Origin of the sequence: Corynebacterium sp. ACRPJ (genome assembly GCF_022347345.1) — a bacterium.
Taxonomy (GTDB): domain Bacteria; phylum Actinomycetota; class Actinomycetes; order Mycobacteriales; family Mycobacteriaceae; genus Corynebacterium; species Corynebacterium tuberculostearicum_D.
Genome location: NZ_JAKRNC010000009.1, coordinates 57,672 through 113,752, shown reverse-complemented (window position 1 = coordinate 113,752; position 56,081 = coordinate 57,672). Strand labels below are relative to the sequence as shown.

Below are 56,081 nucleotides of genomic sequence, written 5' to 3'. Positions count from 1 at the left end.
CGACCACCAAGACGAATCCGCGGGAAAATCAGTTCGCCGCCACCTTGTGGAGCCAGATGTTTGGCACTGAAAACGTCCAGCCGTTCGATGCCCCGATGATGGCCTCCGAGGACTTCGGTTACGTCCTCGCGCAGGTGCCGGGCACGTTTATGTGGATGGGTACGGCCAATCCGGACAAGCCCGAAAATCAGCGCGAGTGGAACCACTCGCCGATGATGCGTTTTGATGACTCCGTGTTGGGAATGCAGTCCGCGGCGCTGGCTGCCGTCGCGTTTGAGCGCCTGGCTACCGAGAACGAGTATCCGTCCGCGCAGACGAAGGCCATGCGCGATGCGGCCGGGGTGCAAAAATAATTCATCCCTAGGGATTATGGCCATGGGCTTAAGCTTTAGGCCATGATCAGAACGAAGTGGAGCACGGCGGGAATTGTTGCCGCTTGTGCAGTGGCGAATTGGCTCATCGGCGTGGCGTTGATGAGCTTCGATATTGAGGAATACTCGCCGTCGTTTGAGGAGTACGGGCCCTATATCTGCACCGGCTTTGCGGTGGGCGTGGTGACTATTATTGCCCTGCCCTTTGCCTTAGAGCACCAGCCGCGCGAGCTTTCCGACGTCGACTATGCCGGCTCCACCCGTAGCTTCATCGCCGGTTGCATCGTGCTCCTGGGGTCGAGCTCCTATTTTGGTGCGGCTAGTGGAGTTGTGGCTTTTATTTCCATGGTCTCGCGCCGATCGACCTTGCGTTCGGTGGCCGCAGTGGCGTGCTTCGTGGTGGCGTTTGCGGTTGAAACTAGCTTTAACCCCTATATGGCCTGGGACGATATCGGATGGGTTGGTGCCATCTTCGTTGTTGTTGTGATGGTCGCGGGGTTATTGGTAGGCCAAAAGCGTGGCAATCTGCGCGAAAAGCGGTGGCGGGTGGAGCAACAAGCCCGGATGAATCGCGAAGAGATGCGCGCCAGGGTAGAACGCGCGCGGCAAGAGGAGCGCGAGAATATCGCGCGGGACATGCACGATTCGCTCTCGCACCGCTTGAGCCTGGTGGCCATCCATGCGGGTGCGCTGAGCTATCCGCGCGAGGGCGTGCCCGACGAGTTCACAGACGCAGCGCGCACCATCCGCACGGAAGCCCAGAACGCGGTAGAAGATTTGCGCACCGTCTTAAGCGCCTTGCGCGAAGACCTTTCCGAGGATCCGCGCACCACCTTAGAAGAGCTAGTCGCGGCCGCGCGTGAGGCCGGAGCCGAGGTGACCGTGACCTACGCGGACGGTGCCAGCCCGGATGTTTTTACTGGGCTATCCACGATGGCGCAGCACGCCGTGCACCGCGCAGTACAGGAAGGCCTGACCAATGCGCGCAAGCACGCCGCTGGCCAGCCGGTGAGCATTACGGTGCGCGAGGTGGCCGGTGAGGTGGGCATCGAGATGCGCAACCCGCTCTCGGCGGCTAAGGCCGGGGATCGCGCAGGTGCCAGCGCCGGCGGCTACGGGCTGGTGGGACTGCGCGAGCGTGTGGAGCTATCCGGCGGGCGCATGAATGTCCACGTCGGCGAAGAAGGTGAGGAATTTAGCTGGAGCATCCTGCTACCACTGGCGCACAAGGAGGCCACACAATGAGCGAAATGAGTTGGCAATTGCGCCATCCCGATTACGGGCTTATGCGCATCGACTTGGAAGAGACCACGGAGCGCGAGGGGTGGACCGGAAAGTACTTGGATTCCACGCGCAGCCTTTTTACTTCTACGGTCGACGGCACCACGCGCAAGCTCAGCTATATCGACACCGATGACTCGGCCTATAGCCTGGAATTCCTGCGCGGATACTGCGACGATAACGCGCCGGAAGACGCCGACCGCATCGAGCTGGTGGAGCGCCGTGGTTACATCGTTCCGGAGTTTCGCGGACAAGGAGCAAGGGTGATGTTTGCGGCGGTGGGGAAGGTGGACGTCGATAAGCGCCTGCATCGGGTGAACTTATGGACGTTGCTCCTGCAGACTGCGCTGACATTCATTGCGGCCACTCTAGTCATCGACTTTTTCCCGAAATTCTTCGAAAAGTTAAACGATATTCTCGTGCCCTCGTTCCTTAACGCCGTAGTGGCGGGCCACGCCAAGATAGTGCCGGTAGTACTGGCGATCTTCGTGGCGCTTACAGTGGCGTATACGCCCGTTGCGTCGCAGTTCTGGCGCGCGCGGTGGAATCAACCAGTGGGAAAGGAAGCATGATGGCCGACGCACTGCGTGTAGTGCTCGTTGACGACGAGGATCTAGTCCGCAGCGGCCTGCGCCTGCTGCTATCCAACGCGCCCGATATCGAGGTCGTGGCTGAGGCGAGCAATGGGCGAGACGCGGTGGCTACCGTGCTCGACGCGCAGCCCGACGTGGTGCTGATGGATATTCGCATGCCGGTCATGGATGGCATCGCGGCCGTGGAGAAGATTCTGTCCGTCCACGCAGTGCCGATCATCATGCTCACGGCTTTTGACACCGATTCCTTCATCCTGCGGGCTCTGCGTGCCGGGGCGGCGGGGTTCCTGTTGAAGTCGACGCCGCCGGAATCGCTCATGGCGGCCGTGCGTGCGGCCGCGGCGGGGCAGCCGCTGTTGAGCCCGCAGGTCGTCGACAAGCTGGTAGGCATGCAAAGCCCCGCGCTTTCCGACGCCCATTCACACCACACCCGCACCGCGCGCACCCGGCTTTCCACTTTGAGCTCGCGCGAGCGGGAAATCGCCGGGTTGGTAGCCCAGGGCTTGAATAATCAAGACATCGCCGACCAACTGGTGGTGTCCATGGCGACGGTGAAGTCGCATATGCAGCATATTTTGAAAAAGATCGGCGGTGCCAGCCGCGTGCACATCGCCATTATGGTCTTAGAGGCGCGTGGCTAAGGCCGGAGAATCCTCCCTGCGGGGGATACCGCGCTGGTGGTGGGTCGGCTTAGACTGGTGCGCGTTATGAAGTTGTTCCGAAAATCCGACGAGATGCTCCGGCGCCCGCTGTGGCAGAAGCTCATCATTGCGGCGGTGGCAGTGCTAGGCGATTTTGCCGTCTTATCCGTCCGCGTGAGCGAGAGCGACGGATCGCCCGAAAGGCTGTTTATTCTTTTCGCGGCGACGATCGGAACGTGGATCTTATTGCCCTTTGCTCTCCGGCATGCTGCGCGGGAGCGTGACCCGCGCAGCGCACAGCCTGGCCCGCGCAGCGCGTTGGTAGCCGCAACCATTATTTCGGCGACGGTGACGATTGCTGAGCCCCGCCCCTCGGTATTTATGGCGGCGTTTTCTGTGGCCTCGCGCCGGAGCCGGTTGTGGATGGCGACGGTATGTGCGGCCATGGTGGCCTCGAAGCTGGTCACTCTCGATTTATCTCGAAGCGAAGGGCTTAGTGCTCCCGGGAAGCTGGGATTTTTCTCTAGCTACATCCTCCCAGCAGTAGTCGTTCTAGTAGTCGGGTTGGTTCGTTCGAACCAAAAAGAGCGCACGATTGCGCTGCAGGCGCAGGCGGAGCTCACGCACGAGGAAATGGCCACGCGGGAGAATTTTGCGCGGCAGGAAGAGCGCGACCGGATCGCGCGGGATATGCACGATACGCTCTCGCATCGGCTGAGCATGATCGCGGTCTATGCCGGTGGGTTGGCCTACCGCAAAGACCTAGATCCGGAAGAGACGCGGCAATCCGCGCGCACGATTCGCGATGAAGCCGAGGCCGCCGTGGGGGATCTGCGTGAGGCGCTGCACTCGCTGCGCAGCGAGGGACGTATTGATCCGCGCGAGGGCGTGGAATCGCTGGTGGAGCGTTCCCGCCAGGCGGGCATGGACGTAGAAGTGTGCTACCAGGCGGGCGCGGGGCCGCAATCGCTGGAAGAGCTGAGCACCATGGCCGGCCACGCGCTCAACCGCGCGGTCCAGGAGGGCCTAACCAACGCCCGCAAGCACGCACCGGGCGAACCGGTGACCATCACCATCGCCGCGCTTGCCGACGCCCTCTTAATCACCATGTCCAACCCCGTCGCCCTAGCCGGGAAGAAGGGGAGTGGGAACAGTGGTGGGTACGGGATCGTCGGCATGCGCGAGCGCGCTAGTGTGGTGGGCGGATCGCTACAGGTAAACGATGAGGAAGATAGGTTCTCGTGGACTCTGCGCCTGCCGAGGAAGGAAGAAAAGTGAGTGAAATTCGGGTGGTGCTTGTCGATGATGAGCCGCTGCTGCGCCACGGCCTGCGCATGATCTTGGAAGGCGCGCCGGGCATCAGCGTTATCGGCGAGGCCGGAAACGGCAAGGAGGGCGTTGAGCTCATCCTGGCCGAGGAGCCGGACGTGGTGCTGATGGATATTCGCATGCCGGTCATGGACGGCATCGAGGCGACGGCGCAGCTGCACTCGCTCGCCGGCGCGCGCGATATCCCGGTGGTGATGCTCACTGCCTTTGATACCGATGAGTTCATCCTGCACGCCCTGCGCGCTGGGGCGGTGGGCTTTTTGTTGAAGACGACGGCGCCGGAGGCGCTGGTGGCGTCGGTAAGAGCGGCGGCCCAAGGCCAGCAACAGCTCAGCCCGAAGGTGCTAGAAAACCTGGTGGGGCTGGCGGCCACGCCGCCGCAGCCGGAACAAGAGATGATTCAACCCAGCGGGCTGGCCGAGCTGAGCGAGCGCGAGAATGAAATCGCCCAGCTGGTGGCCCAGGGGCTAAGCAACGCCGAGATTGCCGAGCAGCTATTCATTTCCCTGACCACGGTCAAGACGCACATGAAACACATCCTGGCCAAAATCGATGGCACCAACCGGGTGCACATCGCGATTGCGGTTCTCGGCGGTTAGGCGTGGCTGGGCTGGGCCGCTAGGGCCGGCGGAAAATGGCGGAGGCTAGTCCCACCAGCGCGATAACGCCGACGATAAGGGACGCCACCGGCCAGTACTGCGGGAAGTACTTGAGCGTGTAGCCGAATACTTGGCCGTCATCGAACTGCTGCCATAGCGCGAAGGGCATCCACCACAGCTTGGTTAGCGTGAGGATCGCGCCCGCCAGGCCGGTGGCAACCCGCGCGCCACCGCGCAGGAAGAAGCTCGCCGCAACCAGCAGTACGCCCGCAATGGTCAGGGCGAATAGGAGGGGAGTTTCGGTGCCCAGCGGAGAGCCGCGCAGCAAGAACTCATGGTCAATTTCGTGTTGTTCGATGAGGGTATATCCATCGAGTACTACGTCATCTGGGATTCCCATTATTTCTCCTTGTTTGTACCCGGAGCGGCAGCGGCGCCTTAGGTGGCGTAGGGAAGGCCGACTGAAAGGCGGACAGTTGTCACCTTAGAACCGGGTTGTACATTCATTATAGACACATCTGTCTTAAAGGGCGTAGTCTGAAGCCCTCGACTCGATACAAGGAGACAGTGTGATTATTACCGGACTTCTCACAGGCATCGTCTTCGGTGCTGTGCTGCAGCGCGGGCGCTTCTGCGTGACCGGCATGCTGCGCGATATTTTCCTCAATAAGACCTGGCGTGGTTTTACCGCCCTGCTCATTTTGATTTCGGTGCACGCCTTTGGCCTTACCCTGTTGACCGGCGCTGACGTGCTCTCTCCGGAGATTGCTGATTTCAAACCAGTAGCCGTCATCGTGGGCGGTTTCATCTTTGGTCTTGGCATCATCTTGTCTGGCGGCTGCGCCTCCGGCACGTGGTACCGCTCTGCCGAGGGCCTAGTCGGCTCGTGGATTGCGCTGCTGTTTTATGGACTATCGGCCGCGGCGATGAAGTCTGGTCCGTTGGCTGGGGCGAATGATTGGTTCAAGCAGTGGAGCCTGCCAGTAACCACCATCCACGACGCGCTACATATCTCGCCGTGGATTCTCGTGGCTGTGCTGTGGGGCGTGACCTTTATGCTGTGGCGCCACTACCGCGCCAAGGATGCCGGGCGCCCGAAGGTGGACCTTGGTCAGCCGTGGTACGCCAAGCCGCTGAATATGAATATCGCGGCGGTCGCTGTTGGCATCATCGGCACGGTGGGCTTTGTACTTTCTGCCGACGCCGGCCGCAATGGTGGCCTCGGCATTACCACGCCGACCGCGGACATCGTCCGCTGGACCGCCACCGGCGATTCCGCGCGTATGAACTGGGGCACCCTGTTGGTTATTGGCCTGCTGGTGGGCGCTTTTATCGCCGCCAAGTCCGCCGGTGAGTTCCGCGTGCGCGTGCCCGATGCGCAGACCGCGACCCGCGCTATTTGGGGCGGCATCATGATGGGCGTAGGCGCGTCACTAGCCGGCGGCTGCACCGTGGGCAATGGCATGGTGGAGACCTCCCTGTTTAGCTTCCAGGGCTGGGTATCGCTGTTCTTTATGGCCCTGGGCGTCGGCGCGGGCGCGCGCCTGTGGCTCAAGCCGAAGAACGCGCAGAGCCGTGAGCCGCAGCAGCCGCAGACCTACTCCACCGAGGAATCCGTGGATAACTCGGTGGTCTCCGCCGAGGACAAGGTGCTGCCGAGCTTCGCCACTGCCACCGGGGCGGTAGCGCTCAAGACCAAGCCGCAGGTTAAGAACAAGGCCCGCGCGCTGGGCGGCGGACACTATACGCTCGATACCCTCGGCGCGGTGTGCCCGTTCCCGTTGATTGAGGCCAAGCAGGTCATGGCGGAGCTGGAGACTGGCGAGGCGCTTGTCATTGACTTTGACTGCACCCAGGCCACCGAATCCATTCCGCAGTGGGCGGCCGATGAGGGCCATGAGATTCGTGATTTCCATCGCTCGGGCGATGCTGGTTGGCAGGTCACGGTGGTCAAGGGCGGATAATTACATCATTGTCAGCTACTATGTGGAGGCAGAAGAATCGAGCGTGATTCTTGTGCCTCCTTTGTGGTTTGAAAGAAGTTATTGCATGCCCGAGTTTGATGATAATTCCACCGCTGTTGCGGATATTTTGCATGCCTTCGCCGTCTTTGAGCGCGAGGAAGAACACCTGCTGGACGCGGAACTGCGCCTCAACGTCTATGCCAGCTAGGCCATGATCCGCGTCTTTGCTGCGCTATTGCCCTCGGCCGCCGCGCGCGAGCATTTGGTGCATACGCTGCGGCCCATCCATGCGGCAACTACTAATGAGCTGCGTTGGACGGATCCGGATAATTGGCATGTGACCATGGCGTTTTATGGAGAGCAGCCCAATGATGCCGCGGCGGTGCGCGAGCACCTAGCCCACGCGGTGGCTGGGCGCGCGGCGTTGGATGTGCACCTGAGCGGGGCGGGGAGCTTTGAGCAGCGCACGCTATGGGTGGGCGTCGGCGGGCAGGCGCGCGGTGTGCGGGAGTTGATGGCGGAGTGCCAGCTTGCCGACGTCCCCTTTAGCCACCACCGCCCCCACCTCACCGTCGCGCGCGCTGGTCGGCGGACCCGCGAGCCGTGGGCGCTGGCGGATTATGTGCGCGCGTTATCGGTGTATCGGGGGCCGGAATTTCGCGCGGACCGGGTGTGCCTGATGCAATCGCACCTCGGTGAGGGCCGCGGCGGTGGCCCACGCTACGAAGTTATAGAGGAGTATCCGCTGTTTTAAGCGGCGCGTGCGGTGCGGATTTCGCGGACGAGGGAATCAAGCTCCGCGCGGGTGGCGGTACGATCCGGATGGGTGGTGCAGAAATCTAGCAGGAAGTAACCGGCATGTTGTACGGCAATGTGGCGGGCCCAGAATTGGCGCACGGCATCGCGGTTATCCACAGCGAGGGACTGGATGGCGCGGCGCTCCGAAAGCAGCTCGTACTGCAGGTCGCGGCGCGCGGACAGTACGGCATCTGGGGTATTGACAAAGAGCAGACCGAGCAGGGTGGCCATGGACTCCATCGCGCGGACCTGCAGGCGGGCCTGATTGCGCACGGGGGCGCTGCGCTGCCATAGCCACAGCACCGCGGTGGCGATGAGGATGGATAGGACGATCTCGCCGCAGCGAGCCTGGATGGTGGGCCACAAGGGGCGGGTGGCGGAGTTGCCCATGAGGAGGGCGAGCGGGGTGGAGAAGATAACGCAGATGGCGTAGTTCTTAGCCACGAAGATTTCGGCGCAGAATTGGCACGCGGCCAGCGCGAGCAGGAGCGTCCAGCCACTAATGCCAAAGTAGTGGAGGATAGAAAAGAGCAGCACGCCGACGACGGAGCCGAGCATGCGGTGGATGCCGCGGACGGTGCCCGGCACGTGATCCGGTCCCCATTGCAGCATGAGGAAGGCAGAGACCACGCCCCAGTCCGGGCGGTCGAAGCCGAGGGTAAGGCCCACCAGTACGGTAATGGCCGCGGAAAGGACCACCTTTTGGGTGGTGACCATGGCGTGCGAATCCCGGACCGCGGCGCGATACAAGCGGTAGCGACCGGTGGGGCGGGTGTGCGGGATGGCGGTGCGATCCGGATCGACGTCGGTGACATTATCGGTGAGCTGATCCGAATCGGCGCCCAAATCCAAGGCGCGATTATGCGCCACGATGGTGTGCTGCGCCGCGAGGGTGCGCTCTACTAGGTGGGCACCCTGGGAGTCGATGACGCGGCCGCCGCGGATAATGCGGGCGTCGGAAAGCGCCTGCCAGGCAGCAAAGAGCGCGGTCTGCGCCTGGTGGTGGCGGGCCAGGGAATCGTCGCGGTCATCCTGGAATGCGGCCGCGGCCTTTTCCAGTGCGGCGACCGCGCGGCGCTCGGGGCCGTGGGCATCAATCAGGGCCGGCGCCATGCCGAGCACGAGGCTGGCCACCATGCCCGTCAGCGCCCAAAAGAGCAGCTGGCCCACGGTGACGTCGGTGCGCGCGAGCATTACCGAACCGCCGCCAACCATGACCAAGAAGAAGGTGCCCGGCGGCGGCAAGCGCAGGGCATTTTGGGCAAAGCCGCACACGGCGGCCAGCGCCGTGGTGTACAGGCCGGCCAGCAGCAGCCACCAATGGCCGTGGCCAGGCGCAAAGATGAGGTGGCCTACCAATACGCCCACGGCCGCGACGGTAATGAGTGCAGTACCGGCGGTGAGCATGACGCGCGGGCGGGTGCGATAAGGGTGGCCCTCGCCAAAGATGACGGTGAACGCGCCGGTGGAAATGAGCAGGATGGCGTAGTCGTGGCCGGTCAGCAGCGCGATGGCGCCGGGAATGAGAATCGCCAAGCCCGCGCGCAGGGCACTGGGCCAGCGCACCGAGGCGCTATTAAACGCGGTGAGCAACTGGGTGGTGCTGGGGCGCTGCGGGATGGGATAGTCAAGCTGGGTGGCCACGGAGCAGCAGGATCCTTTCTCGGCGGAGTTATCTGACCCGACTACCTTACGCCCGAAGCCACCCGCTTTACATGTCGGCGGCCGCGATGAGCCGGCGCGTGTAGTCCGTGCTGGGCGAGGACCATATGGAGTCGGTCGCGCCGTGCTCGATGAGCCGGCCGCGGTCAAGGACCGCAACGCTATCGCATAGGTGGCGCACCACCGCGAGATCGTGGGTGACAAAGAGCAGGGTGAGCTTGCGCTTGGCGATGACCCCCGCCAATAGCTCCAGCACCTGGGCGCGCACCGACATATCGAGGGCAGAGACGGCTTCATCGGCCAGCAAGATATCCGGCTCGCCGCACAGCGCGCGGGCGATGGAGATGCGTTGGCGCTGGCCGCCGGAGAACTCGTGCGGGAAGCGATCGAGGCTCTCGGCAGGCAGCCCGACCTCCTCAAGCGCGGCCGCGGCGCGAGCGCGCTTGTCGGCCTTGCTGGGGCTGCCGGGGATGGCCTCTGCGATGGATTTCCAGATTTTCAGGCGCGGGTTGAGCGAGCCTTGTGGGTCTTGGAAGACCATCTGCACGCGGCCGCGGACGTCGATGTCACCACTCGTGGGCTGGTCGAGCCCGGCGATGAGCTTGAGCAGGCTGGTCTTGCCCGAGCCGGAGCCGCCCACGATGCCGAGGCGCTCGCCGTGGTGCACGCGCAGGTCGATACCATCGAGCGCGGCATGTGCGCCGTGGACCTTGCTGACCCCGCGTAGCGTCACCAGCGCATCTTCCGCCGTGGCCGGAGAAAGGCTCAGCTCCGGCGGCCGCGAGGAGGCGATGAGCGTGCGGGTATAGGGATGCTCGGGGTGGACAAGTACGCGCTCGGTGGGACCGGATTCCACCACCGCGCCCTGGTGCATGACCAAGACGTTGGGGCACATGCGGCGGATTACGCCCAGGTCATGGGTGATAAAGATCAGAGCGGTGCCGTGGGCCTTGGTGACCCGCTCAATGACGCGCAGCACGCCATCTTGGGTGGTGGCATCCAGCGCGGTGGTTGGTTCATCGCAGATGAGGAGGTCGGGGCGCCCGGCCATGGCCATGGCGATGAGCACGCGCTGGCGCTGCCCGCCGGAGAGCTGATGCGGGAACCGGGAGGCGACATCGGCGGCTAGGTCCACCTCGTCGAGCGCGGCCGCGCAATCGCGCACCCCGGCCTGGGAGAGCTGCGTGCCTATGCGCATGAGCGGATCCAGCGCGCTCATCGGCTCTTGGAAGACCATCGCCATGGTGGACCCGCGCAGGGGACGGATGCGGGCATCGCGCGCGCCGATCACCTCGGTCCCGTCCACGGTCACGGAGCCAGTCGCGCGCACCCCATCGGGCAAAAGGCCCATGATGGATAGCGCCGTGAGGGATTTGCCGGAGCCGGATTCACCAATGATGCCGAGCTTCTCGCCGGCCGCGAGCTCGACGTTAATGGGGCCTAGCAGGGCAGTGGTGGACCCGGTGGCGGTAACCGTCAGGTTATCTACGTGGAGCAGGCTCATCGCGTGGATCCTTTCAGGCGGGGATCGAGGAGGTCACGGAGGGCGTCGCCAAGCAGATTAAAGCCCAGCACTGTGGCAGCAATGGCCAGCCCCGGCCAGAAGGCCTGCAGGGGAGCGGTGCCCAGCAGCGACTGGGAATCTTGCAGCATCCGGCCCCAAGAGGCCGCCGGCGGGGCGGTGCCCAGGCCGAGGTAGGACAGGCCGGCCTCGGCCAGGATGGCGAGCGCGAAGTAGACGGAGGCCTGCACGATGAGCAGCCCGGTGAGATTGGGAAGGATATGGCGCAGCGCCACCTTCCAGCCCGGCACTGCGGAAATGCGCGCGGAGGAAATAAAGTCCTGCGTGATAACCTGCAGCGTGCCCGAACGCGCCACGCGGGCGAAGGAGGGGATGCCGGCGATACCGATGGCAACCATGGCAGTCAGCGTCGAAGGGCCCCACACCGCGCCGGCAATAATCGCCAACAACAGCGCGGGGAAGGCAAGCAACAGATCCGCGCCGCGCATCACCAGGGCATCTACCCATGTGCCGCGGCGCATGCCGGCCAGGATGCCCAAGGGCACGCCCACGAGGGCGGCAATGCCCACCGCAATGAGCCCGACGAAGACCGTAATCTGGGCGCCCGCCATGATGCGGGAGGCGGTATCGCGCCCAAAGCGGTCCGTTCCCAGGAGGTGCTCGGCGCTGGGGCCAGCAAGGCGCACATCCGGGTGCGCCAGCGTCGGGTCATACGGCGTCCACACCAGCGAAAGTAGCGCCATCAGCACCGTGGCGGCAACGAGGAAGGCACCTAGCCAGCCAGAAAAACGCAGCTTCATTATTTCTCACCTGCCGTGATGCGCGGATCGATGAATCGGTAGGCCACATCCGTTAAGGCATTGACTACCAAGGCGAAGGCAACGAGCAGCATGACCAGGGTTTGCACCGTGGTCAGATCGCGCACCGACACCGCATCCAACAGCATGGAACCAATACCGGGGATGACAAAGACGGATTCGATCACCACAGCACCCACGACCATCGTGGTCAGCTGCACGCCGGCCACGGTAAGCACTGGCAGCGCCGCATTGCGCAGGCCATGGCGCTTGAGCGCCTCCCACGGGGACTGGCCGAGCGCACGAGCGGTGCGGATATAGTCCTGATGCAGCACATCAAGCACCGCCGAGCGCACATAGCGCGTTAGCATTGCACCTTGCACCACGGCCAGCGAAATGACCGGCAGAATAAGGTGGCGGATAAACTCGCCCGCGCCCTGGTTCGGTGGCACCCACCCATTGGCCGGCAGCCAGCCCAGATGGACGGCAAAGATGGCCACCAGAATGATGCCGAGGAGGAAGCTTGGCACCGCAATGCCCAGCTGCGTGCCGGCCGACACCACATCCGCGCCGCGGCTACGGTTGCGCAACGCCAGCCACATGCCCACCGGGATAGCTCCGGCCAGCGCCAGCAGCATCGCCAGGCCAATGAGGATGAGCGTGACCTGGGCGCGGTCTAACACCAGCGGCGTAATATCCTGCTGCGAGGACAAAGACTGCCCAAAGTTGCCGGTAAATAGGCCCTTTACCCACTCCCAATACTGCGTAAGCAGCGGGCGGTCCAGCCCCAGTTCGGAGCTCAGCTTGCCGACGGCCTCTTCGGTCGCATTCACCCCCAGCGCCACCCGCGCCGGGTTGCCCGGCACCGCGCGCATGAGCGCAAAAATGATGATGGAGGCTACAAAGAGCGTCAACGCGAAGCGCAGCAACGGGCGCACGATGGCGCGCCCCGTGGTGCGAAGGGAACTCATCGGGCCTCCTTTTCGGTGTTTTCTGCGGAGGTGGTTTTAGCGTCCGGGTCCGCGTCGGCAGAGGTCAGGTCGCGCAGTATGAGCGCGTCGGTGACCTGATCTGGGTGAAGCCCGCGCACGCCGGCGCGAGTGAGCACGATATTGGGCATATTCATGAGCGTCAGCGCGCCCGCATCCGCCATGATCTGGTCCACGGCCTGCGCCATGAGCTTGGGGTAGTCCTTCTCGGGGGCGGAATCGGCCTGGGCCAAAAGCTCGCGGGTGCGCGGGGAATCGTAGTTGAGGTAATAGTCCGGATCGCCGAACAAGGTGGGCACATCGCGCGGCTCCACGTGGGAGATGAGCGACATCTGATAGTCTTTCGCGCCCATGACCTGGCCTAGCCACACGGCTGGGAACTCGGCGGATTCCAGCGTCACCTTAAAACCAACCTCAGTAAGCTGCGAGTACAGCAGCTCGGCGACGGTCTGGGCGTAGGGCAGCGTCGGCGTGGTCAGCGCAATTTCGGCGCCTTCCGCGCCGGCCTCCGCGAGCAGTTGGCGGGCCTTGTCTGGATCGTAGTCGTAGTAGTGCTTGTCCTCGAACCACGGATCCGTTGGCGGGATCGGCGCGCCGCCGGTGTCTTTAGCCATCCCATTCCACAAAATGTCATTGGCCGCCGAGCGGTCCACGGCATAGGCCACGGCCTGGCGCACCCGTGGATCGTCGAAAGGCGCGCGGGCATTATTCATGGACAACAGCACCTCACCATTGGTGGTGCCGACCTCGGTAGCGATGCCCTCTTTGACGTCATCAAGAAGCTCCGGGTTCTGCACGCCCCAGACCACGTCCACGCCGCCGGCCTGCAGCGCATTGACCGAGGAGATGGTATCCGGGAAATAGCGCACCGTGACATCCTGTGCGGCGGGCTTTCCCCAATAACCGTCGCGAACGTGCAGCTCTACGAATTCCGAGGGCGCAAAGCGGGAAACCTCATAGGGGCCGGTTCCCACCGGCTGGGCGGCGAGGTTATCCATGCCGTGGGGCGTCATCATCGCGCCGGTGGCCGTACCCATGGACCACAGCCAGCCATTGGACGGCTGCTTGAGGCGCACCTTAAGCGTGTGATCGTCTACTGCCGTGGTCGTGTCTACCGGATCCATGGCCGCAGAGATACCGTTGGTCCACTTCTCGCGCACGTAGTTAATGGAAAAGGCGGCGGTCTCAGCGTTAAAGGCATCGCCATTGGAAAAGGTGACGCCGTCGCGCAGGTGGAAGGTATAGGTTCGGGCATCGTCGCTGATATCCCACGAAGTGGCAAGTCCTGGGGTAATGGAGCCGTCTTCATCGATGCGCACGAGGGTCTCGTACACGTTGTCCATAAGCACGGCGGGGATGGCGGCGCCACCGGTGGTGGTGAAATCCAGCGAGGTGGCCGCAGAGGTGGAAGCTACGGTGAGGGCAGAAGGTGCGGCGTCGCTGTCTGCCTGGGTGGTATCAACCACCGCGGTATGGCCCGCGGAACACGCCGAGAGGGTTCCTACAGCGGCCGCCATGGCGAGGCTGCCCAGCGCCCTACTGGCGCGAAATCTTCTCATAGAAAGCAGGGTAGCCGGTGGGTTTAGCTGCCGTGAAACTTATGCAAAATTTCCCGGAGTGGGGATAACTTCTAGGGGTGAAACGCCCCCGCGCACGCTATTCATCGCCAGCTTCATGCGGTCCGCGCGGTAGAGATAGACCGCCAATTCCACCGGCTCGCCGGAGTGGTTGGAAATCTCCATCTGCAGCCGCCACAGCGGGGTACCCGTAGCCACGCCAAGCGCTTCAGCATCCTCGGCATTGGCTTCTTCCAACGTGAGTTCGCGGCGCACATTATCAAAGTCCACGCCGCAATCGCGCAGGTGCGCATGAATGGATCCGGCATCCGCATCGAAGTCCAGGATGTGCTTTCCCACCACCATGGGGAAATACATGCGCTCGATGGCAATGGGGTGGTCTTCGGCATAGCGCACGCGGTGGACAAAGACGACATTTTGTTCTGGGTCTACGCGCAGAAAGCGGGTGATGTCTCGCGGAGCGCGGCGGCGAGCTAACCAGAGGGTGTGCTGTTGCGGATCCACGTCATATTCGCTCAGCCAGCTGGAAATGGAGTAAATCGATTCAAAAAGCTCTGCCTGGGTCGAGGCCAAAACGGTGGAGCGGCGCCCGCGGCCTGAGGACACTAGCCCTTCGGCCCGCAAAGCTGCAACGGCTTGGCGCACGGGTCCGCGGGAGGAAGAAAACTTCTCGCACAAGTCTGCTTCACTAGGCAGGAAATCGCCTGGTTGCAGCACGCCGGAGCTGATCTGTTCTCGCAGGTAATAAGCGATCTTCTGATGCTGCTGTTTATCGCGTGGGCTCATTCAACCTTTGTCCTTAGTTTCTCCGGGGCCTTTCCCAGCGGAGCGAAGCACAGTAATGTTATTCCATTTTGCAAAGGCGCGCTAATGCAATAACGCTACTGCGCATTTGATCCCCGCCCGGCCGAGGGGAGAAGGCAAAGGAAAAGGCCACGCGCCGTCCGACCAGCACCGAGATGCTAGGCGAGCACGCTAGGCTATGTGACCGTGGACGAGAGCACCGAAACGATTGAAGTACGCGCTGCCAGCGGCAGCGCGCGCCTAGGCAAGGCGGTAGCGGTGGCGATCATCATCGCCATCGCGCTGCTGGTTATCGGTGGGGTGCTTATCTACTCGGCGTTGCAGGAACCGGCCGATACGCGCCTGCATTCCGTTTATCTCATTGCCGCGCTCATGCCCCTAGGCGGGGCGCTGTGCGCCATGCTGGCGGTGGTGGCCTCCGTGCGGCGCCGGGCGCGTCCGGTGCTGCGGATCGGCGAGGAGATTTCCTTGCCCCACCAGCGGATCAGTTTCGCCGCCTCTGAACTAGAGCGCGTGCAGTTCTATTCGCTCGAGTTGGGTCAGAATTTCCTCGCCCTGATTCCAGGCGGGGTGCGCGTTTCTACCTTGGACGAGGCCCAACGGTATTCGGCCCGCCTGCCGGAGCAGGCGAACCTGGGCCCGCGGGAACTCGAGGGAAAGCTCCGGGAACGGTTCCCCGGCGTTCCCATTGACCACCTGGGCCAGGTGCGGGCCGAAGACTAGCTCGGGGTGCCGGCAACGCGTGCCGGATCGAGCTGCCAGCCCTGCGCGAGCAGCTGCATATTCTTGATTACTTCCTCGTGCGAGCTGGACTGCAGCGAGACCATGAGCTCATCGGCCTTGGCGTGCTCCTGGAAGGTATCGAGGTAGTTGGCCACCTCATCGGCGGTGCCGACGGCGGAGTACTTCAGCATGTCTAGGATCTGCTGGCCCTGGTACGAGCCGATGATCTGCTCTACCTGCTCGTCGGTGAGGTGCTTGCCGCGGCCGGCGAAGGCCTTGACGCGATTGAAGCACACGCGCTCGTATTCTTCCTGTGCCTCTTGGGTGGTATCGGCGGCAGTGACGTTGACGCCGGCGATGACATAGGGCTTGCTAAAGCGCTCGGAAGGCTGGAAGTGCTCGCGGTAGTAGGTGGTGGCCTGCTCGAGGTGCTGCGGGGCGAAGTGGGAGGCAAAGGCATAAGGCAGGCCGAGCTTGGCGGCCAGCGAGGCGCCGAACATGGACGAGCCCAAAATATAGATAGGCACGTTGGTATTCGCGCCTGGAATGGCGCTGACTCCAGGGATATAGGACTTGCCCTCGAGGTAGGAGTTGAGCTCCTTGACGTCTTCGGGGAAGCGCTCGGCAGAGTGGGCGTCGCGGCGCAGGGCACGGCCCAGGGTATTCATGTCCGTGCCGGGGGCGCGGCCCACGCCCAAGTCAATGCGCTCGGGGTACATCTCCTCCAAGGTGCCGAATTGCTCGGCGATGACATAAGGGGAGTGGTTGGGCAGCATCACGCCGCCGGAGCCCAAGCGGATGCGCTCTGTTTTCGCACCGATGTGCGCGATGAGCACGGCCGGGGAAGAGGACATGATGGACTTCATATTGTGGTGCTCGGTGTACCACATGCGGGAGTAGCCCAGTTTCTCTGCTTCCTGTGCCAATTGCACGGAGCGGGCGATGGACTGTGCTGGAGTTTCGCCCTCATAGATGGTGCAGAAGTCCAAGACGGAAAGATGCGCGCGTTCGGTCACGGTGGAGGGCCTTCCTTTGCTTCGGTAGGTGCTCTATAAGTTCTCTCCTTCCAACGGTACGCGCCGCTCGACTATTCCGGTCCGGGGGCGATACAGCAAGGCTGCGTGGGGAGCGGTAGGCACACAGAAATCTCCCCTCCGCCTCGGCGCTGCGATGCAGTGCGGAGAGGGAGGGGAGTGAAGCAGGAGAAGGGTACTAAGCCCCGGCGAGGGCCTCAGCCTCGGCCGGTTCTTCCGCTTGTGGGTTGGCGGCGGCGTGCTTCTCGCCGGCCTTGGTGGCGATATCGACAACGAGGCCGATGACTGCCGCGATAGCGGTAGGAACAATCCAGCCCAAGTCCACGGACTGGCCGGGCGCCAGGCTCAAGAGGGGATCGAGTGTGTCGGCGCCCCAGCCCTGGGCGGCGATGACGGACAGAGCCGACCACAGCACCGATACCCACAGCGCCAGGCGGTAGGTCCAGTAAAAGACGACGGACTTCTTTACCACCGGCTGGATCAGGGTGAGGGCGATCAGGGAGATAGCGGGTGGGTACAAGAAGGTGATGAACGGAACCGCGATAGACAGCACCGTATCCAGGCCCTGGAAGGCAAAGAGGATGGACAGCGCGGTAAACAGGCACGCCCATACGTGGTACTTGACCTTGGGCATGAGCATCTCGAAGAAGGCCGAGGTGGAGGTGATAAGGCCCACCGCGGTGGTCATGCAGGCCAGGATGACGATGGCAGAGAAGACTGCCTGGCCGATGGTGCCCATGGTGAGATTGGCGGCGTCGGCAAGCAGGGGCGCTCCCGACTCATAGGACTGGCCGTTAGGAATGGTTTGGCCTACCCACGCCAAGCCTAGATAGATGGCGGCCAGCAAAAAGCCCGCAATAAGCGCGGCGGTGATGGTGCCGTTGACCAGGGACTTGCGGGTCTTAAAACCCTTGGAGCGCAAGGACGCAACAATCACGATGGAAAAGGCCAAGCCGGCAATCGCGTCCATGGTGTTATAGCCCTCGAACAGGCCGGTGACCATGGGGGAAGAAGAATAATCCTCGGTAGGGGTCTGGGGATCGCGGCCGTTGCTAAAAGCGGCCAAAGTGATAAGGACGATCAACAGCGCTACCAGGGCTGGGGTAAGGAACTTCCCCAAGGTATCGATGATGGTGTTCGGGCTCCAGGCCAGCACTAAAGCGATAAGGAAGAAGACGATATTGAAGATGCCATTGGCCATCGTTCCTTCCCAGCCCAGAAGTGGGGTAATGGCGGTTTCCATGGACACGGCGCCGGTGCGCGGCAGGGCGTAGAAAGCACCGATGGCCAGGTAGGCCATCACGGAAAAGACCAAGCCGAAGAGGGCGCCGCCGTTGGAGCTCAAATCGCGCACGGAGCGGCCAGAAATGGCAACGGCAACAATAGCTAGGACCGGAAGGAGCACGCCGGCGGCCAGGAAGCCGAGGACGGCGGGCCAAAAGTTGGTGCCGGCCGAAACGCCCACCATGGGCGGGAAGATGAGGTTGCCGGCGCCGAAGAACATCGAAAACAGCATCAGCGACGCAATTACGATGGTGGCGCCGGGCTTAGAGGTGCTTGACGCAACTGGGGTAGCCATTGTGGCTCCTTAATTTTCCATGTACAGCTAGAATGCGAGGAAGCTTTCCCATTCCGCCGAGGGTGGTGGCGGAGGCGGGGTGCCTCTTCGCGGTCCGAGGTGGCGGGTCACGCCTGTTCGTGTAATGAGACATTACCGCCCACATGGTGAGAAATCAAAGCGTGGGGGTGACGCAGAATACATGGTGGTCCCAGCTGGTTCGGCCTAATCGAGGTCCGCGAAGGCGCGCTCCATGCGGTCGAGCGCTTCTTCCAAGATTTCGCGTGAGGTAGAAAAGTTCAATCGCGCATGACCCGGGCCGCCGGTGCCAAAGGTATCGCCCTCATTAAGCGCTACCTTCGCATTCTCCCGCAACCACTTGGCCGGCTGCGGGTTGCCGCCGATAGCGGTATCGGCAAAATCCAACCACAGGAGGTAGGTGGCGTCCGGCTTGCTGGTCTTTAAGCCGGGGATGCGCTGAGGCAGCTCCTCCACCAACCAATCGCGGGTCTGTCGCAGGTACGCTATTTCTTCATCGAGGAAGTCGCCGCACTTGCGGTAGGCAGTCTCCGCAGCAAGCACGCCTAGAGTGCCCGTGCCATCCTTGGCTACGCCTGTGAGGCCATTCCACGTGTGTACATCGGCCGTGTTGGAGAAAATGATCTGCGCGCACTTCAGGCCAGCTGTATTAAAGGCCTTGGACGTCGCGGTTACCGTGATGGTGCGCTCCGCGGCCGCCGCGCCGAGCGAGGCCACCGGAATATGCCGGCCCTCATAGACCAGCGGGGCATGGATTTCATCGGCCAGGATGCGCGCATCATATTTTTCTGCCAGTTCTACCAGGCCGGTGAGGTAGTCCTCGTCCAACACACGGCCGAGTGGATTATAGGGATTGGCCAGCAAAATAGAGCCAGCGCCCGCTTGGAAGGCGCGCTCAATATCGTCCAGTTCCAAGCTGGTCTCGATCTTTTCGCGGCCTGCGGTGCGTGGTAGCTCCAGCAGTGGAGGGTAGGAAGGCACGGGCACGATGACCGGGGAGCCTTCGCGGGTAAAGTACTGCACTCCTAGCAAAAGACCCCGCACTACGTCCCCGATCCAGAAAATATGTTCCGAGTTGGGGCGCCAGCCATAGCGCGTGTCATAAAAATCAGCCACAGCCTCGCGCAGCCCCGAGGCCTTAGGCGCTGGGGTATAGCCAAAGGTTTCCTTATCCACCATCTCTTCCAGCGCCTTTTTTACGGCGGGCGCGGTGGGGAAATCGGACTCCGCGATCCACAGCGGCAGGACGTCTTCCTCGAAGACGGTCCACTTGCGGGTTCCGCGGGCTTGCAACTCTTCTAGGCTAGGAAACTCCATGGCCATAACCATAACGCGAAGCCCGCGGCCACCCCAGCGCTTTTATGCGCTTTTATTCATCTGCCTTGTCAGCCCACCGGGAGTCCTCCTCCGCGTCTTCGGATTCGGAGGCAGGGCCGGAGACAAAACCATACTTCTTCAACCGGCGGCGGTCCGCGGCCGAGGTGGATTGGGTGAGTTTGAGCAACTCGGCATAAATGCCACCGGATTGCGCCAGTTCGGCCGGCGAGCCCATTTCATCAATGCGGCCGCGATCCAGGGTGATGATGGTATCCACATCCGCAATGGTGGACAGGCGGTGGGCAATAATCAGCGTGGTGCGGTCCTTCATTAGCTCATCCAGGCCGGCCTGCACGGCGCGCTCGGACTTGGTATCCAGCGCCGAGGTGGCCTCATCCAGGACCAGGATGGGCGCGTCCTTGAGCATGGCGCGCGCCACGGAGACGCGCTGCTTCTGCCCGCCGGAAAGCTTCAGACCGCGCTCACCAATGACCGTGTCATAGCCGTCCGGGAAGGCTTGGATAAACTCATGGGCATTGGCGCGCTTGGCGACGTCCACGATTTCCTCCTCCGTGGCACCCGGCTTGCCATAAGCGATGTTCTCGCGAATGGTGCCGGAAAAGAGGTAGGACTCCTGGAAGACCACACCCACCGAGGCGCGCAGGCGCGAGGCGGTGAGATCGTCTACCCGGTGCCCCAATACATCCAGGTGCCCGGCCGAGGGGTGGTAAAGGCCTAGCAGGAGATTGACCAACGTGGACTTGCCGCCGCCGGATTCGCCCACGAGCGCCACCTTGTGGCCCTCAGAGGCGGCGAAGGAAATATCCTCCACCACGGGCTTGCCTTCCTCGTAGGCGAAGGAGACGTGGTCAAAGGAGAAGACCGGCGCGCCGGGTGTGGGTTCGAGCGGCGGGATAGGAGTGAGATCCAGTTGCGGGGTATCGGAGCCGGTGGTGGCGGCTACCAGCTCGCGCGAGGCGGTGGGTTCGAGGTCTTCTTCCATGACCTTGAAATAGTCTTTAGAGCCGGCGATCGCGCGCTGGGCAGAGTCGACGATCCAGCTCATCATGAACACCGGCTGCTTGGCCATGGCCACCATCTGCAACAGCATGACCATGTCACCGAGGGTGAAGTGGCCCTCGAGCGTGCGCCAAAAGACCACCGCATAAATGCCCAAGAAGATTAATGCCATGGCAATCCCGCGGAAGGTATCCATCAAGTGCCACCAGTTGGATTGCGGCTTGGTGGTATCAACCACGCTACGGTAGCGGCGAGCAAAATGGTCGAGCTCGCGGGTCTCGCTCACAAATGACTTGGCCACCTTGACCTGGCCGATGACCTCCGCAAAGCGGCCATTGGCTAAGTCGATATTTTCATTTTTGGTGGCCTCAAATTTCTGCCAGCGCTTCGAAGTCAGCGCCGTAAGCCACATATAGACGGGGAAGAGCAGAGCCAGCAAGATGGCCAGCGGCCAGTAATACCACGCGGTAATGGCCAGCACGGCGACGGTCTGGATGATCATCGTGAAAAAGTTATTAGAAAAGGACTGTACGAATTGCGTGATATTGGCAATCGAGCGATCTAGCCGGGCGATGATCGTGCCGGTGACCTGGTTATCGTAATAGCCTTGGGGAAGTGCCAAAAGCTTGGCAAAGTAGCGGGTGGATAGGATTTGGCGCAAGCGCGCGACCATGACATCGCCGATATAGCCGCCGATATTGCGGAAGAGGGCATTGGCGGCGTCGGCAAGAAAAAGCGCAAAGGCCAAGAGTAAAACGGTGCGCAGCGCAGCGTCGACCGGGCCATCGTTTTGCAGAGCCTCCACGATGGTATCGGTGGCCTGGCGGGTCAAAAAGGGAGAGACCAAAGCCAGCACCGCGGTGACCGCGGCGGCGGCTAGCACGCCGAGATAAAAAGGCCACAGGGCAGAAGCACTGCGGGTGATGCGCAAAATGGAATTCATAAATGACCACACTCAATTCAAAACGGCGGGTAGTGCGCGAATTTAGGAAATAGGAGAGATTTAAGCGACTGCCCAGTATGCCACATGCGGCGTTAACGAGCGTAAATGCCTAAGTTCCGGAAGGAGTAGGCTAAGGTACTTGTGCAGAAATACAACAATCTTCGCGTGCAAAGGATCCATCCACGGTGAAAATTTCTCACACATTCGGCGCGGGCGTGGTCAGCGTTCTCGCCGTGACCCTGACCGGATGTAGCGTTCTCCAGCCGGAAGAAACAGGGCTCGGGGACAATATCACCGTCTCCAGTTCCGAAGAGGCTCCGTATGAGGCCAAGGACACCGACGATAAAGAGGTCACCTCTAACCTGGCCGAACCCGTTGAGGATAAAGGCCTTGGCGTGAGCTGGGAGCTGCAAGGGGTGTATTCCGATAATAACTCCGGTGGCTCCGTGGTGACCATCCTGCTGAAGAATGAAAACGACGTGCCCTTGCCGGTCGACGCCTTTGAAGATCCCACCCTTGAGCGTGCCGACGGCAACGGCGGCTGGGCCAAGATCAACTCCTTGCCCTATGACAAGGAATCTGCCCCAGACGTGGAGCCACCGGGGCTCGATCACCCGTTGGGCGCGGGCGCTTCGGTAAACCTGCAGTACCGCTTTGACGTCACGCCAGGCAATCTGTGGAATGCTCGCTTGCACATTGGCAACGTGACCTGGGTAGGAGACCTTAATCTATGACGGAACTTGTAGTCTTGGCCTCTGCCGCGGGTGAACCCATCGGCACCGCTCCCAAGGCCGAAGTTCATACCACCGATACTCCGCTGCACTTTGCCTTCTCCGCCTGGCTAACCTGCAGCGGCAAGGTGCTGGTAACCCGCCGCGCGCTGGGTAAGCTCACCTGGCCCGGGGTGTGGACCAATGCCTTCTGCGGCCACCCCGCCCCCGGCGAGGAAACCGCCGATGCGGTACTGCGCCGCGCCACCTTTGAGTTGGGTATTGCGCCTGGAGACCTGTCTACCCCGCAGCTTATCCTGCCGGATTTTTCTTATCGCGCCGTGGATTCCTCGGGCACGGTAGAAAATGAAATCTGCCCCGTGTACACGGTGGAGCTTTCTACCGACGCCGCGTGGGAACCCAACCCAGACGAGGTGGATTCCTATCAATGGGTCGAGCCGGCGCAGCTTTTCGCCGCGGCCGATGCCATGCCCGGAGTCTTTAGCCCGTGGATGATTGACGAGCTAGCGGACGATAAATTGCGCGCTGCGCTGTAATTTCGGTGCGCCAGTTTTATAGGTCATCTTCGTCGTAGAAGGCCGCGGCCACATAATCCAAGGTGGCATAGGCTAAGCGGCGCTCGTCCGTATCCAGGTCAAATTCCAGCACGTTATGGTCATCGCCGTAGCTGGGGAATCCGGGCTCGCCAGTGGTGGCAAAGTGGCGCAGCCATTCATTGAGCTCACTGGCGGGGGTTTCCTCGCCGGCCTCGTTTCTGCTTCCGTCAAAAAGAGGGCCCAATTCCGCACAATGCACCGCGGGGGAATGGGTGCGCGTAAACTCCATCATCCACGTCGGGCCTGGGGCATGCGCAGCCACCTGGGCGGCCCACCGGCGCACGGCGGCGTCACCGATGAGACGGCCCATTGGCCGCTGCGGATCCACGTAGTGCGCTAGCTGCCGCCACTGCTTGAAGTGCTCGTGCGATACGCCAAATTTGGGCGAAAGGTAGCTGGTAATAAAACCGGCTAGCGCCATCTTGTCTATGCGCTGCGCGGCGGGCATATCGTAGAACTCATCGCGGGTAGAGGTCACCACGATGGGAATATCCGCCAGCTCCTCGGCCTGCAATGGGGCAGGACCTAAAGCAACGTCGAAGCGGTATTTCTTGCGGAATTTGGCATACCCCTTGGCTAGCGATTCTGGGTCCAATTTCTCCAGAGCTTGGCGCGTTATGGACACACCGAGGCACTTGCGCAGATCCGCCACGCGGTGCTCAAAACGGTCGCGCGGGAATGCTGGCGAGAGTGCCAGTACGCGGCGGAAACCACCCCGGAAGTGATCGCGGCGCGTCAGCCATAGGCTCATCGCTGCACCGGCGGACTGGCCCACCAAAGTGATATTGGTCTTATCCCCGCCAAAGGCCTCGATATTGTCCTGCAACCATTCCAAAGCCAGCAGGCAGTCATCGATGCCGCGGTAGCGGTCCGCCTCATCGCCATCAAAGCGCGCGAAGCCAGCCAAACCGACGCGGTAGCCCACCTGCACTTGAATAACGCCGTGGCGCGCATTTGTCGTACCCGTAAGACGCGGGTCTTCGTGCGTTCCGTGCTCGTAGCGCCCGCCATGGATATAGACCACGACGGGGCACTCGGCGGCGTCGGCAGGCGCGGTAATAGACAGCGCAATGTCGTCTGGATGCGGCTCGCGGGCATCCTGGTCACAGGTGCCCTCTAGTGGCTTGGCGGGGGAGAAGGGGCTGGGTATGGTGCTATAGCGCACCGAGTGGAAATAGTGCAGGCCATCTCGGCGCACGCCGGTAATCCGGCCGGAGGCGGTGGCAACGGTAACGGGTATTTGGGCACTCGACATGTCTGCCAGATTACCGCGAGCAAGTAGGATGAGGTGCCATGGAGTGGTTGACGAGCTTGGGCAGCACGCTCTCGCAGTTTTTGGTGCAGGCGCCCGTATGGATACAAATGATCATCGTGGTGGCTATTGCCGTGCCACTCATGGTGGTCATCGCCTGGTGCCTCATGTGGGCAGTCGATCGCGTGGCCAACCGCGCCGCAGGCGTGATTTCTCAGCAGCGCAACCGCCGCACTAAAGTAGACCACCATGGCTGAGGAAAACAACGAGCGCGCACAGCAGGAACGCGCCGAGCTGCGCGCCAATCCGCGCGAGGGCCTCTGGGACCCCGAGTCCAAGCGCGCCGCCCAGTCTTCCGCCGCAACAGATACACCGGGCGCGCAGCCGATAAAGCGCAAGCGTGCCCTGCCCAAGTCCCGCGTCTCGCTCACGCTGTGGACAATGATCGCCCTCATCATCATTGTCGCGCTCATTGGCCTGTGGACTTAAAGACCCCGCCGATGGAGCCGCGCGGGAGAATCCAGTGCTAGCTCTTGCGGCTGGTGGATTCCAAACGCTGGAAGAATTCCAGCCCAGGAAGATCCTCGATAAGTAGGGCATTACCGGCCGTATCGCACAGCGGCACGCACCAATTGGGATAAAGCTCGTGGGTAGTGCCCGGCTGATTTTGCGCGCGTACATCACCCACCATGTCCACCAAGCTGGTGCACACAAGCGCCGAAGGCGTGCCAGCGATATACCGGTGCAGGGCCACGCTGAGATCCTCCTCCGCGCCGCGGGAGGCGCGCCCATCCGGATCCACGCGGTAATCGCGCTGCGGCAATAAGCCGCGGTCAGCTACCGCTCCCAGCACGCGGGCCTGCCACTCGATGTCATCGTGCTGCTCATCATCTACCGAGCGGTTCAGCACGCCCAAACGCGCGCGGAGTGAAATATGCTCGCCGCGCAGGTACGCCAAGGTCGGCGGCAGGTCGTGCGTATTAACCGAGGACAGCGCCAGCTTGCGGTACTTTTCCTGTGGCAGCGGGGAGTAGTTATCATCATCTCGTTCAAACCATACGATGGATGTTCCCAATACCGCCTTGTGGGCGAGGACATCTTGTACCCATGGCTCCAGGGTGCCGAGGTCCTCACCAATGACCACCGCGCCGGCGCGCTCTGCTTCTAGCGCCAAGATACCCACCATGGCCTCTAAGTCATAAGAGACATAAGTGCCCGTCAGCGGGCTGGCCATGCGGGGGATCCAGTACAGACGGAATAGGCCCAAAATGTGGTCCACGCGCACGCCACCGGCATGGCGCAACACGGTGGAGAGCATCTCGCGCCACGGGGCATAGCCGGCAGCGGCCAAGCGCTGTGGGTGCCACGGCGGCTGCGACCAATCCTGACCCTGCTGGTTATAGTCATCCGGCGGGGCGCCTACCGAACATTGCGGCGCCAAGTATTCGGTGAGGTTGACCGCATCGGCGCCACCCGGGTGCACACCCACGGCCAGGTCGGTGACTAAGCCGAGGCGCATGCCGGCATCGAGCGCGCGCTGCTGGGCGGCGGCCAGCTGCTCATCGCACAGGAATTGCAGCCAAGAATAAAAGCGGGTGAGCTTGTCCATATCCAGGTCCTCGGCATGGCGCTGGCCCGACTGCGCCGCGGCATCCTGCTGCGCGCACCACGCCGCGAAATCACGCAGTCCACGGCCCTCCTCGCGGGCGTAGCGCACGAAGGCCTCCTCACGCTCCGGGGTGGGCTGGTAATTAAAGAGCTCGCGCAGCACCTGTAGTTTGGCCTCAAAAATGGTATCGCGCTCAATTTCCTCGGCGCTGCGGTTGCGCTGGCGAAACTCCTCCGCCAGCTCGCGCACATCATCCTGTAAGTCCTCTGGCAAGAGCTTGAGCTCCGGGATGGATTCGATGTGCAGGTAGAGCGGGTTGATAAAGCGCCGCGTGGTAGGCAGGTAAGGCGAATTTTCCACCGGCGGCAGCGGCTCGGCCGCATGCAGCGGGTTGACCAGCAAGAAATCCGCGTACGGGGCGAGTGTTTCTGCCAGCTGGCCTAAGTCCTGGAAATCACCAATGCCCCACGAGAAATCCGAGCGCACCGAATAGAGCTGCGCCATCACGCCGCTAATCGGGCGCTCCACAAATTGATCGGCCGTAGAAAGGCGCGCCGGGGTAATGATGAGCGGGCTGGCATGCTTGCCGATGCCCCCGGACTCCAGCACCAATTCGTGGTAACCCATGGGCAGGTCCCCGGGAATGTGGAAGCTCGCCTCGCCCCAAAGCGTGCCATCGACGTTGGCGTCCGGGGCATCATTGGGATCCTGGTAGACCTCGCGGGTGCCTCCTTCCTCCAACTCAATGTGTACGTTGGCGGCATCGCCCGCGTGCACGTGGACCACGAACCCGCGCTCTTGACCTTGGGGTGCGACAACGCAGTGGGGGAGGGGCTGGGAGGAGCGGTCCAGGTAGTCGTCGTAAAGCAGCTGCGTCAGTGCCGCATCGTCCGGATTATCATCGATGGCCACGCCCAAGGCGCGCAGGGTATAGGCAATAGTGTCTTCAGCGACGTGGACGGGGAAACCAGACTGGGAGGTATAGCTGGTGGCCACACCGTGGCGCTGGGCGAGTTCTTCAAGCAAGGCGCGGGTAGTCACAGGCCACATTGTGCCACGGGGACAACGCGCCTGCTGGGGAACAGATTGGTACAGTAGGCGGAGATTAATAATTAGCTGTTCGAAAGGACACCGCGTGACCCTGCAAGAAGTCCACACCCCAGCCCAATTTACTATCGAGCCGGGCGAAACCTGCTTGACCGCCCTGATGGACACCGCCAAGAAGCGCCCTCACGGCGTCATGTTTACCCGCCCGGCTAACTACGAGTGGGTCAACGTCACGGGCAAAGAATTCATCGATGAGGTCTTTGAAGTAGCCCAGGGACTTATCGCACTGGGCGTGCAGCAGGGGGACCGCGTCGCCCTCATCTCTGCCACCCGCTATGAGTGGTCCCTGCTGGACTTTGCCATCTGGGCCGCCGGTGCGGCCTCCGTGCCGGTCTATCCGTCCTCGTCCGCCTCCCAGGTGCGCTGGATCATCGAGGACTCCGGCGCCGTGCTCGCCATTACGGAAACCCGCGAGCACTCCGAGCTGGTAGAAAACCTGGTGCTGCAAGAAGACGGCGAGCCCAACCTCAAGGGCTCCCCCTCCCAGCTGCGCCGCGTGCTGGAAATTAACTCCTCTGCCATCGATACCTTGAAGTTCGAGGGCCGCGGCGTGGCCACCGAGGAGGTCTACGCCCGCATCAAGGCCACCTCCACCGATGACCTGGCCTCCCTGGTGTATACCTCGGGCACCACTGGTCGCCCTAAGGGCTGTATCTTGACCCATCGGAATTGGCTGGCCCAGACCCGCGGTCTGTGCACCAACCCGATTGGCATCTTCGCCGTGCCGGGCAGCCATACCTTGACCTTCCTGCCGCTGGCACACGTCTTTGCCCGTGCGGTATCCATTGCGGTGGCCATGCGCGGTGCCTCCCAGAACCACTGGTCCGATTTTTCCACCATTTCTATCGAGTTCGCCCGCTCCCGCCCGAACGTCATTTTGGGTGTGCCACGTGTCTTTGAAAAGGTGCGCAACTCCGCTGCCGCTAAGGTGGCCGATTCCGGCATCAAGACCTTGCTTTTTGAGCAATCCGAGAAGGTAGCCATCGAGTACTCCAAGGCTTTGGATAAGCCGGAGGGCCCGGACCGCCTGCTGAAAGCCAAGCACAAGGTCTTTGACAAGCTGGTGTACTCCACCATCCGCAAGGGCGTGGGTGGCAACGTGAGCTACTGCATTACCGGTGGCTCGGCCATGGGCCACGACCTGCTGCACTGGTACCGCGGCATCGGCATCCCGGTCTATGAGGGCTATGGCTTGACCGAGGTCGCCGCCGCGGCCGCGGTGGACTTTGTGGACCAGTCCATCGGCACCGTTGGCCCGCCGATGGGTGGCGTGACCTTCCGCATTAACGATGAAGGCGAAATCTGCATCAAGGGAGATATCGTCTTCCACGGTTACTGGAATAATCCGGAAGCCACGGCCGAGGCCCTCGAGGATGGCTGGTACAACACCGGCGACCTAGGTGAGATTGATGAGGACGGCAAGCTTGTTATCACCGGCCGCAAGAAGGATCTCATTGTCACGGCCGGCGGCAAGAATGTCTCGCCTGGCCCGATGGAGGATATCCTGCGCGGACACCCGCTTATCTCCCAGGCCATGGTGGTAGGCGATGGCAAGCCCTTCGTCGGCGTGCTGCTGACCCTGGATCCGGACATTTTGAAGCGCTGGAAGCTAGACCACAACATTCCGGAGAATCGCTCCATGCGCGAGCTGGCCACCGATCCGACCCTGCGCGCGGAGCTGCAGGATGCCATCAACCAGGTCAATGCCACCGTCTCCCATGCGGAGGGCATCAAGAAGTTCTACATCCTCGAATCTGACCTAACCGAGGAAGAAAACGAGCTGACCCCCACCATGAAGGTCAAGCGCAACGTGGTTTCGCAGCGCTACGCCGCAGCCATCGAGCACCTGTACAAGTGCTAGGCTGCGCGGTGGGTACACCCGAGGGAATTCCCTCGGGTGTTTCTTTTTGCCCTGCTTGCCGACGCCCCCTTCTGCAGCTCACCTCACCATCCTCACCCCAGTGCGGGCGAACCTGCCATAAACCTGTGAATGGCTTCGGAGTGTCGCGCGCTCGCGGCGGCGGATCTCGCATAAAGTCGTGAGGCGTTACAGCAAACCTCAACCTCTACTAGAGGTTAGAAATGGGACCGTGGAAGGAGTGGCTCGAAGCCAATGCACAAAATCGCCGCCGAGCTGCGCCACCGCGAGCTTACGCAAGAGATTTACAATATCGGCGACGAAGTCGCAGAGTACCTCGAGCACCTCATTGAAGCCATCGAGGATTGGGACGAAGAGCTGTGCATGGATTGCCTAGCCGAGCTGGGCGATATCGTCGAAGACGCCCGCGTTGATTCCGGCCGTTGTGTAGGTGAGCTGATGGGCCTGCGCCAAGCCCTGGTCTCCGGCGTGCGCTCCGGCACCATTTCCGCCGCTTCTTCCGGCGTGAACGACGTGGAAGAGCCGGAACAACTAACCCCGCGCCTATTGGATGAGCGATTCCCCATCTCCAAGCCCATCGTGGTGCACGAGTTGGCCGAGTCCCTGCGCTCTCGCACCCAGGCCGTGGCGGATTACCTCCGCGAGGTAGTGGAGTACGTGCTTGCACAAACCGACGCCGTGGCCCGCAACCTCGACATGGTCTCGCTGCCGCACTTGTACAAGCGCACCGGCGAGTCCGCCCTCATTGCGGTCCAAGCGTGGAAGCACACGGTGCTTGATACCCACCCGGCCTATGTCCGCACGATGCGCGGGCATAACCCACCGCAGTTCTTAGAAGAGCGCGCCCGCGTTGCCGCAGTGGTGGAAAAGGTCCGCGCTAAGCGCGAGGCGGCCCGCCGGGCTACAACTGCATAAATCACATAGCCTTCCTTGTTTCACGCAAGGGGATGTTCACGGCCGCCGAGATTCCCTCTCTCGGTGGCCGTTGAAGTTTTTCTGCGCCAGAGTGCCCCAATTCGGGGAAGCATTTAGGGAAATTTTAGGTTAACGGCTGTTCCATATAATTTTTATTATGCCTGTTCAGCGGCTTGGGTGCTGTATCCAGCAGTATTGTTGCTGGATCAACCGTAAAAATCTAAGGAGAAAATACTCTCAACGCACCGTAGGGTATTCCCCGTCCATGCGAACGCCGTGACCTAGCACCATCCACACGCGGCGCGCGCAATGTCATTTTTTAACCACATCTACAGGGAGTCAATCCATGGGCGCACGCCGAACTTCTCGCCTTATTGCCAGCGCAGTGGCCGTAGCCACCTTCTCTTCCATTACCGTCGTTTCTAGCGCCGTCGCCGCCGACGACACCACCTTCGTTGAGGAAAAGACCACCGACGATACCGTTAGCCTCAACGGCATCGAATTCGATGAGGACGGCAACCTGCTGGAGGAAAACAACGCCGGCGATAAGGCGATGGAAGAACTCGACGCGGAAGAAGACGCCGCCGAGTCCATCACCCCGTACGCCGTAGACGGTGCGGAGGGGGCCGCCGAGGCTCCGGCTTCTGAGGATGCTACCTCTGCAGAGACCACCCCATCCGAGTCCGCAGAAGAGACTTCTACTGAGGAGATCTCTGCAGAAGAAGCGGCCACCGAAGAGCCGCCCTCTGAGGAATCCACCGAGCTTTCCATTATCGAAGCTGCGGTTGTTCCAGGCCAGGACGGTAAGGACGGCCAGGACGCAGACATGTCTTCCGTCGTAGGGTTCTCTTTCCTGGCTGCACTCGTAGGTGGCGGCACGGTGCTGGGCATCCTGTCCATCATTGACTACTTCTACACCCACGGCATGCCGCCGAAGAATAGCGTCCCATGGCGCATCAACCAGTAAGACTTTCCTTATTGCAGGCGAAGTTTCGGTGGATTCGCTTGCGAGGCATTCGCCATCGCCCTCCCTTCGCGCTCACCGGCGCAGCGGATTCCGCGGTGAAAGCGCCGCTGGTGAGCGCGAAGGACGGGGTAGAGGAAGGCGGGAGGCGTGGACTTAGGCAGAACGGGCGGCTTTTTGTCTGGCGGAGATGGTGGAAATGAGGTCGGTCAGGAAGCGAGTGGGGTGGTCGATGAGCTGTCGCGGGGTATAGCAGAGGACGGTGAAACCGGCCTCGCGCAGACGTCGGTGGCGCTCACGCTGATGGGCAAGCGCCTTCGCGGGGATAATGTCGATGAGGTAGGCGCTGTTGATGCATAGGGCGGTCGTGATGCCGGGCAGCGCGGTGAAGGGCGCCTCGAAGAACATGGGCCAGGGGAAATCGGCCTCAATGAGGAGGGCGCGGGCGAAAGACTCGTAGGGAGAGCGGGAAAGGGAAGAGGCGTGGTGGATTACGGCGCGGACGATGCGGCTATTGCGCACTCGGCCCATGCGGGCAAACTCTTCCTTGAGGTCTTCTCGGCTGAGGCCGGAACGCAAAGCCGAGTCGGCGGCGATGAGGCCGTCGGTGAAGCCGTGGTAGCGGGCGACGTCGATAACCGCGCGGGCCTTGGAAACGCAGCGGGTGCCGTCCACGAGGACGGGCTCGGGAAGTAAGGCTTTGCGGTAGATGCGCTCGGGATGGCGGCGGTCCTTGTGGGGAAGCGTATTGGTGGGAAGGGCCATTTCAATCTTTTCCTCGGCCGTGGCGATGACCCACAGTCCGTGCACTCGGGCGGCAGACTTGGAGATGAGCACCGCGGTATAGGCGCTGCGGGCGGCGGCGATGGCGCGCAGGCGCAGCTGGGAGGGGAAGTCGAGGCAGTGGTAGTGATCGCGCCGGACTGCGATACGCGGTGCGAGTTTGAGGTAGGTGCCGTTTTTCAGGTCGGTCCAAAAGGTGGGGTGGTTGGTGCGGATGGAGTCGATATTGGTCAGTGGTGGTGTCATGCCTCCTAGGAAAGGGCACGCTGCCGGCCGGCGCGAGGAGGTGGCGGCCGGGCCTGTGGATAACAAGGCTGCAGGGAAAGGCGAGTGAGCGAAGTGGCGGCTGGGAAAGTTACGGCCACAGTTATCCACAGTCGGAGGCGACATCCCTTGCACGTGGGTGCAAAAACGGTAAAGCCCGCGCCGGCCACAAAGAAGCGGGCGCGGGCGAGGACGCGGCACGAACTAGACGGCCGGGGGAGGGGTGACCTTGTCTAGCTGCTCGGTAATCTGCGGCCACAGCTGGCCCATGATGTCATCCCAGGTAAGGATCCACACGGCATTGTCCTTATCGGCCTTGCCCACCATGACGAGCTGTTCATTGCGCGCACGCATATGGTCCAGTGTCTTTTGCACGGTGGTAGAAGAAGACACAGAAAGAGCGGGGCGAGAGAACTCGAGTACCGGGGCCTCCGGCTCGGCCAGCAGGGTATCGCGCACGTGGACCACGCGCGGGACGCGGGAGTCTTTGGGAAAGACCAGCACGCGCATGATGTTCTTGCGCACCACGAGGTCTTGGAGATCCTCCACGGTGGCGTCGGAAGGCAGGGGCACTACCTCAGAGCCGTGGGCGCGGGCCATGGCGCCAACGGTGGAATTCTCCAGCTCGATGACATCAGAAATCTGGTTGGCGGAGTCATCGTCCAAAGCACCGGTCTCGCGGGAATGCTCAACCAAGGTGCGCAGGGTTTCGGCATCATAGCCGGCGGCACCGGCGCGGTCGACGGGTTCCTCACCCGTCATGGCGACCAGCTTATTTGCCATGACGTTTATCCACTTCAGCAGTGGGCGGAAGAGCCACACGAAGCCCCGCGCGGGAACCGCGATGACCTGTAGGGCGGTTTCCGGGTGGGTAATCGCCCAGGACTTCGGTGCCATCTCACCTAGAACGAGGTGGAGGAAGGTAACTACGAAGAGTGCGAGGAGGAAGCTGACGACGTCGGCAATGCCCAGCGGTAGGCCTGCGGCCTCCAGCGGCGCCATGAGCAGGTGGTGCACCCAGGGCTTGGTTACAGCACCGAGGACGAAGGTGGCAGCGGTAATGCCCAGCTGCGCGCCGGCGAGCATGATGGTCAGCTCATTGAGCGAGCGCAATCCGGCGCGGGCGGTACGGGAGTTTTCCGCATCCTCTTCCAAGCGGTTGCGGCGAGCGCCCATCAAGGAGAACTCGATAATCACAAAGAAGCCGGAAGCGGCGATGATAAGGAGGGTAACGAGGAGGTTAAACCACCACGATTCGGTCATTATGCATCCTCCTTCTTATCGGCATCATCGGAGTGGTCGGAGTAATCCTCCACCAACTCGATGGCGAGCACGGACGGTACGTGGCGGTCCACCTCTTGCACGCGCAGGCGGAGGGAGCGGACGGGTGCTTCATCGTGGTCAACCCAGTCATCGGGTTCGGCCTCGAGCTGGATGGTGTGTTCCTCGCCTACCTCAGGCAGAGCACCGGAGTGGGCAATGACGAGGCCGGCGACAGTCTCAAAGTCGCCCTCAGGCAGGTCGTGGCCGATGGCGCGCTCGATCTCATCAATCGGCGTATCGCCGTCGACCAACCAGTGGGATTCGTCCTGCTCGGTGATTTCCTCGGTTTCTTCGATATCGTGCTCATCGGTGACATCGCCCAAGATTTCCTCGGCCAAGTCCTCCATGGTCACGATGCCTACGAAGCCGCCGTACTCATCGATCACGCACGCCATCTTCTGGTCGCTATCGCGCAGCTCTTCCACCACATCCGGCAGCGGCATCAACTCAGGGACCACGACGGCCTCCTGCATGATGCTGGTGGCCTTGGTGGCGGCGGGCAGGTCGCTTCCCAGGACGTCGATAAGATGCACCACGCCGATTGGATTGTGCTCATCGTCGATGACGGGGTAGCGCGTGTGGTCGGTAGACATCATCTCGCGGACCTCACCGAGGGTGGTGTCCGGGTCAATGACGTCCACGCGGGAGCGCGGAATCATGGCGTGCTCCACGTCGTGCTCGGGGAAGTCCAGCAGGCGGTCGAGCACCATGTAGGTATTTTCATCCAGATCGCCGGCCTCATGGGAGGAATCCACGATGGATTCCAGGTCATCGGCGGTGGCGGAGGAGTCCACGTCTTCTACCGGTTCGATGCCAAAGACCTTAAGGATGGCATTGGAAGAGTACTCGAAGAAGTGGATGAGCCAGCCAAATAGTCGCAGGTAGAGCTGCGTGGAGGCGGCCAGCCAGCGCGCCGTCTTCATCGGTGCGGCGATGGTGTAGTTCTTGGGGAAGAGCTCCGCAAACAGCATCGTCGCAATCGTGGAGATGAAAAGTGCCGCGATGGTACCAACGGTGACTGACACTGCGGACGGAACGCCGACGCCGCCAAGCAACGTACCCAGTCCCTGGCCCACGAGCGGCTCGGCCACATAGCCGATGAGCAGGCCGGTAATCGTAATACCGAGCTGCGCGCCCGAGAGCATGAAGGAGGTCTGCTGAGTAATAGCCAGCGCGCGTTGGGCTGTCTTATCCCCCTCAGCAGCCTGGGTCCGCAGCTGCGTGCGATCCACGGACATAAAGGAAAATTCTTGGGCCACGAAGTATGCGTTCGCGACGATGATGAGGCCAATGACTACGAAGCCGGCCAGGATCATCAAAATAGCCGATAACATGATTTACTCCCCACCGCCTAGAAGGAGGTAGGGACATCGACTCGGAGGTTCCACTGAGGGTGCCTTTCTACTTGGGAAGATGGAAACATACTACATGCTCAACCCCGCTTTCGGCCATTTTGTTCCCGGCCTATTAGGGTTTTATCCATGACTGAACCCTTCGGGCTGTATATCCACGTTCCTTTCTGTGCCACTCGTTGCGGGTATTGCGATTTCAATACCTATACCCCGGGCGAGCTTGGCAGCTCGCGCGATCTCACTGGGCCCTACCTGGATGCCTTGGACCGCGAGCTGGAATTGGCGGCCGCGCGCGTGGGCCGCCCGGCCGAGACCGTATTCATTGGCGGCGGCACGCCTTCGCTGCTGGGCGGGCAGGGCCTGAGCCGCATCCTGAACACCGTCCGTTCCACCTTCGGCCTGAAGCCTGGGGCGGAGGTCACCACTGAATCCAACCCGGAGTCCACCTCACCGGAGTATTTTGCCCAGCTTGCCGACGCCGGCTATACCCGCATCAGCCTCGGCATGCAGTCCGCATCCCCGGGCGTTCTCCAGGTCCTCGAGCGTGCCCATACCCCCGGCCGCGCCTTTGCCGCCGCCCGCGAGGCCCGCGCCGCCGGCTTCGAGCACGTCAACCTGGACATGATCTACGGCACTCCCACCGAAACCGATGACAACGTGCGCGAGACCCTCGATCGCGTGCTAGAAACCGGCGCGGACCACGTCAGTGCTTATTCGCTCATCGTAGAAGACGGCACCCGCATGGCGCGCAAGGTCAACAAGGGTATCCTGCCCGCCCCCGATGAGGACGTGCTGGCTCGGCGCTATGAGATGATTTCCTCCACCCTCGAGGCAGAAGGCTTTGAGTGGTACGAGGTCTCCAACTGGTCCAAGCCCGGCGGCGAGTGCGAGCACAACCGCATCTACTGGGTAGACGGCAATTGGTGGGGCGCCGGCCCAGGCGCCCACTCGCATTTGGGCAACGAGCGCTTTTTTAACGTCAAGCACCCCTCGCGCTATATCGATGCCCTCGGCCGCGACGAGCTGCCCATCAAAGAAACCGAGACGCTTACCGACGCCGACCGCCACATGGAGAAAATCATGCTCGGCCTGCGTCTGCGCGAGGGAATCCCGGAGGCCTGGCTCGATGCCCACGCCGCGCCCGCCCTCGAACGCTTTATCGGCCGCGGCCTGCTCGAGCGCGCTGGCGATCGCGTACGCATCACGAAGCCCGGCCGCCTGCTGGCCGATGGCATCATCACCGATCTCCTCGTCGCCGAAGAAACCTAATCCTCCTCCCGTCTAAACTTGAAAGCACGTGAAATAGCCAAGCGAATAGGAGCGCCATAGTGTCTACCTCAACCGATGCCCGCCGCAAGGAAGTCCTGCGCGCCATCGTGGCGGACTATATTGCCTCCCAGGAGCCGGTTGGTTCTAAGTCGCTGCTAGAGCGCTACCAGCTGGGAGTTTCCTCGGCCACCATCCGCAATGACATGGCCGTGCTCGAATCCCAGGGCCTTATCTCCCAGCAGCACGCCAGCTCCGGCCGCGTGCCCACCCAGCAGGGCTACCGCCACTTTGTGGACTCTCTCCACGAGGTTAAGCCGCTGTCGGCCCCGGAGCGCCGCGCCATGCTCAACTTCTTGGAAGGCGGCGTCGACTTGGAGGATGTGCTGCGCCGCTCGGTGCAGCTATTGGCGCAGGTGACGAAGCAGGCGGCCGTCGTCCAGCTGCCCAACCTCAAGGTCTCGCGCGTCAAGCACTGCGAGGTCGTGGCGCTGTCCCCAGTGCGCCTGCTGCTGGTGCTTATCACCGATAACGGCCGCGTGGACCAGCGCAATGTGGAGCTCGATGAAATCATCGACCAGGACCAGACCATCCGCCTGCGCGACATCGTCAATAGCGCACTAGTGGGCAAGACGCTTAGCGACGCCTCCGTGGAGCTCGCCCACCTCGTCGACGACGCCCCCTTGGATATCCGCCACCACGTGCTCAAGGTGGCCACCACGCTCATCGAGACCCTAGTGGAACAGCCCTCCGACCGGCTCATTATGGCCGGCGCCTCCAACCTCACGCGCGTGGCGCGCGAGTTTCCGGAAGGTTTGCCCAAGATTATTGAGGCACTAGAGGAGCAGGTCGTCGTCCTCAAGCTGCTTGCCCGCGTGCCCGATTTGGGCAACGTCTCCGTGGTTATCGGTGAGGAAAACGAGGAAGACCAGCTGCGCCAAGCCTCCGTGGTGGCTACAGGCTACGGCCTGGGCACCGGCGATGAGGTGGCTACACTCGGCGGCCTCGGCGTGGTGGGGCCTACCTTTATGGATTACTCGGGAACAATTTCTAAGGTCTCTGCCGTTGCACGGTATGTGAGCGAAATTTTGGCCGGCGAGCAGTGCGAGTAAACTGGCTGGCCGCGCATTATTTTTTCAAGTTAACCCCAACAAGACGAATTAGAAGGAATATCTCTTACAGTGGCTCGTGACTATTACGGCATCCTCGGTGTTGATAAAAACGCAACTGACCAGGAGATTAAAAAGGCCTACCGCAAAATGGCCCGCAAGTATCACCCGGATCTGAACCCGGATGATGACGCTGCCGCGGAAAAGTTCCGCGATGCCGCGCTGGCCCAGGAGGTCCTGCTGGATCCGCAAAAGCGCCAGATCGTAGACATGGGCGGCGACCCCATGGAGCAGGGTGGCGGCGGTGCCGGCGCCGGGGGCTTTGGCGGCTTCGGTGGCGGCGGCCTCGGCGATATCTTCGCCGAATTCTTTGGCGGCGGTACCGGCGGTTCCCGTGGGCCGAAGTCCCGCGTCCAGCCGGGCAACGATGCCCTGCTGCGCACCCGCATCACCCTGGAAGAGGCCTATACCGGCCTGAAGAAGAAGGTCACCGTGGATACCGCGGTGCTGTGCGATAGCTGCGGTGGCACCGGCTCCGAGTCCAAGGCCAAGCCGGTTACCTGCGATAACTGCAATGGCATGGGTGAAATCCAGGAGATGCAGCGCAGCTTCTTGGGCAACGTCATGACCACCCGCCCGTGCCCGAAGTGCCAGGGCTTTGGCGAGGTCATCACCGATCCGTGCAACCACTGCGCCGGTGATGGCCGCGTGAAGAAGCGCCGCGATCTCACCGTGAATATCCCGGCCGGCATCAATGATGGCATGCGCATCCGCATGGCCTCCCAGGGAGAGGTCGGCCACGGCGGTGGCCCGGCCGGCGATCTCTACGTTGAGGTCCACACGGAGGATCACCCCGTCTTCCAGCGCAATGCCGATGACCTGAACCTCACCGTGCGCGTGCCGATGATTGACGCCGCCTTGGGCACCAACTTCACCATCGACCAGCTCAATGGCGAAGAGCTCACCATCGATATCGAGCCGGGCACCCAGCCGGGCGAGTCCATCAAGGTCGATGGCGCCGGCATGCCGCGCCTGCGCACCGATGGCTACGGCAACCTCTTTGCCCACGTGGACGTCGTTGTGCCGAAGGACCTGGACCGCAAGACCCGCGAATCCCTGGAGAAGATCCGCAACTCCCGCGACGAGGGCGCGCGCGTGCGCACCACCGGCGATGGCCAAGAGGAATCCTTCTTCAGCCGCATCCGCGATAAGTTCCGCCGCTAATGTCGCTGCCCGTCTTCATCCACCCGGATCTTTCCGCCGCGCGCACCGGCGAGGCCTTCAGTTTTTCTGGCCCGGAGGCCCGCCATGCCGTAACGGTCAAGCGCATGGGGGAGGGCGAGCGCCTTGAGCTTATCGACGGCACCGGTACCCGCCTTACCCTCACCATCACCGCTACCTCGGGCAAGGACTCCCTGGAGGGCACGGTCGACTCCATCGACACCGCGCCCGATCCCACCCCGCGGGTGAGCGTGGTGCAGGCCATCCCGAAATCCGAGCGTGCCGAGCTCGCAGTGGATCTTGGTACCCAGGCCGGCGCGGATGAGATTATCGCCTGGCAGGCGGATCGCTGCGTGGCTAAATGGGATGGTAAGAAGGCGCCGAAGGCGGTGGCCAAATGGCAGGCGGCCGCCGATTCCGCGGCCAAGCAATCCCGTCGCGCCCGCATCCCACAGGTGCGCGGCCCGCTGACCACCCCGCAGCTCGCTCAAGAGCTCACCAGTGGCCGCGACGGCGCTTCCTCCACCGCACCCACCGTGCTCGTGTTGCACGAAGAGGCTACCGCCTCCATCAAGGACGTGCCGCTCACAGAGGATGTCGTCCTGCTCGTCGGTCCCGAGGGCGGCATTGGCGACGCCGAGCTCGATCGCCTCAAAGAAGCCGGCGCCATGCCCATCAAGCTTGGCCCGGAAGTGCTGCGTACAGCGAGTGCGGCAATGGTGGCGCTGGCGGCAATCGGCATGCGCACCGAGCGTTGGTAGGCGGCGCTGGTAGCCTAAAGCACGTGCCTATCATCACGAAGAAATGTGAGCTAGATTCCGCCTACGTCAGCAGCGTGCTAGGTAGCGCGGACGATAACTTGCGCGTGCTCAATAACCGCCTAGATGCGGACCTTTTTGCTCGCGGCAATGTCGTCACCGTCACGGGCCCCGATTATGAGGTGGCCCGTGCCGCCAAGATCCTCGACGAGCTCGAGGCCATCGCCCGCCGCGGTCACGCCGTATCCACCGATACGGTCAAGCACACCATGGACATGGTGGCCGTGGAGGCACCGCAGTCGGTCTCGGCGGCGCTGGCGGCGGACATCGTTAAGCGCCGCGGCAAAGCCATTCGCCCGAAGACGGTGGGGCAGTCCGAATACGTGCAGGCCATCGACGATAATACCGTGGTCTTCGGCATCGGCCCGGCCGGTTCCGGCAAGACCTACCTCGCGGTAGCCAAGGCCGTGCAGGCGCTACAGACCAAGCAGGTCTCGCGCATCATTCTCACTCGCCCTGCCGTGGAGGCAGGGGAGAAGCTCGGCTTTTTGCCAGGCACGCTCAATGACAAGATTGACCCTTACCTGCGCCCGCTCTATGACGCCCTGCGGGACATGCTCGACCCAGAAATGATTCCTAAGCTCATGGAGGCCGGCATCATCGAGGTCGCCCCGCTGGCCTATATGCGCGGCCGCACGTTGAACGATGCCTTCGTCATCCTTGATGAGGCCCAAAACACCACGCCCGCGCAGATGAAGATGTTCCTGACTCGCCTGGGCTTTGGCTCCAAGATTGTGGTCACCGGCGATGTCTCCCAGGTAGACCTTCCACACGGCCAGGTCTCCGGCCTGCGCATCGTGCGCCGCATCCTGCGCAACGTGGAAGATATTCACTTCGCGGACCTGGGTTCCAAAGACGTGGTGCGCCACCAACTGGTCGGGCGCATCGTCAATGCCTATGAGACCTTTGATAATAAGAAAGCCGCAGAATACGAGGGAATGGAATGAGTATCGAGTTTCTCAATGAATCCGGCTTCGAAGGCGTTAACGAGGAGATGCTGATTGACGTCGCCTCTTATGCCTTCGGCGCCATGGACATCAACCCTGATGCTGAGTGCACCATCACCTGTGTGGATCTGAAGACCATTGAGGATCTGCACGTGCGCTGGATGGATCTGGAAGGCCCCACCGATGTCATGAGCTTCCCCATGGATGAGCTCACCCCTGGCGCCATCGCCGGTGGCGGCCGCCCCGATGCCGCCGACCCAGGCCCGGCCATGCTGGGCGATATCGTCCTGTGCCCCGAGTTTGCCCTGCGCCAGGCGGAGGCCGCCGGCCACTCCCTCGGCCACGAGCTGGCCTTGCTTACCGTCCATGGTTGCCTGCACCTGCTGGGCTATGACCACTCCACTCCGGCCGAGGAGAAGGAAATGTTCGGCCGCCAAAACGAGCTGCTCGCGGATTGGTACGACGATGCAGCCGAGCGTGGTGTTTCCTATCAGCCCAAGCCTTCTGGCCCGAAGGCTTTTCCTGACGCCGCCGAGCGCGCCAATCTAGACAAGCAGGTTCCCGGCGGCGGAATCCCTGCGGTGGGCGAGCCACAAGATCGCCCGGAAGAATAATTTTTGTCTTTTCCTTGGTGAGCGCGCGGGCAGCGTAGCACAATGGATAGCTATGACTATCCTTTCCATCCAGTCCCACGTCACCTACGGCCACGTTGGCAACTCCGCGGCCGTCTTTCCCTTGCAGCGCGCTGGCCATGAGATATGGCCGGTTCACACGGTGAATTTCTCCAACCACACCGGCTACGGCGACTGGGGCGGACCGATGATTCCCGCCAGCGACGTCACTTCCATCATCGACGGCATTGAGAAGCGCGGCGCCTTCCCGCAGATCGACGCCATCCTTTCTGGCTACCAGGGAGGCGCCGACATTGCCGACGCCATCGTGGAAACCGTCCGCCGCATCAAGGCCGCCAACCCCAAGGCCCTCTACGCCTGTGATCCGGTGATGGGCAATGCTAAGTCCGGCTGCTTCGTCTCCGATGAGATTCCGCCGCTTTTGCGCGACCGCGTCGTGCCCGTCGCTGATATCATCACCCCGAACCTGTTTGAGTTGGGCTACCTTACCGATTCTGAGGTGGGCACCCTTGAGCAAACCCTCGACGCAGTGAAGAAGGCGCAGGAAATCGGTCCGAAGACCGTTTTGGTTACCTCCGTTAGGCGCCCCGAGACTGCCGACGACCAGATTGAGATGCTCGCCGTCGACGGCGACCGCGCCTTCCTCGTGTCCACGCCGCTACTGCCGTTCAAGCGCAACGGCTCCGGCGACGTCACCGCCGCCCTGTTTACCGGCCACTACACCGAGACCAGCGACGTCAAGGAGTCCCTGCGCCGCACCGCCTCCTCCGTGTATGACCTGCTGGAAAACACCTACGAAGCAGAGACGGCCGAGCTCCAGCTCATCCAGTCCCAGGACGTCTTTGCGCACCCGCGCATGCAATTCAGCGCCGAGGAGCTTTAGATTTTCTTCCCTCAGTGGGCTTGTTTCAGAATGAGCCCACTGACATTGAATCGCTAAATTCAAAACGCATGCAGTGGGAGAAGGAAGCCCCAGAAACAGTGTCCTTCTGGCCACGACTTCCCATAGATCCTGAAGCATATGGATGCTGCCATCCGAATGCGCTCTCTTGAACGGGACTTTCCTGCAAAGGGATTCGATGGGAAAGCCCAAAGGCTGTTGTTTCTCACTCTACGAACGAAACATACGCATCCAGCAAGGCGGTGTAGCTCCTTCAACGATCTTTATGAGTTCGCTCTTTACTTCCTCTTGGCGATTCCTCCAGTCATCTTCCCAAACCACTGCCAGGCGGACGCCGGCTTGCTCGCATAGCCGCTGTTTGCGTAGGTGGCGTTCTCGGATGGAAGGATCGCGCGATTCGTCGTGCCAGTAATTCCCGTTGAATTCAATTCCCAGATGAAATTCTTCTAAAAAGATATCGAGTTCAAGTAATCCCAAAAAGTCACCGCGAAAGTTTTCTCTTAGCTGAAGAGTTGGAAATTCGCTTTCAATAAATTTCACAATCTGCTTTTCAGCTAAAGACCAAGGTTTCCAACACACCACACAGCCGTGACCGCGCGAGCGCTGGTTTACTCGTTGCTGCCAAACATGCCCGCAATCTTGCCCTTTCCACCAAACAGAAAGCTTTGAACCTGGGCTAACGAATTGGGGTTTCAGGCTACCGTTTAATGTTGGGTGCCATTCCGCGGCTAATTCGGGTCTGCGAGTGCCGAGATCATTAAATCCAGGCAATACTTTGGCGCCTGAGCAGTAGGGGCAGCCTGCGTGAAGGCGAGTTCTATTGGCTAAAATTGCACTCCATTCATGCCCGCACAGACCCTTCCACCAAAACTTCTTGTTGTTGCCAGCTGAAACTGCTTTCGGGGTTAAATTGCCGTTCTTTGAGGGGTGCCATTCGTTGGCAATCTCAGGGTGAGTGGTGGAGAGGTCGTTAATTCCTGGAACTACGATGTCGTTCCCGCAAATTGGGCAGCCTCTTCCTCGGGCTCTCTGCCCAATAGAAGCCTGCCACTCGTGGCCGCATGGACCAAGCCACCATACCTTTCTATCGCTTCCAGCGGTCACCTTTTGAGGCGTTAAATTGCCATTTTTTGCTTTATGCCACTCGTGCGATAATTGCTCGTTTGTCGTCTCGAGATCGTTTTGGCCTATAGCTATTGCCTGGCCTTCGCAAACTGGACATCCGTGTCCACTCGATCTGGACCCACAACTTGCGCTCCATTCATGGCCTAACCTGCATATCCACCAAATTTTCTTACCACTTCCATGAGAAACTGAATTTGGTGTCAGGTCTAGGTTTTTCGTGGGATGCCATTCATTGGCAAGACTGCTATGAGTCGTAGCAAGGTCGTTGAAGCCTGGGAGAACTTTCTTGCCGGAACAATAGGGGCACCCTTGCTTGATTCTATTATTAGGAGAAGATTTCCAGGCATGGCCTAAATCGCACTGCCACCAGACGAGATTGATAGATCCTTTGCCAACGTCTGATGGCGTTAGTTCCCCATTCAGAGTCGGATGCCATGTTGATGCGATTTCTGGATGGGTATGGAAGAGGTCGTTGAAGCCTTTTAGCCTTTTCTGGCCGACGCACACTGGGCATCCTCTACCAAGATTTGTGCGGTTGTTGACGGTGGATTGCCACTCGTGTTCAGGATCAACGGAGCATTGCCACCAGACTTTTTTGGTAGAGCCTTTGCTAACTTGAGAAGGCTCAAGTGAACCATTTTTCGAAGCGTGCCATTCTTCAGCTAACTCAGGGTGAGTGGTTCTGAGATCGTTGAATCCGGCCATCACTTTCCTGCCAATGCAAACCGGGCATTTTCCGCTTCGAACTTGCCTGCATACTGGCCGATCCCAAACATGTCCTTTAGGGCATTTCCACCGTACGATTTTGTGTGAGCCGGGCGTGATTTCTTCTGCAGTTAGACCTTCATTTAGATCAGGATGAAGACTTGCGGCTAGCTCTGGGTATTTCTCTTTAAGGCTAAACATTTATTTTTGGCTGTACGAGTGTCCGGGGATTGTAATCTTAGACTAGCTCTAAACGAGTGCATGTAGCGGAGAGCTGAAAACAAATGAATTCTCGCTCAGACGCTTCGAGGGCATAATGACCGCGAGACTATATTCCCCAGCACACTGCATAGTAGAAATGCTGCTGTTCTGAACTCTCTTGCCTCTGAATTGGTTAGCGTAACCCACCTTCAGCTGAGAAGCTGGAATCGTAGCCGGTCTTTAGGTTCCTTCGAAATGAGGAATAGTCTCGAGAAATTGGCGATCCGGTGACAAATGCGGTCGTACTCGCAGGTTAGAAAGTGTCGGCTACGCTAGCTTGCGATTATTCGTCCGTATCATTGGCTTGTCGACATTTGCACCAATTCGCTCGGTGCATCGATGGAATCATTTGAACGGGGTATACACCGTGCTACCGGTACTAATATTTGCGGATAAGTCGTCTGCTATTTATCGGAGATCTTGACTCCGTGGGCTATTATTGCGGGTAATGAGTTCTGATTTTGATGCACAGTTTGATGCGGCATTCGAGGGCCTGCCAGCAGACCCCGATGATGCCGTGTCGGAAGGCGCCGAGAATACGGCAGCCCCGCTTGATTATTCGCAATACACCGATACCCTGGAGGGTTTCCGCTCGGGCTTCGTATCCTTTGTCGGGCGCCCGAATACCGGCAAGTCCACGCTGACCAATGCCCTGGTGGGCCAGAAGATTGCGATTACGGCCGACCAGCCGGAGACTACCCGCCACACCATCCGTGGCTTGGTACACCGCGATGATGCCCAGGTTATCGTCGTGGATACGCCGGGTCTGCACCGCCCGCGCACCCTGTTGGGTGAGCGCCTCAACGAGGTAGTCAAGGATACATACGCTGATGTGGACGTTATTGGTCTGACCATCCCGGCCGATGAAAAAATCGGCCCTGGTGACCGCTGGATTTTGGATAACGTGCGCTCCATTGCGCCGAAAACGCCGATCATCGGCATCGTCACCAAGCTGGATAAGGCCAGCAAGGATCAGGTAGGCGCCCAGCTTCTAGCCCTGCACGAACTGCTCTCTCAGGATGACCCGAATGCGGTAGTCATACCGGTGTCCTCCAAGGAGGGCGTGCAGCTTGATGAGCTGGTGCAGGTCATCGTGGATCACCTGCCAGAAGGCCCGAAGTTCTACCCGGATGACCACATCACCGATGAAGGCCAAGAAAAGCGCATCGAGGAACTCATTCGTGAGGCCGCCCTATCTGGCTTGAAAGCGGAACTGCCGCACTCGGTGGCGGTGCAGGTCGATGAGATGCTGCCGTCGCGCACCCGCGAGGGCGTGCTGGATATCCACGCCATTTTGTACCTGGAGCGCCCCGGCCAAAAGCGCATTATCGAGGGTAAGGATGGCCTGCGCTTCCGTCGCATCGTGGGCAATGCCCGCAAGGAGATTATTAAGCTGCTGGGCCAAAACGTGTACTTGGACCTGCGCATCAAGGTGTTGAAAAATTGGCAGTCTGACCCGAAGTCGCTGGGCAGGCTCGGGTTTTAAACCACTATGCGCGAGAACTATCGTGACCGCGCAGTGGTCATCCGCACCTATGATTTTGGCGAGGCCGATCGCGTCATCGTCCTGCTCACCCGCGATCACGGTCTTGTACGCGCGGTGGCCAAGGGCGTGCGCCGTGCCAAGTCGCGCTTTGGTTCGCGGCTGCAGCTCTTCGTCAACCTTGATGTTCAGCTGTATGTGGGCAAAAATCTAGCCACCATTTCCCAGGCGGATACGGTGGATTACTTTGGCGCGCGCCTCATTGAGGACTATGAGCGCTACACGGCAGCCTGCGCGGTATTGGAATCGGCAGAGCGTCTTGCTTTTGCCGACGCCGACCATGACCCCTACCTCTACGAATCCGTCACCGCGACCTTGGGGCAGCTCCAGACCGCGGACCCAACCATGACGCTGGATGCCTTCTTATTGCAGGCGATGGCGCATGCCGGTTGGGCGCCGAGCCTTTTTAACTGTGCACAGTGCAACCGGCCCGGCCCGCACCACGCCTTTCACCCGGCGGTCGGCGGAGCGGCGTGCCACGAATGCCGGCCGCCGGGTGCCGCGGAGGTGGATCCCGAAACCCTGCATCACCTGTGGCTTTTATCGCATAACTATCCAACGAATTCAACGAATGCGCAAAAGCAGGAGGGGCATCGCCTAGCGCGGGCGCACCTGCAGTGGCACATGGAGCGCAATGTTTCCGCATTGCAGGTAATGGAGCAGTAGAATATAGCCCGTGATTACGCCAGACCCGAACCGCACTTTGACCCCACCGAATATCCCGGATGAGTTCATGCCCCGCCATATTGCGCTGGTCATGGACGGTAATGGCCGCTGGGCCCAGGAAAAAGGCATGAAGCGCACCGAGGGACATAGGCGCGGCGAAGCCGTGCTTCTCGACGTCGTCGATGCCTGCCTTGCCGCCGGCGTTCCCTACCTTTCCGCGTATGCGTTCTCCACGGAAAATTGGCGCCGCAGCCCAGAGGAGGTCCGCTTCCTTATGGGCTTTAACCGTGACGTGTTGCGCCGCCAGCGCCAGTGGCTCAATGAGCGCGGTGTGCGCGTAGTGTGGGCCGGCCGCCGCCCGCGCCTGTGGCGCTCAGTGATTAAAGAGCTCGAGGCTGCCCAGGAGCTGACCAAGGACAATACCAAGATGACCTTGGCCATGTGCGTCAACTACGGCGGTAGGGCAGAACTGGTGGATGGCTTTAGGGACATCGCCAAGCAGGTTGCCGCCGGCGAGCTCAACCCGCGCGATATTAAGGAAGAGACCATCGCGCAGCACCTCTATGACCCAGGCATGCCGGATGTAGATCTCTTCCTGCGCCCGTCCGGTGAGAAGCGCACCTCCAATTTCCTGCTGTGGCAGTCCGCGTATGCGGAGATGATTTACCAGGATAAGCTCTTCCCAGATTTCACCCCGGAGGACCTTTTTGCCGCTATCGAGGAATACGCGCGGCGCGACCGCCGCTTCGGAGGCGTTAAGAAGTAACGCGCAGCACCGAAGCGGTGTGCGTTTATACCTAGGGGATAAAGATATCCTCGATTGAGCAGGAAAAGTGGCGCGCGATCTGAAAAGCGAGGGGGAGCGAAGGATCGTAGCGTGCCTTTTCAATACTGATGACCGTTTGGCGCGAAACGCCTAGCTCGGTGGCCAAGCCCTGCTGCGAGAGTCCTTGGCTCTCGCGAATCTCTTTTAGCCGATTGTCCATGGCTTAGCTCGCTGCCCGTTTGTGGGCAAAGTAGCTAATACCAAAGGTCCCGGTGACAAAGACTCCCAAGATGATAGTGAGCAGGGAGCCCGAAACGCGGAAGTCCCAAAAAGAAGAGACCACGCCGAGGCCGCCAATGCCAAAAAGCATGGCGTGCAGGGTGTTTTCCGAGGCTTGCGAATACCAATGGGATTCGATGGAATTTTCCGGATCGGGTGTTGCCCCACGGATGGTGTCCCGATCCACCATGAATAGCCAGCTAGCCGTCGTAGTAACAGGCAGTAGGCACAGTGCGTACACGGCAAACGCTAGTAGGGGCGAATCATCGTGTACGAAAGCGGCCACGATGGCACCGGCTGCCGCCGCAAGGGCCGCGCCTGCAGCAACGGATAAAGTTATGAGCTTGGCTTGTGAGCCGCCAAACTTGGGGCGGCCAAAGCGAGTGGTCTGCATGGAAACCTCCTGTAGCAACGGTTTGTAAAGTGTGCTTGACACACACTATATGTCAAGGGTCCTTTACTGTAAAGGAGGCTTTACTATCGCGGCAGTTGCTAAAGAAAAACCTCAGGCTCCGGAAGTTGGAGTCTGAGGTTAGGGGAGAGGCGGCTTCGCAAGGAAGCGCGAGCGTGATTAGGCAGAGGCGGCGCAGTCGCTGCAGATGCCAAAGACTTCGGCATCGTGGCCGGTGAGCTCGAAGCCGTACTCCTTGGCCACGGAGGTGGCCCACTTTTCAATGGGACCGCCATCGATTTCCTCGGTGCGGCCGCACTTGGTGCATACCAAGTGGTGGTGATGGGCGTCGGTATCGCAATGGCGGTACAGGGTTTCGCCATTGGGCATGTGGAGGGCGTCCACTGCATCGATATCGGTCAGGGACTGCAGGGTGCGGTACACGGTGGTCAGGCCCACCTTCTCCTCACGCTCCTGGAGCTCGTGGTAGATCTCCTTGGCAGAGGCGAATTTCTCCATTTCCCGCAGTACCTCAACCACTGCGGTGCGCTGCTTGGTATTGCGCGCGCCTAGTTTGGGAATACTGTCATGTAAAGCCATGCCCTTAACATTATCAATAGTTTTTCAATAACTGCACAGTCAGGCGGCTTTTTATGCAGGAGGGGAGGGGCTAGGAGGCGATCTTGGCGGCGTCGGCAAGCAGGTCCAAAACCTGCGGCGCAATGAGCGAGTAGGTTACCTCGCGGCCGCTGCGCTCGGAATCAACGATGCCCGCCTGCTTGAGTACGCGCAGGTGCTGGCTGATAAGCGGCTGGGACTTGCCGGTGGCCTTGACCAGCTCGTGGACAAAGTGATCGCGCTCGGCCAAGCGAGAAATGATTGCGATGCGTAGGGGCGAATCGAGGGCAGCGATCACGCCGGCAGCCGCGGAAGCATTAAGGGCCGTGTCAGTGGTCGTCATAGGGAAAGTCACCTTCAATTAAATACCTATTACCTGTCGGTTACTCTTATATTACCCGATGCGTTCAATAACTCGTATATATTTCAAATTAAATTCATGCCCCAATCCCACCGCCGGCAAGCGCTACGGGTTAGACTGAACGAGATTGTCAAGACTGTCCCCTACCAGAGGAGTCCGAAAACTCATGGCATCCGTCATCGATACCGTTGTAAACCTGTGTAAGCGCCGCGGCTTGGTCTACCAGGCAGGTGAAATTTACGGCGGTTCCCGCTCCGCGTGGGATTACGGACCTCTTGGTGTAGAGCTCAAGGAAAACATTAAGCGCCAGTGGTGGCGCCACATGGTTCAGTCCCGCGCAGACGTCGTGGGCGTAGATACCTCCGTCATCCAGCCGCGTCAGGTCTGGGTATCCTCCGGTCACGTCGAGGTCTTTTCTGACCCGCTGGTGGAATCCCGCCACACCGGCAAGCGCTACCGTGCCGACCACCTCATTGAGGCCTATGAGGAGAAGCATGGCCACGAGCCAGAAAACGGCTTGGCAGATATCAATGATCCAGAAACTGGTCAGCCGGGTGACTGGACCGAGCCAAAGGCCTTCTCCGGTCTGCTCAAGACCTTCCTCGGCCCGGTGGACGATGAGCAAGGCCTGCACTACCTGCGCCCAGAGACTGCACAGGGCATCTTCGTCAACTTCAAGAACGTGATGACCTCCTCGCGCATGAAGCCGCCGTTTGGCATCGCGAACATCGGCAAGTCCTTCCGTAACGAGATCACCCCGGGCAACTTCATCTTCCGTACCCGCGAGTTCGAGCAGATGGAGATGGAGTTCTTCGTCAAGCCGGGCGAGGACGAAGAGTGGCACCAGTACTGGATTGATGACCGCTACAACTGGTACGTGGACCTGGGCATCAAGGAAGAAAACCTGCGCCTGTACGAGCACCCGAAGGAAAAGCTCTCCCACTACTCCAAGCGCACCGTGGACGTGGAGTACGCCTTTGGCTTCAAGGGCTCCAAGTGGGGTGAGCTGGAAGGCGTGGCCAACCGCACGGACTATGACCTGTCCGTTCACGCCAAGGGCTCGGGCGAGGACCTGTCCTACTACGACCAGGCCAACGAGGAGCGCTGGATCCCGTACGTTATCGAGCCGGCCGCCGGCCTGGGCCGTTCCATGATGGCCTTCCTGGTGGATGCCTACGACGAGGAAGAGGCTCCGAACGCCAAGGGCGGCACGGATAAGCGCGTCGTCCTGCGCCTGGACCGCCGCCTGGCACCGGTCAAGGTAGCCGTCCTGCCGCTGTCGAAGAAGGAAGAGCTCTCCGAGCCGGCCCGTAAGCTGGCCGATAAGCTGCGCGCCCACTGGAACGTGGACTTTGACGTCTCCGGCGCCATCGGCCGCCGCTACCGCCGCCAGGATGAGATCGGCACCCCGTTCTGTGTCACCTTCGACTTCGACACCCTCGAGGACGATGCCGTAACCGTGCGTGAGCGCGACACCATGGAGCAGGAGCGTGTGAAGCTCGATGACCTCGAGGCTTACCTCGCTGCCCGCCTGATTGGGTGCTAGTAATGCATTACACCAGCTGGGATCGCTCCGACCGCGCAAAGCCCGTGCTCTTGGCCGAGGAAGGCCCGGAGCAGCTGGGCGTATTCTCGGAGCATTCCGCGGAGGTGGACGGCCACTTCTGGCGCACCGAGGTCAGTGACCTTGGCGCTTCTGCCACGCTTGCCGACGGCTCCATTTACCGCCTCGCCGGCCGCCCCGGCCGCGACAAGCGCCTGGAGGCATCGCTCAACGGCCGTACCTTCACCTTCATCAACGAAAACAGCGGCGACTGGATCATCGATGATGTCGATGATGAAAAGGTAGGCCAGTTCACCGCCCGCAATTCCGGCGTGCGCAAGTCCATCCTCGAATTCGAGCACGATGCCGAGGGCTTGACCACCGCCGAAATCGCCGGTCTGAGCTGGTTTACCCGCGTCATCTTGGATGCCACCACCCAAGGCAAGGCCTGGGTTTGGATCATCACCTTGGTCCTAGCGTCCATCGTCGCCCTCATCGCGCTGTTCATCCTCTAATGACTGCGCAGTGGACCTGGCGCGCGGGCGCGCTCACCAACGCCGAGGGGCACGAGCTTGCCTCCGTGCGCGACGGCGTGCTTGCCACCGCCGCCGGCGAGCGCCTAGCTTTGGAGTCCTCGCTGGATTCTTCCTCCCCGCGGTTCTTCCTGCGCGCGCAGACCCCGGCGGGCGAGGATTTCTCGGTCACCCAGGCCGGGATTACCGTCACCCGGCTGCGCGCGACCTGCGCTGACCGCGAGTACCTTCTCGATCGCCGCAACCCCTTCCGCCGCGAGCGCCGCATTGTGGCCCGCGTCACCGGCGCCGAGGTTGCCAGCACCGCGCCGGCCGGAAACGGGCTGCAGGTGAGCGTGGGCGAGCTGCCCGAGCTCGACGCCATCTTCTTGAGCTACGCCTGCGCGCTTCTCGACGCCACCCCGCGCACCCTGCGCACCTAGCCCTGCGCCGGGGAGAGCCGGGAGCCGGGCCACCCGCGCGCGAGCCTAGGGCAGGGCTGCCAGGCCGTGGGTCGGACTGGGCAGGCTAGGCGGAATGGGCGGGCTAGAAGGAGCCGCCGCGGAAGCCGCCTCCGCCGCCTCCGCCGCCAAAGCTTCCTCCACCGAAGCCGCCGCCTCCGAAACCTCCGCCGAAGCCGCGGCCGCCACCGAGCATCTGGCCGATGACCACGCCGGTGACGATGTTATTGGCAGCATTGCCCATCTGCTGGCGCTGCTGGCGGCGGCGGTGCTCGTCGATGTCATTCTTGGCGCGCTGCAGCGCCGCCTGGGCTGCGGCCACCGCTTCGCGGGAGGACTGCAGCGCGGCGCGGATATCGCTGCGCTCGGTGTGGAGGGCTTGGGCGTGGAGACGTTTGGCGTCGGCAAGCGCGGTGCGCGCACCCGAGCCGATGATGCGACCGCGGGAGGAAATGAGGTCTTCTGCGGCCTGGATATTGGATTCCGCCACGGAAATCTGCTGGCGGAAGAGGTCTAGCTGGCGCGCGTGCGTGGAGGTCTTTTCGCGCACGCGGTCGAGTGCTTCGTCCAGCTCGGTATCGATGGAGGTCAGCGCGGTGTGCTGGCCCAGCGGATCCTGCTGGCCTTGGGCCTTGGCCTCGTTGACGGCGGTACCAGCGCGGCCGAGCAGATCCTCGAGCTTGTCCCAATCCGCGGTGGTTCCCTGGGCCTTGCCTTGCCGTTCAAGTTCGCGGGCCTCGTTGATCTCGCCTTCTACCTCGGCGATAAGCGCCTCGAGGTTGCGGCGGGCGGTGGCGATATTCTCCTCGGCGTTTTCCACGCCGGAAATGAGGCGATCCGTCATCTCGCAGGCGTGCTCGATATCGCGAATAAGTCCTACGAGCGGGCCCTGTTGGCCGGCCGGCTGGGCCTGGACCCCGCGGGCCTTGTCGAGCAGCTTTTCGGCCTCATCCAGGGAAGCGGCGGCAAGCTCGGGGTTATCGGCAATGGAGGAGAGCACGTGCTCGTCATAGTTGGACTTCAGGCTGGCCAGCGTTGATTCGGCCTCCGGCAGGCGGGCGCGCAGGCCCACGGTGCGCTGGGTGAGCTCATCCAGCTTTTCATCGGAGTGGATGAGCAGATCGCGCATCTTGGCAAACTCCTCGGCCTGCGCATCGAGGGCATCATCGGCCTGGCCGCAGGAGGAGACGATTTCTACCAGCATCTGGCGGCGCTCGGCCGGGGACTCTGGCACGGCATCATCCAAGCGCTGGCGCAGGTGGAAGGCCTTCTGCAGGGTAGAGTTGGAATGGTTCATGGCCTTGGTAAAGGGGCGCACGCGCTCGGGTCCGAACTCGGAGAGCGCGATATTAAGTTCCTCTTTGCCGCGGCGGATGGACTCATCGGTAGAGACCAACTCCTCCTGGGCCAGCTGGTCCAAAGTCTCCAGCGGGAGGCGGTTTAGCTGATCGGTATCGACCGGGGCGATCTCGCGGGCGGATTCCAGCGTCTGCGCATTATTTTTCTTGGTGTTGCGGCGCGAGTAGTACATGATTCCGCCACCGGCGGCGACGATGGCGGCCGCGCCACCGCCCAGCCACGCCAGGCCAGAGGAGTCGGAGGAATCGGAGGCGGGGGAGTTGCCCAAGGCGGCATCAGCAAGCGCGAGGGCCGAAGCCCCGTACTCGTCGCTGGCCAGCTCGTCATAGGCGGCGTCATACATCTGATCCAACCGGCCCTTGGGCCACGCATCGCCGGTCTGCACACCCATCTTGCGATCATTAATGGAAAGCGCATAGACCGCAGAATTCGGCCCCTTGTCCTTGACAGCCGCTGCGGCAAAGGTTTCCGGATCCGTGCCCAACTCATCGGTGATGTAGACGAAAAGGGTTCGGTGCTCGTCTTTTTGCAGCTGGCCAATCTTCTCCCTGAGCTCGGCCTTTTCTTGGGTGCTTAATACGCCCGCATCATCGGTAACCTTTTCCGTGAGGGTTGCCGTACCGGTGCCCTGCGCCACCGTGGTGGTCTCGGCGGCGAAGGCAGACCCCGCACCGACGGAGGTGCAGCCCAAAATGAAAGCGGCAATGGCCGCGCGGCCCAAACGTGCACTCAAATTCATGCCCACCACTTTACCGGCTCCGCCTAGCCCTCCGGCAGGTAGTGTAGTGGGGCAGTGAAGTACGCAATTGTTTTAGGAACCGCCCAATACGATGGCCGCCCCTCCCGGATCTTGGCCGGCCGCCTGCGCCACGCCGGTGAGCTCGCCACCGCCGAGGGACTGGAGGTCATCACCGTGGGCGGCAAGCTGCCTGGGGATAGGTTTACTGAGGCCGGTGTTGGCCGCAGCTACCTGCGCGAGCACTTCCCGCACCTGACCGTGCACGCGGTGGAGGAGGGGATGGATACCCGCAGCTCCCTCAGCGCGGTCAAGGAAGCCTTCGCGCTTTCCGACGCCACCATCATCACCGATCCCCTCCACCGCCTGCGCACCGCCATCATCGCCCGTCAAGAGGGCATCACAGCCACCGTCTCCGGCACGCCGTACTACCCGGCCGCGCGCTTTTCTAAGCCCTGGTGGCGCTACCTTGCCCACGAAACCGGTGGCGTGGCCTACGCGCTGGTGGCCGGCCTTTTGTCGCCGCGCGGTGCCGCTGCACTGCGCAATGGTTTCTACCGCGTGGAACGGGTGCTGCGCCCGAATCAAAAGCTGCGGCATCAGACGATTCAGCAGGAAGACAACCGCACTTAGGCCACGTTGCTCACCCAAAGGGCCTGTTCGCGGAATAAACTTGAGGCCGTGTCCTATTCTTATTCCGCCGCCGACTTTGCCCGCCTGGCCGATGAAAAGCCGAAGGGCTCAGCCTTCCACCCCGTGGAGGAGCACCGCGGGCTCTTCGCCCGCGACCGGGCCCGCGTGCTGCACTCGGCGGCGCTGCGCCGGCTAGCGGATAAAACGCAGGTCGTCGGCCCGCGCGACGGCGATACCCCGCGCACCCGGCTGACCCACTCCCTGGAGGTCGGCCAAATCGCACGCAGCATCGGCTCCGGGCTCGGTCTCGATCCCGATCTCTGCGATATGGCCGGCCTGACCCATGACATCGGCCACCCGCCCTATGGCCACAACGGCGAGAATGCGCTCAACGAGGTTGCCCTCAACGGTTTTGAGGGCAACGCTCAAACCCTGCGTATCCTCACCCGCTTGGAGCCGAAGGTCATCGTGGACGATGCCCGCGGCGAACCCCAAAGCTTTGGCCTCAACCTCACCCGCGCGGCCCTCGACGGCGCCTGCAAATACCCCTGGACCAAGACCAACCCGGATGGCACCACCAACCGCAAGTACGGCGCCTATGACGAGGATGCGCACCTTTTGGACTGGCTGCGCGAAGGCCATACCGATAACCGCAAGTGCATCGAGGCCCAGGTCATGGACTGGTCCGATGACATCGCCTACTCCGTGCACGACGTGGAAGATGGCATCATCTCCCGGCGCATCTCTTTGAACGTGCTCTGGGACTTGGTGGAGCTGGCCCAACTGGCAGAAAAGGGTGCCAAGGCTTTCGGCGGCACCGCCGATGAGCTCCTAGAAGCGGCCGATAGCCTGCGCAACTTAAGCGTCATCAACGCCATCGGCGACTTTGACTATTCCTTGCGCGACTACGCCAACCTGAAGAAGATGACCTCGGAGCTCGTCGGCCGCTATGTCGGCGCGACGGTTGGCGCCACCAGCGAGGCCAATGCCGATCTCATCGCCTCCAATAGCCTTGGCCGCATGCACGGAGACCTCGTCGTGCCCAAGCAAGCCGAAGCCGAAGTCAAGCTGCTCAAAACCATCGCGGTCCTTTACGTCATGGACGAGCCCGCCCACCTCGCACGCCAAGACCGCCAGCGCGAGCGCATCTACCGCGTCTACGACTACCTCGTTGCCGGCGCCCCCGGCTCCCTCGATGCCACCTTCCGCCTGTGGTGGGAGCAGGCCGATACCGATGCCGCACGCGACCGCGCCATCATCGACCAGATCGCCTCCATGACCGAGTCCCGCCTAGAGCGCCTAGCCCGGCGGAGTGCGGAGCTATCGGGCTTCCTCAGCTAAACCTGGCCCACCCAGTACCGTTAGAGTTAGGTCGAAACTCATCGGGCCGATCTGAGCGCGAAAAGGCCGAATTGAGAGCTCATACCCCTCAATTCGGCCTGATATCTATGGACCTAACGCCCCAGCCCCAGCTCTAGTCCCAGGGCCTGAGTCGCTAGCGCACCAACTTCACGCCCTGATCCTCCAAAACGGTGGCAACACCCTCCAACTCCGCGTCCGCGATTTTCATGTCGGAGGCAATGATGACGCTGGTGCGCTGCTCGCGTAGGAAGTCCGCCAGGTCATCGAGATTGCGTGGCCCACAATCTTCGCATCCGCGGGTGCGGCCGAGTGCGTTGAAGAAGTCCGCGCGGGTGCGGATGTGTTCAGTAATGAGGATGCGTTGCATGATTACTCCTCCGCGTCCGGGATAGAACAGAAGCTTTCATAGTGGTCATCGGTGTAGTACCACACGTCTGGGTCGGTCTCGCTGCCGCCGCCGGTGATAATGCGGCGGGCGCCGCGGTTCTTGCTGCCGGGTGTTTCTACCGTGTATTCGCGGTAGTAATTCTTGTCCTGCTGCGGCAGGCGTCCCTCGTAGTTGCCAAAGCGGGCGTTGTCATTATCCGGGTAATCATAGGGGCCACCGGCCAAGATATCGTCTGCGGTGTCCTTCGCCTCGGCGGGGAGGGAGGACATCTCGCAGGTATCGGCGTCGCCAGCCTTAGCGCCTCCTGCGGACTCGGACGGAGAGGAAGCAGAGGAATCATCATTGCCGCCGAGGTCGAAGCCGAAGTAGCCTGCAACGACGGCAAGCGCAAGGCCGCCGAGGGCTACTGGGAGCGATTTCTTAGACGCTTGGGACTTGGACATACCTTTATTCTTGCAGGTGCAGCGGTGAATACCGAAATCGGCCGGCGCTCCCAACAAGGCCAAAAATTCCCCCGTCACGGGGGTAGGTAAAGGCAGGTGGAATACACCCCATCAGAGGGTAATTTCCGCCCAAACCGTGAACCCACAGGCACCACACCATCCTGGCCCTGCCATTTGAACATTCCCGCCGCGCGCGGGGTAGTCTGTACGCATGGCAAAAGGCAGAATTCCGGACAGCGACATTCAAGCTATCCGTGAACGCGCGCCTTTAGAAGAGATCGTGGGCGAGTACGTTCAGCTCAAGCCCGCCGGACATGATTCGCTCAAGGGGCTGAGCCCCTTCAAGGATGAAAAGACCCCGTCCTTCCACGTGCGCCCGCAGCGCGGTTACTATCACTGCTTTTCCACCGGCAAGGGCGGCGATGTCTTTAGCTTCCTGATGGAAATGGAGCAGGTCTCCTTCCCGGAAGCGGTGGAAGCGGTAGCGCAGAAGATTGGCTATCACATCAACTACCAGGGCGGTTCCACAGGCGCGCGCAATGAGAAGCCCGGTACCCGCCAGCGCCTCATTGCCGCGAATAAGGCCGCGCACGAGTTCTACCGCCAGCAGTTGGAGACCCCGCAGGCCGCTACCGCCCGGGACTTCCTGCTGGATCGCGGCTTTTCCCGCGAGGTCATCTATGAATTTGAGTGCGGCTA

The 56,081-nt window shown here is 61.4% G+C and carries 57 protein-coding genes (2 of these 57 cut by a window edge); 33 read left to right on the top strand and 24 right to left on the bottom strand.

Features of this window, described 5'->3' with window-relative positions; genetic code table 11:
• From MHY08_RS07790 to MHY08_RS07765, 6 genes are all read left to right on the top strand, one after another.
• Positions 1–353: the final stretch of a M20 family metallopeptidase gene (locus MHY08_RS07790; protein ID WP_239229389.1), read on the top strand. Its footprint begins 1,024 nt before the window's first position; 353 of the gene's 1,377 nt are visible here — the last part of the coding sequence; its start codon lies off the left edge, out of view; its stop codon occupies positions 351–353.
• Between the two features lie 42 nt (positions 354–395).
• The gene (locus tag MHY08_RS07785) at positions 396–1,616 is read left to right on the top strand and encodes a sensor histidine kinase (protein WP_239229391.1); all 1,221 of its coding nucleotides are present in this window, start codon (positions 396–398) and stop codon (positions 1,614–1,616) included.
• Positions 1,613–2,224 (top strand): hypothetical protein, encoded by a 612-nt coding sequence (locus MHY08_RS07780; protein ID WP_239229393.1) that lies wholly within the window; start codon positions 1,613–1,615, stop codon positions 2,222–2,224. Before MHY08_RS07785 ends, MHY08_RS07780 begins: the two co-directional genes overlap by 4 nt.
• The gene (locus tag MHY08_RS07775; RefSeq protein WP_239236173.1) at positions 2,221–2,886 is read left to right on the top strand and encodes a response regulator transcription factor; all 666 of its coding nucleotides are present in this window, start codon (positions 2,221–2,223) and stop codon (positions 2,884–2,886) included. The genes MHY08_RS07780 and MHY08_RS07775 overlap by 4 nt, the downstream gene beginning before the upstream one ends.
• A gap of 66 nt (positions 2,887–2,952) precedes the next feature.
• Positions 2,953–4,164 (top strand): sensor histidine kinase, encoded by a 1,212-nt coding sequence (locus MHY08_RS07770; RefSeq protein WP_239236171.1) that lies wholly within the window; start codon positions 2,953–2,955, stop codon positions 4,162–4,164.
• On the top strand, positions 4,161–4,814 hold the full coding sequence (locus MHY08_RS07765; RefSeq protein ID WP_005326390.1) for a response regulator transcription factor: 654 nt from the start codon (positions 4,161–4,163) through the stop codon (positions 4,812–4,814). Before MHY08_RS07770 ends, MHY08_RS07765 begins: the two co-directional genes overlap by 4 nt.
• A 19-nt stretch (positions 4,815–4,833) precedes the next feature.
• Here the strand turns inward: MHY08_RS07765 and MHY08_RS07760 are convergent, their stop codons facing one another.
• On the bottom strand, positions 4,834–5,214 hold the full coding sequence (locus MHY08_RS07760) for a hypothetical protein (RefSeq protein ID WP_239229407.1): 381 nt from the start codon (positions 5,212–5,214) through the stop codon (positions 4,834–4,836).
• Positions 5,215–5,383: 169 nt separating this feature from the next.
• Between MHY08_RS07760 and MHY08_RS07755 the strand changes: the two genes are divergently transcribed.
• From MHY08_RS07755 to thpR, 3 genes are all read left to right on the top strand, one after another.
• Entirely contained in the window at positions 5,384–6,778 is a 1,395-nt protein-coding gene (locus tag MHY08_RS07755; protein WP_239229409.1) for a YeeE/YedE thiosulfate transporter family protein, read from the top strand.
• Between the two features lie 85 nt (positions 6,779–6,863).
• Positions 6,864–6,986 carry a hypothetical protein gene (locus MHY08_RS11665; protein WP_255342548.1) on the top strand — a complete coding sequence of 41 codons (123 nt, stop codon included), beginning with the start codon at positions 6,864–6,866 and terminating at the stop codon, positions 6,984–6,986.
• A gap of 3 nt (positions 6,987–6,989) precedes the next feature.
• Entirely contained in the window at positions 6,990–7,532 is a 543-nt protein-coding gene (gene thpR / locus MHY08_RS07750; protein ID WP_239229411.1) for an RNA 2',3'-cyclic phosphodiesterase, read from the top strand.
• Here thpR and MHY08_RS07745 read toward each other — a convergent pair.
• The 6 genes from MHY08_RS07745 to MHY08_RS07720 form a co-directional block, all read right to left on the bottom strand.
• Positions 7,529–9,220: an FUSC family protein gene (locus MHY08_RS07745; RefSeq protein WP_239229420.1), complete on the bottom strand. Its 1,692-nt coding sequence runs from the start codon at positions 9,218–9,220 to the stop codon at positions 7,529–7,531. The genes thpR and MHY08_RS07745 overlap by 4 nt on opposite strands.
• A 67-nt stretch (positions 9,221–9,287) precedes the next feature.
• Positions 9,288–10,742, bottom strand: a complete 1,455-nt coding sequence (locus MHY08_RS07740; protein ID WP_204611214.1) for an ABC transporter ATP-binding protein — start codon at positions 10,740–10,742, stop codon at positions 9,288–9,290.
• Positions 10,739–11,560: an ABC transporter permease gene (locus MHY08_RS07735; protein WP_239229422.1), complete on the bottom strand. Its 822-nt coding sequence runs from the start codon at positions 11,558–11,560 to the stop codon at positions 10,739–10,741. Before MHY08_RS07735 ends, MHY08_RS07740 begins: the two co-directional genes overlap by 4 nt.
• Positions 11,560–12,528: an ABC transporter permease gene (locus MHY08_RS07730; RefSeq protein WP_239229424.1), complete on the bottom strand. Its 969-nt coding sequence runs from the start codon at positions 12,526–12,528 to the stop codon at positions 11,560–11,562. Before MHY08_RS07730 ends, MHY08_RS07735 begins: the two co-directional genes overlap by 1 nt.
• Positions 12,525–14,105: an ABC transporter substrate-binding protein gene (locus MHY08_RS07725; protein ID WP_239192473.1), complete on the bottom strand. Its 1,581-nt coding sequence runs from the start codon at positions 14,103–14,105 to the stop codon at positions 12,525–12,527. Before MHY08_RS07725 ends, MHY08_RS07730 begins: the two co-directional genes overlap by 4 nt.
• Before the next feature lie 39 nt (positions 14,106–14,144).
• Positions 14,145–14,909, bottom strand: coding sequence for a GntR family transcriptional regulator (locus MHY08_RS07720; RefSeq protein ID WP_239192476.1), 765 nt, complete (start codon positions 14,907–14,909; stop codon positions 14,145–14,147).
• A gap of 204 nt (positions 14,910–15,113) precedes the next feature.
• On the opposite strand from MHY08_RS07720, the gene MHY08_RS07715 reads away from it, so the two are divergent.
• A complete protein-coding gene (locus MHY08_RS07715; RefSeq protein ID WP_239192479.1) occupies positions 15,114–15,650 on the top strand; it encodes a hypothetical protein in 537 nt (178 codons plus the stop codon).
• On the opposite strand, the gene MHY08_RS07710 is transcribed toward MHY08_RS07715, so the two are convergent.
• The 4 genes from MHY08_RS07710 to MHY08_RS07695 all read right to left on the bottom strand — a co-directional run bounded on the left by MHY08_RS07710 (position 15,647) and on the right by MHY08_RS07695 (position 21,561).
• Positions 15,647–16,666 (bottom strand): LLM class flavin-dependent oxidoreductase, encoded by a 1,020-nt coding sequence (locus MHY08_RS07710; protein WP_239192482.1) that lies wholly within the window; start codon positions 16,664–16,666, stop codon positions 15,647–15,649. The two genes, MHY08_RS07715 and MHY08_RS07710, sit on opposite strands and share 4 nt — an antisense overlap.
• A gap of 196 nt (positions 16,667–16,862) precedes the next feature.
• On the bottom strand, positions 16,863–18,263 hold the full coding sequence (gene brnQ / locus MHY08_RS07705; protein ID WP_239194153.1) for a branched-chain amino acid transport system II carrier protein: 1,401 nt from the start codon (positions 18,261–18,263) through the stop codon (positions 16,863–16,865).
• 204 nt (positions 18,264–18,467) lie between these two features.
• Positions 18,468–19,598: a MalY/PatB family protein gene (locus MHY08_RS07700; protein WP_239229426.1), complete on the bottom strand. Its 1,131-nt coding sequence runs from the start codon at positions 19,596–19,598 to the stop codon at positions 18,468–18,470.
• Between the two features lie 52 nt (positions 19,599–19,650).
• Positions 19,651–21,561 (bottom strand): ABC transporter ATP-binding protein, encoded by a 1,911-nt coding sequence (locus tag MHY08_RS07695; RefSeq protein WP_239229428.1) that lies wholly within the window; start codon positions 21,559–21,561, stop codon positions 19,651–19,653.
• Positions 21,562–21,746: 185 nt separating this feature from the next.
• Here MHY08_RS07695 and MHY08_RS07690 point away from each other — a divergent pair, with 185 nt between their 5' ends.
• Entirely contained in the window at positions 21,747–22,295 is a 549-nt protein-coding gene (locus tag MHY08_RS07690) for a hypothetical protein (protein WP_239229430.1), read from the top strand.
• Positions 22,292–22,828 carry an isopentenyl-diphosphate Delta-isomerase gene (idi, locus tag MHY08_RS07685; protein WP_239194145.1) on the top strand — a complete coding sequence of 179 codons (537 nt, stop codon included), beginning with the start codon at positions 22,292–22,294 and terminating at the stop codon, positions 22,826–22,828. The genes MHY08_RS07690 and idi overlap by 4 nt, the downstream gene beginning before the upstream one ends.
• A 16-nt stretch (positions 22,829–22,844) precedes the next feature.
• Here the strand turns inward: idi and MHY08_RS07680 are convergent, their stop codons facing one another.
• Positions 22,845–24,143, bottom strand: coding sequence for a carboxylesterase family protein (locus tag MHY08_RS07680; protein ID WP_239194143.1), 1,299 nt, complete (start codon positions 24,141–24,143; stop codon positions 22,845–22,847).
• A gap of 38 nt (positions 24,144–24,181) precedes the next feature.
• On the opposite strand from MHY08_RS07680, the gene MHY08_RS07675 reads away from it, so the two are divergent.
• Positions 24,182–24,397 carry a hypothetical protein gene (locus MHY08_RS07675; protein WP_239194141.1) on the top strand — a complete coding sequence of 72 codons (216 nt, stop codon included), beginning with the start codon at positions 24,182–24,184 and terminating at the stop codon, positions 24,395–24,397.
• On the top strand, positions 24,390–24,629 hold the full coding sequence (locus MHY08_RS07670) for a hypothetical protein (RefSeq protein WP_204611235.1): 240 nt from the start codon (positions 24,390–24,392) through the stop codon (positions 24,627–24,629). Before MHY08_RS07675 ends, MHY08_RS07670 begins: the two co-directional genes overlap by 8 nt.
• Positions 24,630–24,666: 37 nt before the next feature.
• Here MHY08_RS07670 and malQ read toward each other — a convergent pair whose 3' ends face one another.
• Positions 24,667–26,790 (bottom strand): 4-alpha-glucanotransferase, encoded by a 2,124-nt coding sequence (gene malQ, locus MHY08_RS07665; protein ID WP_239229432.1) that lies wholly within the window; start codon positions 26,788–26,790, stop codon positions 24,667–24,669.
• A gap of 94 nt (positions 26,791–26,884) precedes the next feature.
• On the opposite strand from malQ, the gene MHY08_RS07660 reads away from it, so the two are divergent.
• From MHY08_RS07660 to MHY08_RS07650, 3 genes are all read left to right on the top strand, one after another.
• Positions 26,885–28,717, top strand: a complete 1,833-nt coding sequence (locus MHY08_RS07660; protein ID WP_239229434.1) for a long-chain fatty acid--CoA ligase — start codon at positions 26,885–26,887, stop codon at positions 28,715–28,717.
• Between the two features lie 252 nt (positions 28,718–28,969).
• A complete protein-coding gene (locus MHY08_RS07655; RefSeq protein WP_005324183.1) occupies positions 28,970–29,650 on the top strand; it encodes a hypothetical protein in 681 nt (226 codons plus the stop codon).
• A gap of 346 nt (positions 29,651–29,996) precedes the next feature.
• Positions 29,997–30,617 carry a hypothetical protein gene (locus tag MHY08_RS07650; RefSeq protein ID WP_239229436.1) on the top strand — a complete coding sequence of 207 codons (621 nt, stop codon included), beginning with the start codon at positions 29,997–29,999 and terminating at the stop codon, positions 30,615–30,617.
• 153 nt (positions 30,618–30,770) lie between these two features.
• Here the strand turns inward: MHY08_RS07650 and MHY08_RS07645 are convergent, their stop codons facing one another.
• The 3 genes from MHY08_RS07645 to MHY08_RS07635 all read right to left on the bottom strand — a co-directional run bounded on the left by MHY08_RS07645 (position 30,771) and on the right by MHY08_RS07635 (position 34,318).
• A complete protein-coding gene (locus MHY08_RS07645; RefSeq protein WP_239229438.1) occupies positions 30,771–31,643 on the bottom strand; it encodes a hypothetical protein in 873 nt (290 codons plus the stop codon).
• A gap of 222 nt (positions 31,644–31,865) precedes the next feature.
• On the bottom strand, positions 31,866–32,924 hold the full coding sequence (locus tag MHY08_RS07640; protein ID WP_239229440.1) for a CNNM domain-containing protein: 1,059 nt from the start codon (positions 32,922–32,924) through the stop codon (positions 31,866–31,868).
• Complete coding sequence (locus MHY08_RS07635) at positions 32,924–34,318, bottom strand: hemolysin family protein (RefSeq protein WP_239229449.1); 1,395 nt, start codon at positions 34,316–34,318, stop codon at positions 32,924–32,926. The genes MHY08_RS07640 and MHY08_RS07635 overlap by 1 nt, the downstream gene beginning before the upstream one ends.
• 147 nt (positions 34,319–34,465) lie before the next feature.
• Here MHY08_RS07635 and hemW point away from each other — a divergent pair, with 147 nt between their 5' ends.
• The 7 genes from hemW (at position 34,466) to pdxY (ending at position 41,212) form a co-directional block, all read left to right on the top strand.
• Complete coding sequence (gene hemW / locus MHY08_RS07630) at positions 34,466–35,605, top strand: radical SAM family heme chaperone HemW (protein WP_239229451.1); 1,140 nt, start codon at positions 34,466–34,468, stop codon at positions 35,603–35,605.
• Between the two features lie 59 nt (positions 35,606–35,664).
• Entirely contained in the window at positions 35,665–36,714 is a 1,050-nt protein-coding gene (hrcA, locus tag MHY08_RS07625) for a heat-inducible transcriptional repressor HrcA (protein ID WP_239229464.1), read from the top strand.
• A 69-nt stretch (positions 36,715–36,783) separates the two neighbouring features.
• Entirely contained in the window at positions 36,784–37,935 is a 1,152-nt protein-coding gene (gene dnaJ, locus MHY08_RS07620) for a molecular chaperone DnaJ (protein WP_239229466.1), read from the top strand.
• Complete coding sequence (locus tag MHY08_RS07615; RefSeq protein WP_239229476.1) at positions 37,935–38,693, top strand: 16S rRNA (uracil(1498)-N(3))-methyltransferase; 759 nt, start codon at positions 37,935–37,937, stop codon at positions 38,691–38,693. The genes dnaJ and MHY08_RS07615 overlap by 1 nt, the downstream gene beginning before the upstream one ends.
• A 23-nt stretch (positions 38,694–38,716) precedes the next feature.
• The gene (locus tag MHY08_RS07610; protein ID WP_239194127.1) at positions 38,717–39,697 is read left to right on the top strand and encodes a PhoH family protein; all 981 of its coding nucleotides are present in this window, start codon (positions 38,717–38,719) and stop codon (positions 39,695–39,697) included.
• Positions 39,694–40,311, top strand: coding sequence for an rRNA maturation RNase YbeY (gene ybeY / locus MHY08_RS07605; protein WP_005326445.1), 618 nt, complete (start codon positions 39,694–39,696; stop codon positions 40,309–40,311). Before MHY08_RS07610 ends, ybeY begins: the two co-directional genes overlap by 4 nt.
• A gap of 52 nt (positions 40,312–40,363) precedes the next feature.
• Positions 40,364–41,212, top strand: a complete 849-nt coding sequence (pdxY, locus tag MHY08_RS07600; protein ID WP_239229486.1) for a pyridoxal kinase PdxY — start codon at positions 40,364–40,366, stop codon at positions 41,210–41,212.
• A gap of 228 nt (positions 41,213–41,440) precedes the next feature.
• Here pdxY and MHY08_RS07595 read toward each other — a convergent pair whose 3' ends face one another.
• Complete coding sequence (locus MHY08_RS07595) at positions 41,441–43,261, bottom strand: zinc-ribbon domain-containing protein (RefSeq protein WP_239229496.1); 1,821 nt, start codon at positions 43,259–43,261, stop codon at positions 41,441–41,443.
• Between the two features lie 508 nt (positions 43,262–43,769).
• On the opposite strand from MHY08_RS07595, the gene era reads away from it, so the two are divergent.
• The 3 genes from era to MHY08_RS07580 are packed head-to-tail and all read left to right on the top strand — an operon-like array spanning position 43,770 to position 46,296.
• The gene (gene era / locus MHY08_RS07590) at positions 43,770–44,807 is read left to right on the top strand and encodes a GTPase Era (protein ID WP_239229515.1); all 1,038 of its coding nucleotides are present in this window, start codon (positions 43,770–43,772) and stop codon (positions 44,805–44,807) included.
• A 6-nt stretch (positions 44,808–44,813) separates the two neighbouring features.
• Complete coding sequence (gene recO, locus MHY08_RS07585) at positions 44,814–45,530, top strand: DNA repair protein RecO (RefSeq protein ID WP_239229517.1); 717 nt, start codon at positions 44,814–44,816, stop codon at positions 45,528–45,530.
• Positions 45,531–45,540: 10 nt separating this feature from the next.
• Positions 45,541–46,296, top strand: a complete 756-nt coding sequence (locus MHY08_RS07580) for an isoprenyl transferase (protein WP_284596715.1) — start codon at positions 45,541–45,543, stop codon at positions 46,294–46,296.
• A gap of 31 nt (positions 46,297–46,327) precedes the next feature.
• Here the strand turns inward: MHY08_RS07580 and MHY08_RS07575 are convergent, their stop codons facing one another.
• The 4 genes from MHY08_RS07575 to MHY08_RS07560 all read right to left on the bottom strand — a co-directional run bounded on the left by MHY08_RS07575 (position 46,328) and on the right by MHY08_RS07560 (position 47,927).
• Positions 46,328–46,516, bottom strand: coding sequence for a helix-turn-helix transcriptional regulator (locus MHY08_RS07575; protein WP_239229519.1), 189 nt, complete (start codon positions 46,514–46,516; stop codon positions 46,328–46,330).
• 3 nt (positions 46,517–46,519) lie between these two features.
• On the bottom strand, positions 46,520–46,969 hold the full coding sequence (locus MHY08_RS07570; protein ID WP_239229521.1) for a hypothetical protein: 450 nt from the start codon (positions 46,967–46,969) through the stop codon (positions 46,520–46,522).
• 177 nt (positions 46,970–47,146) lie between these two features.
• On the bottom strand, positions 47,147–47,566 hold the full coding sequence (locus MHY08_RS07565; RefSeq protein ID WP_005326453.1) for a Fur family transcriptional regulator: 420 nt from the start codon (positions 47,564–47,566) through the stop codon (positions 47,147–47,149).
• A gap of 70 nt (positions 47,567–47,636) precedes the next feature.
• Entirely contained in the window at positions 47,637–47,927 is a 291-nt protein-coding gene (locus MHY08_RS07560; RefSeq protein ID WP_239229523.1) for a helix-turn-helix transcriptional regulator, read from the bottom strand.
• Between the two features lie 184 nt (positions 47,928–48,111).
• Between MHY08_RS07560 and MHY08_RS07555 the strand changes: the two genes are divergently transcribed.
• From MHY08_RS07555 to MHY08_RS07545, 3 genes are read left to right on the top strand one after another with little or no spacing between them, the layout of a single operon-like run.
• Positions 48,112–49,491 (top strand): glycine--tRNA ligase, encoded by a 1,380-nt coding sequence (locus MHY08_RS07555; RefSeq protein ID WP_239236168.1) that lies wholly within the window; start codon positions 48,112–48,114, stop codon positions 49,489–49,491.
• Positions 49,492–49,493: 2 nt separating this feature from the next.
• The gene (locus MHY08_RS07550; RefSeq protein WP_239236166.1) at positions 49,494–50,003 is read left to right on the top strand and encodes a hypothetical protein; all 510 of its coding nucleotides are present in this window, start codon (positions 49,494–49,496) and stop codon (positions 50,001–50,003) included.
• A complete protein-coding gene (locus MHY08_RS07545; protein WP_239236164.1) occupies positions 50,003–50,443 on the top strand; it encodes a hypothetical protein in 441 nt (146 codons plus the stop codon). The genes MHY08_RS07550 and MHY08_RS07545 overlap by 1 nt, the downstream gene beginning before the upstream one ends.
• Before the next feature lie 103 nt (positions 50,444–50,546).
• Here MHY08_RS07545 and MHY08_RS07540 read toward each other — a convergent pair whose 3' ends face one another.
• A complete protein-coding gene (locus tag MHY08_RS07540) occupies positions 50,547–52,559 on the bottom strand; it encodes a TPM domain-containing protein (protein WP_204611266.1) in 2,013 nt (670 codons plus the stop codon).
• Between the two features lie 54 nt (positions 52,560–52,613).
• Between MHY08_RS07540 and MHY08_RS07535 the strand changes: the two genes are divergently transcribed.
• Entirely contained in the window at positions 52,614–53,189 is a 576-nt protein-coding gene (locus MHY08_RS07535) for a YdcF family protein (RefSeq protein ID WP_204611268.1), read from the top strand.
• A 48-nt stretch (positions 53,190–53,237) separates the two neighbouring features.
• Positions 53,238–54,530 (top strand): deoxyguanosinetriphosphate triphosphohydrolase, encoded by a 1,293-nt coding sequence (locus MHY08_RS07530; RefSeq protein ID WP_239236161.1) that lies wholly within the window; start codon positions 53,238–53,240, stop codon positions 54,528–54,530.
• A 154-nt stretch (positions 54,531–54,684) separates the two neighbouring features.
• Here the strand turns inward: MHY08_RS07530 and MHY08_RS07525 are convergent, their stop codons facing one another.
• Both MHY08_RS07525 and MHY08_RS07520 read right to left on the bottom strand, forming a co-directional pair.
• Positions 54,685–54,918, bottom strand: coding sequence for a barstar family protein (locus MHY08_RS07525; RefSeq protein WP_204611275.1), 234 nt, complete (start codon positions 54,916–54,918; stop codon positions 54,685–54,687).
• A 2-nt stretch (positions 54,919–54,920) separates the two neighbouring features.
• Positions 54,921–55,382 carry a ribonuclease domain-containing protein gene (locus MHY08_RS07520; RefSeq protein ID WP_239236159.1) on the bottom strand — a complete coding sequence of 154 codons (462 nt, stop codon included), beginning with the start codon at positions 55,380–55,382 and terminating at the stop codon, positions 54,921–54,923.
• Between the two features lie 211 nt (positions 55,383–55,593).
• Here MHY08_RS07520 and dnaG point away from each other — a divergent pair, with 211 nt between their 5' ends.
• Positions 55,594–56,081 carry the 5' end (the start) of a DNA primase gene (dnaG, locus tag MHY08_RS07515; RefSeq protein WP_239236157.1) on the top strand. 1,435 nt of this gene lie beyond the right edge of the window, so 488 of the gene's 1,923 nt are visible here — the first part of the coding sequence; the start codon lies at positions 55,594–55,596; its stop codon lies beyond the right edge, outside the window.

Bases quoted from the DNA above. Each gene is read 5' to 3' on its own strand.
- MHY08_RS07640 (WP_239229440.1), bottom strand. From the start codon at position 32,924: ATGACCGAATCGTGGTGGTTTAACCTCCTCGTTACCCTCCTTATCATC.
- MHY08_RS11665 (WP_255342548.1), top strand. From the start codon at position 6,864: ATGCCCGAGTTTGATGATAATTCCACCGCTGTTGCGGATATTTTGCAT.
- MHY08_RS07595 (WP_239229496.1), bottom strand. From the start codon at position 43,261: ATGTTTAGCCTTAAAGAGAAATACCCAGAGCTAGCCGCAAGTCTTCAT.
- MHY08_RS07725 (WP_239192473.1), bottom strand. From the start codon at position 14,105: ATGAGAAGATTTCGCGCCAGTAGGGCGCTGGGCAGCCTCGCCATGGCG.
- MHY08_RS07780 (WP_239229393.1), top strand. From the start codon at position 1,613: ATGAGCGAAATGAGTTGGCAATTGCGCCATCCCGATTACGGGCTTATG.
- MHY08_RS07565 (WP_005326453.1), bottom strand. From the start codon at position 47,566: ATGGCTTTACATGACAGTATTCCCAAACTAGGCGCGCGCAATACCAAG.
- MHY08_RS07520 (WP_239236159.1), bottom strand. From the start codon at position 55,382: ATGTCCAAGTCCCAAGCGTCTAAGAAATCGCTCCCAGTAGCCCTCGGC.
- MHY08_RS07650 (WP_239229436.1), top strand. From the start codon at position 29,997: ATGGGCGCACGCCGAACTTCTCGCCTTATTGCCAGCGCAGTGGCCGTA.
- MHY08_RS07540 (WP_204611266.1), bottom strand. From the start codon at position 52,559: ATGAATTTGAGTGCACGTTTGGGCCGCGCGGCCATTGCCGCTTTCATT.
- recO (WP_239229517.1), top strand. From the start codon at position 44,814: ATGCGCGAGAACTATCGTGACCGCGCAGTGGTCATCCGCACCTATGAT.
- MHY08_RS07555 (WP_239236168.1), top strand. From the start codon at position 48,112: ATGGCATCCGTCATCGATACCGTTGTAAACCTGTGTAAGCGCCGCGGC.
- era (WP_239229515.1), top strand. From the start codon at position 43,770: ATGAGTTCTGATTTTGATGCACAGTTTGATGCGGCATTCGAGGGCCTG.
- brnQ (WP_239194153.1), bottom strand. From the start codon at position 18,263: ATGGCTACCCCAGTTGCGTCAAGCACCTCTAAGCCCGGCGCCACCATC.
- MHY08_RS07560 (WP_239229523.1), bottom strand. From the start codon at position 47,927: ATGACGACCACTGACACGGCCCTTAATGCTTCCGCGGCTGCCGGCGTG.
- MHY08_RS07645 (WP_239229438.1), bottom strand. From the start codon at position 31,643: ATGACACCACCACTGACCAATATCGACTCCATCCGCACCAACCACCCC.
- ybeY (WP_005326445.1), top strand. From the start codon at position 39,694: ATGAGTATCGAGTTTCTCAATGAATCCGGCTTCGAAGGCGTTAACGAG.
- thpR (WP_239229411.1), top strand. From the start codon at position 6,990: ATGATCCGCGTCTTTGCTGCGCTATTGCCCTCGGCCGCCGCGCGCGAG.
- MHY08_RS07550 (WP_239236166.1), top strand. From the start codon at position 49,494: ATGCATTACACCAGCTGGGATCGCTCCGACCGCGCAAAGCCCGTGCTC.
- MHY08_RS07700 (WP_239229426.1), bottom strand. From the start codon at position 19,598: ATGGAGTTTCCTAGCCTAGAAGAGTTGCAAGCCCGCGGAACCCGCAAG.
- MHY08_RS07695 (WP_239229428.1), bottom strand. From the start codon at position 21,561: ATGAATTCCATTTTGCGCATCACCCGCAGTGCTTCTGCCCTGTGGCCT.
- MHY08_RS07525 (WP_204611275.1), bottom strand. From the start codon at position 54,918: ATGCAACGCATCCTCATTACTGAACACATCCGCACCCGCGCGGACTTC.
- MHY08_RS07615 (WP_239229476.1), top strand. From the start codon at position 37,935: ATGTCGCTGCCCGTCTTCATCCACCCGGATCTTTCCGCCGCGCGCACC.
- MHY08_RS07760 (WP_239229407.1), bottom strand. From the start codon at position 5,214: ATGGGAATCCCAGATGACGTAGTACTCGATGGATATACCCTCATCGAA.
- MHY08_RS07740 (WP_204611214.1), bottom strand. From the start codon at position 10,742: ATGAGCCTGCTCCACGTAGATAACCTGACGGTTACCGCCACCGGGTCC.
- MHY08_RS07670 (WP_204611235.1), top strand. From the start codon at position 24,390: ATGGCTGAGGAAAACAACGAGCGCGCACAGCAGGAACGCGCCGAGCTG.
- MHY08_RS07675 (WP_239194141.1), top strand. From the start codon at position 24,182: ATGGAGTGGTTGACGAGCTTGGGCAGCACGCTCTCGCAGTTTTTGGTG.
- MHY08_RS07570 (WP_239229521.1), bottom strand. From the start codon at position 46,969: ATGCAGACCACTCGCTTTGGCCGCCCCAAGTTTGGCGGCTCACAAGCC.
- MHY08_RS07730 (WP_239229424.1), bottom strand. From the start codon at position 12,528: ATGAGTTCCCTTCGCACCACGGGGCGCGCCATCGTGCGCCCGTTGCTG.
- MHY08_RS07775 (WP_239236173.1), top strand. From the start codon at position 2,221: ATGATGGCCGACGCACTGCGTGTAGTGCTCGTTGACGACGAGGATCTA.
- MHY08_RS07575 (WP_239229519.1), bottom strand. From the start codon at position 46,516: ATGGACAATCGGCTAAAAGAGATTCGCGAGAGCCAAGGACTCTCGCAG.
- MHY08_RS07680 (WP_239194143.1), bottom strand. From the start codon at position 24,143: ATGTCGAGTGCCCAAATACCCGTTACCGTTGCCACCGCCTCCGGCCGG.
- idi (WP_239194145.1), top strand. From the start codon at position 22,292: ATGACGGAACTTGTAGTCTTGGCCTCTGCCGCGGGTGAACCCATCGGC.
- pdxY (WP_239229486.1), top strand. From the start codon at position 40,364: ATGACTATCCTTTCCATCCAGTCCCACGTCACCTACGGCCACGTTGGC.
- MHY08_RS07770 (WP_239236171.1), top strand. From the start codon at position 2,953: ATGAAGTTGTTCCGAAAATCCGACGAGATGCTCCGGCGCCCGCTGTGG.
- MHY08_RS07785 (WP_239229391.1), top strand. From the start codon at position 396: ATGATCAGAACGAAGTGGAGCACGGCGGGAATTGTTGCCGCTTGTGCA.
- MHY08_RS07635 (WP_239229449.1), bottom strand. From the start codon at position 34,318: ATGTTATCGGCTATTTTGATGATCCTGGCCGGCTTCGTAGTCATTGGC.
- MHY08_RS07720 (WP_239192476.1), bottom strand. From the start codon at position 14,909: ATGAGCCCACGCGATAAACAGCAGCATCAGAAGATCGCTTATTACCTG.
- MHY08_RS07735 (WP_239229422.1), bottom strand. From the start codon at position 11,560: ATGAAGCTGCGTTTTTCTGGCTGGCTAGGTGCCTTCCTCGTTGCCGCC.
- MHY08_RS07545 (WP_239236164.1), top strand. From the start codon at position 50,003: ATGACTGCGCAGTGGACCTGGCGCGCGGGCGCGCTCACCAACGCCGAG.
- hemW (WP_239229451.1), top strand. From the start codon at position 34,466: ATGACTGAACCCTTCGGGCTGTATATCCACGTTCCTTTCTGTGCCACT.
- MHY08_RS07655 (WP_005324183.1), top strand. From the start codon at position 28,970: ATGCACAAAATCGCCGCCGAGCTGCGCCACCGCGAGCTTACGCAAGAG.